At 68.0% G+C, this 56,245-nt stretch carries 52 protein-coding genes, 1 tRNA gene and 1 pseudogene (2 of these 54 running past the window's edge); 19 read left to right on the forward strand and 35 right to left on the reverse strand.

The window, feature by feature from the left end:
- The 9 genes from H1Q64_RS15440 to H1Q64_RS15480 all read right to left on the reverse strand — a co-directional run.
- Window positions 1–335: the 5' portion of a WD40/YVTN/BNR-like repeat-containing protein gene (locus tag H1Q64_RS15440; protein WP_237906053.1), read on the reverse strand. 532 nt of this gene lie to the left of the window's left edge; only the first 335 of its 867 coding nucleotides appear in the window; the start codon lies at window positions 333–335; its stop codon lies beyond the left edge, outside the window.
- 178 nt (window positions 336–513) lie between these two features.
- Window positions 514–906: a hypothetical protein gene (locus H1Q64_RS15445; RefSeq protein ID WP_237906054.1), complete on the reverse strand. Its 393-nt coding sequence runs from the start codon at window positions 904–906 to the stop codon at window positions 514–516.
- A 36-nt stretch (window positions 907–942) separates the two neighbouring features.
- Entirely contained in the window at window positions 943–4,059 is a 3,117-nt protein-coding gene (locus H1Q64_RS15450; protein ID WP_237906055.1) for an efflux RND transporter permease subunit, read from the reverse strand.
- A 13-nt stretch (window positions 4,060–4,072) separates the two neighbouring features.
- Window positions 4,073–5,797 (reverse strand): efflux RND transporter periplasmic adaptor subunit, encoded by a 1,725-nt coding sequence (locus tag H1Q64_RS15455; RefSeq protein ID WP_237906056.1) that lies wholly within the window; start codon window positions 5,795–5,797, stop codon window positions 4,073–4,075.
- Window positions 5,794–6,984 carry a TolC family protein gene (locus tag H1Q64_RS15460; RefSeq protein ID WP_237906057.1) on the reverse strand — a complete coding sequence of 397 codons (1,191 nt, stop codon included), beginning with the start codon at window positions 6,982–6,984 and terminating at the stop codon, window positions 5,794–5,796. The genes H1Q64_RS15455 and H1Q64_RS15460 overlap by 4 nt, the downstream gene beginning before the upstream one ends.
- Before the next feature lie 16 nt (window positions 6,985–7,000).
- Entirely contained in the window at window positions 7,001–7,678 is a 678-nt protein-coding gene (locus tag H1Q64_RS15465) for a methyltransferase family protein (RefSeq protein WP_237906058.1), read from the reverse strand.
- Window positions 7,675–7,947, reverse strand: a complete 273-nt coding sequence (locus tag H1Q64_RS15470; protein WP_237906059.1) for a DUF2933 domain-containing protein — start codon at window positions 7,945–7,947, stop codon at window positions 7,675–7,677. The genes H1Q64_RS15465 and H1Q64_RS15470 overlap by 4 nt, the downstream gene beginning before the upstream one ends.
- Before the next feature lie 10 nt (window positions 7,948–7,957).
- On the reverse strand, window positions 7,958–8,716 hold the full coding sequence (locus H1Q64_RS15475) for a Spy/CpxP family protein refolding chaperone (RefSeq protein WP_237906060.1): 759 nt from the start codon (window positions 8,714–8,716) through the stop codon (window positions 7,958–7,960).
- A 157-nt stretch (window positions 8,717–8,873) separates the two neighbouring features.
- A complete protein-coding gene (locus H1Q64_RS15480) occupies window positions 8,874–9,224 on the reverse strand; it encodes a hypothetical protein (RefSeq protein WP_237906061.1) in 351 nt (116 codons plus the stop codon).
- A 472-nt stretch (window positions 9,225–9,696) separates the two neighbouring features.
- Here H1Q64_RS15480 and H1Q64_RS15485 point away from each other — a divergent pair, with 472 nt between their 5' ends.
- The 4 genes from H1Q64_RS15485 (at window position 9,697) to H1Q64_RS15500 (ending at window position 12,711) form a co-directional block, all read left to right on the forward strand.
- Window positions 9,697–10,035 (forward strand): hypothetical protein, encoded by a 339-nt coding sequence (locus H1Q64_RS15485; RefSeq protein WP_237906062.1) that lies wholly within the window; start codon window positions 9,697–9,699, stop codon window positions 10,033–10,035.
- Window positions 10,036–10,140: 105 nt separating this feature from the next.
- On the forward strand, window positions 10,141–10,797 hold the full coding sequence (locus tag H1Q64_RS15490) for a hypothetical protein (protein ID WP_237906063.1): 657 nt from the start codon (window positions 10,141–10,143) through the stop codon (window positions 10,795–10,797).
- A 17-nt stretch (window positions 10,798–10,814) separates the two neighbouring features.
- Window positions 10,815–12,506: a cbb3-type cytochrome c oxidase subunit I gene (locus tag H1Q64_RS15495; protein ID WP_237906064.1), complete on the forward strand. Its 1,692-nt coding sequence runs from the start codon at window positions 10,815–10,817 to the stop codon at window positions 12,504–12,506.
- 16 nt (window positions 12,507–12,522) lie between these two features.
- Complete coding sequence (locus H1Q64_RS15500; protein WP_237906065.1) at window positions 12,523–12,711, forward strand: hypothetical protein; 189 nt, start codon at window positions 12,523–12,525, stop codon at window positions 12,709–12,711.
- Between the two features lie 59 nt (window positions 12,712–12,770).
- Here the strand turns inward: H1Q64_RS15500 and H1Q64_RS15505 are convergent, their stop codons facing one another.
- Window positions 12,771–13,004: a hypothetical protein gene (locus H1Q64_RS15505; RefSeq protein ID WP_211100372.1), complete on the reverse strand. Its 234-nt coding sequence runs from the start codon at window positions 13,002–13,004 to the stop codon at window positions 12,771–12,773.
- Window positions 13,005–13,183: 179 nt separating this feature from the next.
- Between H1Q64_RS15505 and H1Q64_RS15510 the strand changes: the two genes are divergently transcribed.
- Window positions 13,184–14,266, forward strand: a complete 1,083-nt coding sequence (locus tag H1Q64_RS15510; protein ID WP_237906066.1) for a hypothetical protein — start codon at window positions 13,184–13,186, stop codon at window positions 14,264–14,266.
- A gap of 52 nt (window positions 14,267–14,318) precedes the next feature.
- On the opposite strand, the gene H1Q64_RS15515 is transcribed toward H1Q64_RS15510, so the two are convergent.
- Both H1Q64_RS15515 and H1Q64_RS15520 read right to left on the reverse strand, forming a co-directional pair.
- Window positions 14,319–14,825, reverse strand: a complete 507-nt coding sequence (locus tag H1Q64_RS15515; protein ID WP_237906067.1) for an SRPBCC family protein — start codon at window positions 14,823–14,825, stop codon at window positions 14,319–14,321.
- A 114-nt stretch (window positions 14,826–14,939) separates the two neighbouring features.
- A pseudogene (locus tag H1Q64_RS15520) lies at window positions 14,940–15,471 on the reverse strand (type II restriction endonuclease); the annotation flags it as partial.
- 546 nt (window positions 15,472–16,017) lie between these two features.
- On the opposite strand from H1Q64_RS15520, the gene H1Q64_RS15525 reads away from it, so the two are divergent.
- A complete protein-coding gene (locus H1Q64_RS15525; protein WP_237906068.1) occupies window positions 16,018–16,323 on the forward strand; it encodes a hypothetical protein in 306 nt (101 codons plus the stop codon).
- Here the strand turns inward: H1Q64_RS15525 and H1Q64_RS15530 are convergent.
- The 6 genes from H1Q64_RS15530 to H1Q64_RS15555 all read right to left on the reverse strand — a co-directional run bounded on the left by H1Q64_RS15530 (window position 16,283) and on the right by H1Q64_RS15555 (window position 18,894).
- On the reverse strand, window positions 16,283–16,630 hold the full coding sequence (locus tag H1Q64_RS15530; RefSeq protein ID WP_237906069.1) for a hypothetical protein: 348 nt from the start codon (window positions 16,628–16,630) through the stop codon (window positions 16,283–16,285). The genes H1Q64_RS15525 and H1Q64_RS15530 overlap by 41 nt on opposite strands.
- Window positions 16,627–16,881, reverse strand: a complete 255-nt coding sequence (locus H1Q64_RS15535) for a hypothetical protein (RefSeq protein ID WP_237906070.1) — start codon at window positions 16,879–16,881, stop codon at window positions 16,627–16,629. The genes H1Q64_RS15530 and H1Q64_RS15535 overlap by 4 nt, the downstream gene beginning before the upstream one ends.
- A 141-nt stretch (window positions 16,882–17,022) precedes the next feature.
- Window positions 17,023–17,475 carry a hypothetical protein gene (locus H1Q64_RS15540; RefSeq protein WP_237906071.1) on the reverse strand — a complete coding sequence of 151 codons (453 nt, stop codon included), beginning with the start codon at window positions 17,473–17,475 and terminating at the stop codon, window positions 17,023–17,025.
- Between the two features lie 154 nt (window positions 17,476–17,629).
- On the reverse strand, window positions 17,630–18,256 hold the full coding sequence (locus H1Q64_RS15545; protein ID WP_237906072.1) for a calcium-binding protein: 627 nt from the start codon (window positions 18,254–18,256) through the stop codon (window positions 17,630–17,632).
- Between the two features lie 255 nt (window positions 18,257–18,511).
- On the reverse strand, window positions 18,512–18,700 hold the full coding sequence (locus H1Q64_RS15550) for a hypothetical protein (RefSeq protein ID WP_137141073.1): 189 nt from the start codon (window positions 18,698–18,700) through the stop codon (window positions 18,512–18,514).
- Window positions 18,701–18,741: 41 nt separating this feature from the next.
- Complete coding sequence (locus H1Q64_RS15555; protein WP_014197259.1) at window positions 18,742–18,894, reverse strand: entericidin A/B family lipoprotein; 153 nt, start codon at window positions 18,892–18,894, stop codon at window positions 18,742–18,744.
- Between the two features lie 194 nt (window positions 18,895–19,088).
- Here H1Q64_RS15555 and H1Q64_RS15560 point away from each other — a divergent pair, with 194 nt between their 5' ends.
- From H1Q64_RS15560 to H1Q64_RS15585, 6 genes are all read left to right on the forward strand, one after another.
- Window positions 19,089–20,468 carry an MATE family efflux transporter gene (locus tag H1Q64_RS15560; protein WP_237906073.1) on the forward strand — a complete coding sequence of 460 codons (1,380 nt, stop codon included), beginning with the start codon at window positions 19,089–19,091 and terminating at the stop codon, window positions 20,466–20,468.
- 199 nt (window positions 20,469–20,667) lie between these two features.
- Window positions 20,668–23,475 carry a DNA gyrase subunit A gene (gene gyrA, locus H1Q64_RS15565; RefSeq protein WP_237906074.1) on the forward strand — a complete coding sequence of 936 codons (2,808 nt, stop codon included), beginning with the start codon at window positions 20,668–20,670 and terminating at the stop codon, window positions 23,473–23,475.
- 21 nt (window positions 23,476–23,496) lie between these two features.
- Complete coding sequence (gene coaD, locus H1Q64_RS15570) at window positions 23,497–24,045, forward strand: pantetheine-phosphate adenylyltransferase (protein WP_014197255.1); 549 nt, start codon at window positions 23,497–23,499, stop codon at window positions 24,043–24,045.
- 136 nt (window positions 24,046–24,181) lie between these two features.
- Window positions 24,182–24,257, forward strand: a tRNA-Lys gene (locus tag H1Q64_RS15575).
- 218 nt (window positions 24,258–24,475) lie between these two features.
- On the forward strand, window positions 24,476–25,300 hold the full coding sequence (locus tag H1Q64_RS15580; RefSeq protein WP_237906075.1) for a hypothetical protein: 825 nt from the start codon (window positions 24,476–24,478) through the stop codon (window positions 25,298–25,300).
- A 10-nt stretch (window positions 25,301–25,310) separates the two neighbouring features.
- Window positions 25,311–26,318 (forward strand): YihY/virulence factor BrkB family protein, encoded by a 1,008-nt coding sequence (locus H1Q64_RS15585; RefSeq protein ID WP_237906076.1) that lies wholly within the window; start codon window positions 25,311–25,313, stop codon window positions 26,316–26,318.
- A gap of 28 nt (window positions 26,319–26,346) precedes the next feature.
- Here the strand turns inward: H1Q64_RS15585 and H1Q64_RS15590 are convergent, their stop codons facing one another.
- The 6 genes from H1Q64_RS15590 to hflX all read right to left on the reverse strand — a co-directional run bounded on the left by H1Q64_RS15590 (window position 26,347) and on the right by hflX (window position 34,800).
- Window positions 26,347–27,300: a DUF1624 domain-containing protein gene (locus H1Q64_RS15590; RefSeq protein ID WP_237906077.1), complete on the reverse strand. Its 954-nt coding sequence runs from the start codon at window positions 27,298–27,300 to the stop codon at window positions 26,347–26,349.
- Between the two features lie 47 nt (window positions 27,301–27,347).
- On the reverse strand, window positions 27,348–28,298 hold the full coding sequence (locus H1Q64_RS15595) for a sensor histidine kinase (protein ID WP_237906078.1): 951 nt from the start codon (window positions 28,296–28,298) through the stop codon (window positions 27,348–27,350).
- A gap of 216 nt (window positions 28,299–28,514) precedes the next feature.
- Entirely contained in the window at window positions 28,515–30,422 is a 1,908-nt protein-coding gene (locus tag H1Q64_RS15600; RefSeq protein WP_237906079.1) for a hypothetical protein, read from the reverse strand.
- 367 nt (window positions 30,423–30,789) lie between these two features.
- Window positions 30,790–32,655, reverse strand: a complete 1,866-nt coding sequence (gene ilvD / locus H1Q64_RS15605) for a dihydroxy-acid dehydratase (protein ID WP_237906080.1) — start codon at window positions 32,653–32,655, stop codon at window positions 30,790–30,792.
- Window positions 32,656–32,821: 166 nt separating this feature from the next.
- A complete protein-coding gene (locus H1Q64_RS15610; RefSeq protein ID WP_237906081.1) occupies window positions 32,822–33,259 on the reverse strand; it encodes a DUF2934 domain-containing protein in 438 nt (145 codons plus the stop codon).
- 134 nt (window positions 33,260–33,393) lie between these two features.
- The gene (hflX, locus tag H1Q64_RS15615) at window positions 33,394–34,800 is read right to left on the reverse strand and encodes a GTPase HflX (protein ID WP_237906082.1); all 1,407 of its coding nucleotides are present in this window, start codon (window positions 34,798–34,800) and stop codon (window positions 33,394–33,396) included.
- 146 nt (window positions 34,801–34,946) lie between these two features.
- Between hflX and H1Q64_RS15620 the strand changes: the two genes are divergently transcribed.
- The 4 genes from H1Q64_RS15620 to H1Q64_RS15635 all read left to right on the forward strand — a co-directional run bounded on the left by H1Q64_RS15620 (window position 34,947) and on the right by H1Q64_RS15635 (window position 38,426).
- Entirely contained in the window at window positions 34,947–36,593 is a 1,647-nt protein-coding gene (locus tag H1Q64_RS15620; protein WP_237906083.1) for a phospholipid carrier-dependent glycosyltransferase, read from the forward strand.
- A gap of 56 nt (window positions 36,594–36,649) precedes the next feature.
- On the forward strand, window positions 36,650–37,384 hold the full coding sequence (locus tag H1Q64_RS15625) for a TetR/AcrR family transcriptional regulator (RefSeq protein ID WP_237906084.1): 735 nt from the start codon (window positions 36,650–36,652) through the stop codon (window positions 37,382–37,384).
- A 137-nt stretch (window positions 37,385–37,521) separates the two neighbouring features.
- On the forward strand, window positions 37,522–37,950 hold the full coding sequence (locus H1Q64_RS15630; protein ID WP_145671869.1) for a phasin family protein: 429 nt from the start codon (window positions 37,522–37,524) through the stop codon (window positions 37,948–37,950).
- A 140-nt stretch (window positions 37,951–38,090) separates the two neighbouring features.
- Window positions 38,091–38,426, forward strand: coding sequence for a tRNA-binding protein (locus tag H1Q64_RS15635; RefSeq protein WP_237906085.1), 336 nt, complete (start codon window positions 38,091–38,093; stop codon window positions 38,424–38,426).
- Between the two features lie 67 nt (window positions 38,427–38,493).
- Here the strand turns inward: H1Q64_RS15635 and rimO are convergent, their stop codons facing one another.
- Window positions 38,494–39,858: a 30S ribosomal protein S12 methylthiotransferase RimO gene (gene rimO / locus H1Q64_RS15640; protein WP_237906086.1), complete on the reverse strand. Its 1,365-nt coding sequence runs from the start codon at window positions 39,856–39,858 to the stop codon at window positions 38,494–38,496.
- Window positions 39,859–40,204: 346 nt separating this feature from the next.
- Here rimO and H1Q64_RS15645 point away from each other — a divergent pair, with 346 nt between their 5' ends.
- Window positions 40,205–40,642: a MarR family winged helix-turn-helix transcriptional regulator gene (locus H1Q64_RS15645; protein WP_149165089.1), complete on the forward strand. Its 438-nt coding sequence runs from the start codon at window positions 40,205–40,207 to the stop codon at window positions 40,640–40,642.
- A 111-nt stretch (window positions 40,643–40,753) separates the two neighbouring features.
- Here H1Q64_RS15645 and H1Q64_RS15650 read toward each other — a convergent pair whose 3' ends face one another.
- From H1Q64_RS15650 to H1Q64_RS15680, 7 genes are all read right to left on the reverse strand, one after another.
- Window positions 40,754–40,984: a formate dehydrogenase subunit delta gene (locus tag H1Q64_RS15650; RefSeq protein WP_237906087.1), complete on the reverse strand. Its 231-nt coding sequence runs from the start codon at window positions 40,982–40,984 to the stop codon at window positions 40,754–40,756.
- 31 nt (window positions 40,985–41,015) lie between these two features.
- Window positions 41,016–41,813: a formate dehydrogenase accessory sulfurtransferase FdhD gene (gene fdhD / locus H1Q64_RS15655; RefSeq protein WP_237906088.1), complete on the reverse strand. Its 798-nt coding sequence runs from the start codon at window positions 41,811–41,813 to the stop codon at window positions 41,016–41,018.
- A gap of 28 nt (window positions 41,814–41,841) precedes the next feature.
- Complete coding sequence (fdhF, locus tag H1Q64_RS15660) at window positions 41,842–44,670, reverse strand: formate dehydrogenase subunit alpha (RefSeq protein ID WP_237906089.1); 2,829 nt, start codon at window positions 44,668–44,670, stop codon at window positions 41,842–41,844.
- Between the two features lie 19 nt (window positions 44,671–44,689).
- Window positions 44,690–46,255 (reverse strand): formate dehydrogenase beta subunit, encoded by a 1,566-nt coding sequence (locus H1Q64_RS15665; RefSeq protein ID WP_237906090.1) that lies wholly within the window; start codon window positions 46,253–46,255, stop codon window positions 44,690–44,692.
- Entirely contained in the window at window positions 46,252–46,740 is a 489-nt protein-coding gene (locus tag H1Q64_RS15670) for a formate dehydrogenase subunit gamma (protein ID WP_237906091.1), read from the reverse strand. The genes H1Q64_RS15665 and H1Q64_RS15670 overlap by 4 nt, the downstream gene beginning before the upstream one ends.
- 156 nt (window positions 46,741–46,896) lie before the next feature.
- Window positions 46,897–47,841, reverse strand: a complete 945-nt coding sequence (locus H1Q64_RS15675) for a LysR family transcriptional regulator (RefSeq protein WP_237906092.1) — start codon at window positions 47,839–47,841, stop codon at window positions 46,897–46,899.
- Window positions 47,842–47,971: 130 nt separating this feature from the next.
- On the reverse strand, window positions 47,972–49,036 hold the full coding sequence (locus H1Q64_RS15680) for a multidrug effflux MFS transporter (protein ID WP_237906093.1): 1,065 nt from the start codon (window positions 49,034–49,036) through the stop codon (window positions 47,972–47,974).
- 470 nt (window positions 49,037–49,506) lie between these two features.
- Here H1Q64_RS15680 and H1Q64_RS15685 point away from each other — a divergent pair, with 470 nt between their 5' ends.
- Window positions 49,507–53,076, forward strand: a complete 3,570-nt coding sequence (locus tag H1Q64_RS15685) for a PAS domain-containing protein (protein WP_237906094.1) — start codon at window positions 49,507–49,509, stop codon at window positions 53,074–53,076.
- A 46-nt stretch (window positions 53,077–53,122) separates the two neighbouring features.
- On the opposite strand, the gene H1Q64_RS15690 is transcribed toward H1Q64_RS15685, so the two are convergent.
- The 3 genes from H1Q64_RS15690 to H1Q64_RS15700 form a co-directional block, all read right to left on the reverse strand.
- Window positions 53,123–54,085: a DMT family transporter gene (locus tag H1Q64_RS15690; protein WP_237906095.1), complete on the reverse strand. Its 963-nt coding sequence runs from the start codon at window positions 54,083–54,085 to the stop codon at window positions 53,123–53,125.
- 115 nt (window positions 54,086–54,200) lie between these two features.
- Window positions 54,201–54,743 carry a DUF2934 domain-containing protein gene (locus tag H1Q64_RS15695; protein ID WP_237906096.1) on the reverse strand — a complete coding sequence of 181 codons (543 nt, stop codon included), beginning with the start codon at window positions 54,741–54,743 and terminating at the stop codon, window positions 54,201–54,203.
- Window positions 54,744–54,905: 162 nt separating this feature from the next.
- Window positions 54,906–55,394 carry an acyloxyacyl hydrolase gene (locus H1Q64_RS15700; RefSeq protein WP_237906097.1) on the reverse strand — a complete coding sequence of 163 codons (489 nt, stop codon included), beginning with the start codon at window positions 55,392–55,394 and terminating at the stop codon, window positions 54,906–54,908.
- Window positions 55,395–55,727: 333 nt separating this feature from the next.
- Here H1Q64_RS15700 and H1Q64_RS15705 point away from each other — a divergent pair, with 333 nt between their 5' ends.
- A protein-coding gene (locus H1Q64_RS15705) for an AAA family ATPase (RefSeq protein ID WP_237906098.1) crosses the window boundary here: on the forward strand, window positions 55,728–56,245 show its 5' portion. 1,042 nt of this gene lie beyond the right edge of the window; the window shows 518 of its 1,560 coding nt (coding positions 1–518); the start codon lies at window positions 55,728–55,730; the stop codon falls past the right edge of the window.

The raw sequence follows: 56,245 nt of genomic DNA on the forward strand, positions 1-56,245 counted from the left end.
GCTCCATCGGTCGAGGCGAGGACGCCGAGGTTCCCGCCCTTCTCCGGATGGCCGCTGGCGAAGAAGGCGTCGGGCTGCGCCGGATTTGGTGTGAACCCCATGTAGTCCCAACGGTTGTCGGATACCCGTGTGGCCGTGCCGTCGGGGTTGGTCAGCCACACACCGTGATGCGAGGCGAGATACAGGCGCGACGGGTCTGTGGGGTCCACGGCAATCCCGTGGAGGTGTGAGACCTCATTCAGCTTGAGGGTCTCGGCCGCTTGGACCGGCCCGGCGACCACGATACCGACCAGCAGGACGGCAGCCATCGTGGCGAGTTTCTTCTTGGCGCTCATCGCGCATCTCCTTGCTTGCGGGGCGGCATGGGGCGGGGAGCCTCATGCCGCCCATGCCGATCTCATGCCGACGGCACCTGAAGGCGCCGTCGGCATGACCCTCTCGATCAATGCTAAAGCATTGATCTGCCGGGTTTCACGGTTGGAGAATGATGAAAGCGATCATTTTCCAACCGTATCAGTGACCCGCGTGGCCCATTTCGAAGCGGGCCTGCACCGGCTTCTGGCCGGGCATGGTCAGCGCGGTGACCACCTTGACGCTGTCGTGCGCGCCGCCGAGGTTCGCCTGCCCCTTGAGGGCGTTGGCGCCCGCGGGTTCGAGCGCGACCTTCTGGGTCTGCTTGTTCGCCAGGACGGTCGCCTCGGCCTTGGCGCCGGTCACATCGACCGGCTTGTCGGCGCCATCGGTCACGTACAGGACGACGTCGTTGCCCTTGAGCACGACTTCGACATGGTAGGGGCCCGCGTCGGCGCGCTGGCCGCCGTTCGGGCCAATCTTCGGGCCGTCGGCGAAGGCCGTGCCCGGGGCGGTGAAGAGGGCGGCGGCGAGGAGGAGGGTCGAGAACTTCACGGTGTGGTTTCCTTCTGGATGGACTGGGTGAGGGGATCAATAGGCCTCGGCCGGACGCAGCGAACCGGCCTGGGCGGTGACCAGACGATTCAGCGGCTTCTCGCCGAGCTTGAGGAAGAGGACCGGGGTCAGGAAGGTGTCGAGCATGGTCGCGCTGACCAGCCCGCCGAAGATGGTGACGGCAACCGGGTGCAGGATCTCCTTGCCCGGCGCGTCGGCGCCGATCATCAGCGGCACCAGCGCCACCCCCGCCGAAAGCGCGGTCATCAGCACGGGTGTCAGGCGCTCCTGGCTGCCCCGGATCACCATGGCCTTGCCGAAGGTCTCGCCCTCGTGCAGGACCAGGTTGATGTAGTGGCTGATCTTCAGGATGCCGTTGCGCGTGCTGATGCCGGTCAACGTGATGAAACCGATCATCGAGGCGACCGACAGCGGCTGCCCGGCGATCCACAGCGCCGCGACGCTGCCGATGAGGGCCAGCGGCACGTTGCCCATGATGATCAGGGCGAGCACGGCCGACCGGTAGCGGCTGTAGAGCACCAGGAAGATCATCGCCAGCGACACCATCGACAGCGCGGCGATGGTCTTCGACGCCTCCTCCTGCGCCTGGAAGGTGCCCTCCAGGCTGGTGAAGTAGCCGGACGGCAACTGCGACGTGGAGACGACATTGCGGATGCCTGCGACGATCTGCGCCATGTCCGTCTGGCCGTCGGAGTTGCCGAGGATGACGATGCGGCGCTTGCCGTTCTCCCTCAGGATCTGGTTGGGGCCGTCCGTCTCCTCGACCGAGGCGAACAGGCTGAGCGGCACCCGGCCCGCCGGGGTCTCGACCAGCAGGTTCGCCAGGCCGCTGGTGGTGCGGTCCTCGTCCGACAGGCGCAGCACGACGTCGAAACGCCGGGTGCCGTCGACGATCTCCGACACCACGCGGCCGTTGGACAGGCTCTCCAGCGCCTCCGTCGCCATGGACGGGGTGACGCCGTAGAGCGCCGCCCGCTCGTAGTCCACGACCACCTGGACCTGCGGGATGCGGACCTGCTTCTCGATCTGAAGGTCGACCAGCCCGGGTACGCCCGCGAGCTTCTGCTGCAGCTGTCCGGCGAGGCTGCGCAAGGTGTCCAGATCCTCCCCGAAGACCTTCAACGCGATCTGGGCGCGGACCCCGGAGAGCATGTGGTCGAGCCGGTGTGAGATCGGCTGGCCGATGTTCACCTGCACCGGCAGGGCGGCCAGCCGGGTGCGGACATCGGCCAGCACCTCGGCCCGGCTGCGTTCGGACGGCTTCAGGTCCACGTCGATCTCGCTGGAGTGGACGCCCTCGGCGTGCTCGTCGAGTTCGGCGCGGCCGGTGCGGCGCCCGACGGAGGCCACCTCGGGCACCTGCATGATCAGCCTCTCCGCCGCCAGCCCGACCCGGTTGGACTCGGCCAGCGAGATGCCGGGGTTCAGCACCATGGAGATGGTCAGCGTGCCCTCGTTGAACGGCGGCAGGAAGGCGCGTGGCAGGCTCGGCACCGTCGCCGCGGCGATCAGGACGGCGGCCGCCACGGTGGCGAACAGCGTCCCCGGGTTGGCGAAGGCCCAGCCCAGAAGCCGGGCGTTCCCGGCCTTCAGCTTGCGGACCAGCCAGCTGTCGTGCTCCTCCAGCCGCTTCAGGCGCGGCAGCAGGTAGTAGGACAGCACCGGCGTGACGGTGATCGCGGTGACGAGGCTGGCCAGGATGGAGACGATGTAGGCCACGCCCAGCGGCGCGAACAGCCGCCCCTCGATGCCCGACAGGGCGAACAGCGGCACGAAGACCAGGATGATGATGATCGTGGCGTAGACGATGCCCGAGCGCACCTCCTGCGAGGCCGAGGCGACCACCTCCAGGATGCCCCGCGGGTTGCCCGCCCGCCGGTTCTCGCCGAGGCGCCGGTAGATGTTCTCAACGTCCACCACGGCGTCGTCGACGAGTTCGCCGATGGCGATGGCGAGGCCGCCCAGCGTCATGGTGTTGATCGACATGCCGAACGCCTTGAACACCAGCACGGTAATCAGGATCGAGATCGGGATGGCGGTCAGCGAGATGAAGGTGGTCCGCACGTTCAGCAGGAACAGGAAGAGAATGATGGCCACCACCGCCACCGCCTCCAGCAGCACCTTCTCCACGTTGCCGATGGAGGTCTGGATGAAGTTGGCCTGCTTGAACAGGATCTCGTCGGCGTGGACGCCCTTCGGCAGGAACTGCGCCAAGTCGCTCAACGCCTGCTCGACCTCGGCGGTGAGTTCGGTGGTGTCGGCGCCGGGCTGCTTCTGCACCGACAGGATCACGGCAGGCTTGCCGTTGACGCCCGCGTCGCCGCGCTTCACGCGGGCGGCGAAATCCACGGCGGCGATCTGGTGGAGCAGGATGGGCTGCCCCGTCTTGTAGGCGACGACGAGGTTGCGGAGGTCCTCCAGCCGGGTCGTCCGGCCGATGTTGCGGATCAGGTACTCCTGGGAATGCTGGTCGATGAAGCCGCCACCGGTGTTCGCCGAGAATTGCTGGAGCGCCTTCACGAGCTCGTCCGTGGTGATCTCCAGGTCGTGCAGGCGCGCCGGGTCGGGGGCGACGCGGTACTGCCGGATCTCCCCGCCGATCGGGATGACTTGGCTGACGCCGGGAATGGCGAGCAGCCGCGGCCGCACCACCCAGTCGGCGAGTTCACGGACCTCCATCGGGCTGACGCCGTCGCCGGACATGGCGATCAGCATGATTTCGCCCATGATGGAAGAGATCGGCCCCATCTGCGGCCGGACGTTGGGCGGAAGCTGCCCCTGGACGATGGCCAGACGCTCAGCGACCTGCTGGCGGTTGCGGTAGATGTCGGTGCCCCAGTCGAACTCGACGAAGACGATGCTGAGCCCGACGCCGGACACCGAGCGCACGCGGGTGATGCCCGGCATGCCGTTCATCGACGTTTCCAGCGGGAAGGAAACCAGCTGCTCGACCTCCTCCGGCGCCAGCCCCTCGGCCTCCGTCATCAGCGTGACCGTGGGCTTGTTCAGGTCGGGGAAGACGTCAATCGGCAGGTCTTTGAGGACGAACGAGCCGTAGACGACAAGGATCGCCGCGGCGGCCAGGACGAAGAGCCGGTTGCGCAGGCTGGTGTTGACGAGGAAGTTGAACATGGCGGGGCGCTCCTCACCGGATCTGGTTGAGGAGACCGGCGCCGTCGGTGACGATGCGCGCCTCCGGCTCGACGCCCGCCAGGATCAGCACCGTGTTCCCGTCCACCGGCTGCGTGCGCACCGGGCGGGCGACGAAGCGTTGCGGGGTGTCGTGCTGCCAGACGATGGGCTGGCCGCTGGCGTTGCGCACCACGCTCTGCCGGGGCAGGACGATGCCGGACGCCTTCCCCTGGATCTGGGCGACGAGCCGGACCGGCTGGCCGACGCCGAGCCCCGACGGCGGATTGCCGATCCGGAAGAGCAGCGGGATCGCCTGTTGGCGCAGCGCGAGACTGGAGCCGAGGAGTTCCAGGGACAGGCTGGTGCCGTCGGCCGTCATCGCCGTGGCCGCCTTGATGGCGTTCGCCACCCGGGGATCGAAGGCGACCGCCTCGACCATCAGCCGCGACGGGTCGACGATCTCGAACAGCACCTGGTCGCGCCCCTCGACCACCTGTCCGGCCTTGATGTTGTTGGCCGTGACCACGCCGGAGATGGGCGCCCGCAGGGCTTCCTTGGTCGTCAGTGCGGGGGACAGAGCGGCCCGGCGTTTGCGCAGACCGTTGAGGTTGGCCTCCGCCTCTTCGATGTCGCGCTGTGGCACGCTGCCTTCCAGCTTCCGGAGCCGCTGGAGGCGGGAGTCGGCGATGACGAGTTCCTGCTCGACCGTCGCGATCTGCTGCTGGATCCCGCTGCGGTCCACAAAGGTCACGGCGGGGGCGATGTAGGCGAGGATTTGCCCGGCCTCGACCCGCTGGCCGACGTAGGGCAGCCCCTTGTCCCCCGGCTCGATGCGACCGCTCTGCGTGGCCTGGACGTGACCGCCGCCGTTGGGGTCGGCGATGACCTGACCGATCAACTGCACCGTCTGCGCCGCCTCCTGCGGCTTGGCTACGACGGTGCGGACCGACAGCAGACGCTGCGACGGCTTGGGCACGTACAGGCTGCCGTCCGGCAGGCGTCGCGGGCTCTCCGAAGCGCCGGTAGCCCCCATCGGGACGGCCGCCGTCGGTGCCTTGCCCTTGTCCTCGTCGCCGTGGCTGTGGTCCTCGCCGCCGTGGGCAAAGGCGGCGCCGCTCGCCAACAGCAGGCCGATGCCGACCAGAGCGGCGCCTGCGACCGTCCGCGTGCGTCCACGCTGGGTCAGGGCGACGGTGGTCAGGACCCCGAGCAGGAAGACCATGACCGCCCCCAGCATCAGGCCGGAATCGTTCCGGACCTGCCCGAGGACGGCGGAAACACCCTGCGCACCGCCGGTCTGTGCTTCGGCCGCGGACGCCGGAACCTCCAGTGTGCCGATCAGCAGGTCGGCCGCGTCGGCCGCGGTGACGGAGACGGTCACTTCATGTGATCCCGGCTTGGAGAGCCAGGACGGGTCGAGGCGGTAGACGCCTTCCTCCCCGGAGACGGGCGAGGCCGTCGTGGCCTCGCCATCGGCGCTCACCTCGACGGTGGCGCCGTTCACGGGCTCGTTGGTGGCGAAGCGGTCCAGATGGACGAGCAGGGTCTTTCCCTGGGCGACCGCCACGAGTTCGAAGTCGGATGAGGACGCTTCCAGGGTGGGGGCGGCCGTTGTGACGACTGGCTTCGGCTCCTCGCCGCCATGGGCGTGGCCCTCGTGGGCGAGAGCGGGAGCGGCGACCGGCGCGGCAAGGCTCGCGGCGACGACGGTCGCGGCAAGAAGGCGTCGGGTGGTCATGGAAGAACTCCGAGGGACTGGTTCATACGGGCGCGGGCGGCGCCGAGCTGGACTTCGGCGGTGGCGCGGGCGAGTTCGGCCTCGAAGGCCGCCTCCTGGGCGCGCACGTACTCGACGAGGCTGATCTCGCCCGCCCTCCGGGCGCGCTCGATGTTCGACAGGCGTGCCCTGAGGGCCGCAGCCCGGTCGCGCGCGATCAACAGGCGCTCGCTCGCCGCTTGGTGGGCGAGGCGGGCTTGCCGGATGTCGGACTCGACCGTGCGGGCGGCGTTGACCTGCTCGGCCTCGGAGCGGACGACCTCGCTCAGCGCCTCGGCCCGCTTGGGCGCGTTCACGGCCTCGACCGCGAACGGGATGCGGACGGAGACGCCGAACACGGTGTCGTAGCGTTCCTCGCGGCTGTCGCGCTCGCGGCGAGCCATCAGCCCGACCTCCGGACTGTCGCGCGTCGTCAGGTCCACCAGTTGGCGCTGGGCTTGAGCCGAGCGGACGCCCAGCCGAGCCGCCAGCAGGGAGGGGTGCCGCTCAAGCGGCGGCTCGCCGATCTCCGGCTCCGGTGCCGCCTTCGGCGGCGCCATGCCGGTGAGCGTCCGGAACGCTTGGCGGGCCTCCTCCAGGGCGAGTTCCTCGTCGCGGAGATCCGCCGCGACGGAGAGAGCCTCGGCGCGGGCCAGTTGATGGTCGGCCTCCGAAATCTCCCCGGCCCGGGCGGTCCGTCGGGTGTCGGCCTCGAGCTGGCGGGCGACCGTCAGGCGCTGGCGGGCGAGTTCGGCGCGCCGCTCGGCCAACGCGACCTGCCACTGGGCCGTCCGGACCTCCCCGGCGACCGCCAGCTGGCGCGCGGCGATCTCGGCGTCGGTGCGCGCCAGAAGCGCGTCGCCCGCCCGGACGGTCGCCGTTCCCTGGCCGGGCAGCCAGAGCGGGACGCCGAGTTCGGCCTCGTACTCGCGCCGTCCGATGTTCCGGTTCAAGTAGTCGCTCGTGTGCCGCAGCGTGACCGCCGGGGCGGCCGGGACCAGCGCCTCCCCGGCACCGCGCCGGGCGGTGGCCACGGCCCTCTGGGCCTCCAGGCTCCTGACCTCGGGATTGAGCTTCCAGGCGCCCTCGACCGCGTCCCGAAGCGTCTGCGCTCCGGCCGGGAGCGCCAGCAGGCACACGGCGACGGTCGTTGCCGCCGCTTGCTTCATGGGCTTCCAACCAGAATCACGCACCGAACGACCCTCCCACTCTGGGGTGATTCGGCCCATGGGAGGAGAGACGCGGAAGCCAACCCGGCGTGACCGCGGCGTAACGCTCGTACTCGGCTCCGAACACCCGGAGGGCTTCCCGCTCCTCGGACCGGGCCAGACGGACGTACATCAGGACCAGCAGCGGGAACATCGCCAGCGTCAGGATGGTCGGCCACTGGAGCAGAAAGCCGAACAGGATGCCGATGAAAGCGATGTACTGCGGGTGCCGGACATGGGCGTACACGCCCGTCGTGGCGAGCCGGTCTTGCTTCTGCGCCGCGTGAAGCACTTTCCAGGCCGCCGAGAGCAGGACGAAGCCCGCCAGGATCAGGACGTTGCTGAGGATGTGCAGCACGTTGAAGTGCGGGTTGCCCTCCAGGCCGAGGACGGTCGACCAGAGGTGCCCGGCGTCGTGGGACAGGATGTCGAGGCCCGGGTAGCGGGTCTGGAGCCAACCCGAGAGCAGGTAGATGGTCAGCGGAAAGCCGTACATCTCGGTGAACAGAGCCACGATGAAGGCGCTGAACGCCCCGAAGGACCGCCAGTCCCGGGGTGACTGCGGCTTGCCGAAGCTGAAGGCGAAGATGATGAAGATGGCGGAGTTGAGGGCGACCAGCACCCACAGGCCATAGGCCGAGGCTTCGTGCGTCATGGCAAGCCTCCCTTGGTCGGCCGATCGGCGTCACCATTCCCGCCGTGGCCGCCATGCCCGTGGCCACCATGCATGAACAGGTGCATCAGCGGGCACAGCAGCAGGACGAGAAGCGGAAGCGCGTCGAGCACATGGTCGACGTGGAAGAGCGACAGGTACACGGCCGCCAGGGCGGCCCCGCCGAGTCCGGCCAAGCCGGTCCAGGTCCGGTACCAGGGCGTGCGCGCCTGCGGCTCGGGAGTGTGATGGGGGTGTTCGTGGTGCGTCATGACCGCCTCCTCACATCATGCCCATGGGGCCGGGGAGCAGCCGGTCTGCGAGCGTCTTCTGCTCGTCGGTCAGCACGGCGTAGAGCGGCTTGGCGGCGGACTCCAGTGCCTTCAGGGCGTCGAGCCGGGTGGACAGCGCCTTCTGCTGGAAAGCGAGCCGGTCGGGCCAGGAGGAGGGCATGCCGCCTTTGGTCATCTGCTCGTGCATGGCCTGATGGGCCTTGGCGTTCGCCCGCAGGCTGTCGGCGAAGGCGTTCCACTGCGGTGCTTGGGCGTCGGTGATCTTGAGTTCGGCCTTCAGGAACGCGATGCGGCCCTCGACGTGCTCGAAGGGCAAGCCCATTCCGCCCTGCTGGCCCATCATCATCTGTCGCATCATGGACATCATGCCGGGCCCCATCATCCCGGGCCCCATCATCCCGGCTTGGCCGTCCTGCTGGTCGGACATGACGCCCATCATCGAGCGCATCTGGTCCATGTTCATCATCATGCCGGGCTGGCCACCCTGCGCCTGGGCGCCGGGCTGGACGATGATGCCGCTGCCCATGCCCTGACCCATCATCGGCGCGTTGCCGGGCGCGCCGGGCTTCGCGCCCGGGGTCGGCTGCGTGGGAGCCGGGACCGGAGCGGGCTGGGCCTGCGTCGTGGCCGCGGCTCCGTCCGGATGATGGGCGTTGTGGTCCTGGTCTGTGGTGGTCTGGGCCTGGGCTACCGACATCATGGCGGTCAGCGCGAGTGCCGGGAGCATCTTGCGGGTGAGAGACGACATGGCGTCCTCCATCTGAACATCTGGTTCGAGCCATCCCGGACGGATTCCACACGGGAGCGCCGGGGACGCAAAAGCCACGCGCACGAGGGCCGGGACCGGCGTCCTTCGCCGAGCCGAGGCTCAGGTCGGGCGCGGGCGGACTCGTGGCGTCAGATGGTCAGAGCGGGGGGCGGATAGCCGGGTCGATGCCGATGCCGTCCGGCGTGGCCAGGGCAGGCAGATGCTGGGACGTGATCAGGCGCGGGGTGAACGCCTCGACCATCGCAGCGGGGAGGCCGCCGTGCATGGTGACGCACTGCGCGACGCTGCAGCAGGTCCCTTCGTCGAGCAGGCCAAGGTCCCCACACGGAGCTTCCTCGTGCTCGTGGTCCGGGACGGTCGCGATGGCGTCGCCATGGTCGCCGACCGGAACGTGCTCGTGAGGAGTCTGGGACGCATGGTGAGGCCCCAGGTTGGCGTGGCTCGGCGCGGCATAGACGAGCAGCGTGGCCAGCATCAGCAGGCTCACCACCACCCTCCTCACCGACGACCGCGTCACACGCCACATGGCGTTTGCCTCATCTTGTGGGAACTGTGCGGCACCCCAGTGCCCGCCGCACCCTTATGGAAACCTACGACCGTTCCCTGGCCCCTGCAACAACAGATGGCTTCGGCAACGATCCCCTCCAAGCGTCGGAGAAGGAGTGCGTCGGAATGTCACCCGCACCTTCGACCGGGCCGGAGATGCCACAGGAAGAACCCTGCGCCTTCCAGCCGCTGGAAGGTCAAGGACAAAGTCGAACACGTCTCCTGTCCGGTCACCGTCGCCGCCCTGCCGCAGGCGCAAGGCGCCACCGCCCGGTGAGGTTTCGCCCACGCTTTTTCCACAACAGGACCATGACGCGGGCACAGGGTTGATGCCGATCAATTCCCGGACCTACGATACGGGATACGCTTGGCATGGCCTGGGAGGTCCCAGGTCGTTGGTGACGATGGCAGACATGACGCGGTTGGGCCACATCTTCGCCGTTCTGGCGTTCGCCTTCGCGCTCCTGGTGGGCGCGGCGGGCGGAGCCATGGCGCATGTGGAGGCCCATGGTGGGCCGATCGATCACCGTTCCCACCACACGCCATCCCCTTCGGCCCCGTCGCACGGCGACTCCCACAAGGCCGCCCTCGTGGTCGTGGCTCCGTGTTGCCCGGCGGCCGAAGCCCCGGCGGACCATGTCGCCGCCGTCGCGGTGACGACGGTGGAGATGTCCTGGCACCCGCGGCCCGACTACGCCCCCAATGCCCGGGACATCGCGCCGGACACGCCCCCTCCGAAGACCGTCCTCTGACCGGCCGAGCGCCCTGACGCCGTCTGCGTCGGACGCCCGGCCACGCGCCGCCCGACCGGTGGCGTTCGCGAGCGATTCCGACCACGCGATCAGAGGACTCTCACGATGTCTGAGAGGCATTTCACGACCCGTCGCGGCTTCATCGCCGGACTGGGCTTCGGCGCCGTCTCCCTGTACGGCGCCTGGGCGGCATACGGGGCCGCACCGCTCCCCTTCGGCGGCAAGACGGCCGCTGCCCCCGAACCCGACGCTCACGGCGGTGGTCATGGCGGCCATGGCGCCGCCGAAGCACCCGCCGAGGCTGGTGGCCACGGTGGTCACGGGGCTTCGGCGGGCATGGCGCCCGAGGAGTTCCGTTTCGAACACGACTACTTCATCCAGCGGTACACGCAGAAGGACGGCAGCGTGAGCCCGCACGTCAGCGAGGACACGCACAGCCACGCCGTCGAGGGACATGACCACGGCCATAACGCCGGGGGCGAGCCGGTGGACGTCTACCTGATGGCCCAGAAGTTCTCCTACAGCCCGGACATGTTGCGGCTGAAGGCCGGGCAGGGGTACCGGTTCCGCATGATGGCGGACGACATCACCCACGGCGCGTCGATCCAGCTGGGAGCCGCCAGCCGGATCATCCGTCTCCGCCCGAACACGGTCACCGAGCAGGTCATCACCTTCACCAGGCCGGGCGAGTACCTCGTGTACTGCACCGTCTACTGCGGCCAGGCGCACGACGCCATGCAGGGCCGCATCGTCGTCGCGTGACCCGGGGAGGACCCACCATGGATACCATCTCAACGAACGTCGCCCCGGTCGGCTCCAAGCCCACCCTGGCGGCGCGCATCAAAGCCCTGCCGACGCCCGACAAGGCGCTCCTCAAACTGCTGTTCGGTGCCGCCCTGCTGGCGCTGGTGCTGGGCTTGATCGGAGGCTTTGTGACCGCACTGGCCCGTGCCGGTGCGCTGACCTTCTTCCCGGACGACGCCTACCGCCTGCTCACCCTGCACGGCGTGTCGGTGTTCTTCTACTGGCTGTACCTGATCCAAGCGGCCCTCCTGCTCGTGCTCGCCGCTGCCGAGAACGGACGCGGGCTGGCGTTGCGCCCGTTCGCCTGGTTGGGTGCTGCGCTGATGCTGGCGGGCTTCGGTGTCAGCGAATGGATCTCCTACACCGGCACGCCGCTGCTGTATGACGGCAACCCCGAGCTCGCCGCGGACGATCCGCGCTCGGTCGGGTTTTTCGCGCTGGGCTACCTGCTGCTCTCCGGCGGCCTGGTCGCCTCGGCGGTCAGCGGCATCGCGACGGTGCTCCAGCCCCGGCTGCGTGGCGAGGCGGATGCATTCACCTCCATTGGCTTCGCGCTGTTCGCCTGGGCGGGGTTCCTGGTGGTCAGCGCCATCGCGGCGACGAACGCCTTCCTGCCGGGCGTGCTGTGGGCGCTCGGCGCCGGGCCGTTCCCGGCGGATCACGGGACGGAGTGGCACATCCTGTTCCACAACCTGCACTACCTGCCGCTGATGGCGACGGTGCTGGTGTGGTACGTGCTGACCGAGCACCTGACGGGGGTGAAGTCCATCCACGGCGCGCGCATGTCGAAGATCGTCTTCGCCGCCTATCTGGTCTTCGTGCCGCCGACCAGCCTCTACCACATGTTCCTGGAACCGAACCTGTCCGAAGGCGTGCGGGTCGTCGGCTCGCTGCTGTCGCTGTTCGTCTCGGTCCCGACGCTGGCAGCCTTCGCCATCATCGTCTCCTCGCTGGAGGCCAGCGCCCGGGCGCGCGGCGCCACGGGCTTCTTCGGCTGGATGCGCGGGCTGCCGTGGGACAACCCGGCCATGACGAACATGGGCTGGGCGGTGGTGAACATGATGGTCGGCATCACCTTCGCCTTCGTCCTGATCCAGGGCGAACTGGCGCCGATGCTGTCGGACACCTTCTTCGTGCCCGGCTACTTCCACTTCTTCGCGGTCGGCGTGCTGACCCAGACCTTCCTGGCCGCCATGATGGTGATGCTCCCGGCGTTGAGCGGCGGCGGCCTGTGGCGCCCGGCGGTGCTGAGGCGCATGCCTCTGCTGGTGACGATCGGTCTGGTCATCTTCGGCGCCGCGGGCATCACGGCCGGGTTCATGGGCGTGCCGCGCCGGGTGTTCGACGTGAGCTACGGCGGCATGGCCCCCGCGGCGTGGCCGGTGCTGATGGCCCTGGTCGGCGTCGGCGCCACGGTCTTCGCCGTGGCCATCTCGGTCACCGTCTACGGCGTCGTGCGCACGCTGCTGTCGCGGCGCGCGACGGCTGAACAGGTTCGCGTGGTCGATTGGCAGGCCGGGGCGCGCGGCGTCGGCGCTGCGCCCGCGTGGACCGGGCTGGTGTCGGTCGCCGCGCTGGTCGCCGCCATGTATTTCTTCACCATCGTCGCGTTCCAGCTAATCCAATCCCTGCCGATCATCGCCATCGGCGGCGGGCATGGGCACTGAGCGCGGGAGAAAAGCCATGAAGAACGCCGAACTCTGGCTGACCCTGGCCATCGTCACGGTGTGGGCGGGGTTGGCCGCCGTCTACGCCTTCGTCCCCAGCCTCGGGATGCCCGGCTACGTCCGGGTCTGGGGCGGCGGCGCCATCGTGTTTCTGGTGCTCGCCGGGATGCTGTTCGCTGTCGGCCGTAAGGCGCGTAGGGGCTGAGCCGCTGCGCACGACGCCGCGGGGGTGAGGGCATTGCTCAGCCCCCGTGGCGCCCGATGTCACTTCTTGATGCCGAGGAGGTTCTCGGCCTGGGCGAGCGTTGCCTCCGACTCGGCATGCTTCCCCTGCTTGTGGAGCGCCTCGCCGTCGGCGCGGAGCTTTTTGACCTCGGCCAACTTCGCGGCGTCCAGCTTCGGATTGGCCGCGAGCGCCTGGTCGATGGCGGCCATGTGCCTGGGGCAACTGTTGGCGAGCGCCGGGCCGGTGAGGGCGACGGCGAAGATGGTGGCCAAGGCGATGTTCCTCAACATGCTTCTCCTCCCGTTTTGCGGCACGCGAGAGCGCGGGCCGTTTGATGGACGTCGGAACAGTGCCGGGTATTACAGCACCCGCGACCGCGGTTAACGACTGGGCAACAGTATAAAGGCATCCAGGATGGCATTCCGCCGTTGTCCACTCCCAGGAGGGTGCCTTGAAGCTGGTTCGCGACGCGAGGACATTGAAGCTGAAGGCAATCGCCTCGCTTCGAACTGCCATGACGGGATTCAACTCCTTCGGTGAGGATGGCCGCGTCACCACGGTCCTCCTCCACCTTCAGCATGCGTCCGAGATGCTTTTGAAGGCGACCCTCGTGCAGAAAAGGGTGCAGGTCTTCGACCGGGAGAAACAGTTCTCCTTGGGCTTCGAAAAGTGTGTCAACTTGGCGAAGATGCACTGCGGAGTCACCGAGGACGAGGCGGGCATCTTCAAGGCGGTGGACGCCATGCGGGACGCGGCCCAGCACTGGTTCGTCTACGTCTCGGAGGACATCCTTTACCTGCATACCCGCGCACTGGTGACCGCCTTCGACTCAGTCCTCAAGCGGTCGCTCGACGACGACCTGTCGTCGCACCTGCCGACCCGTGTCCTGCCAGTCTCCACGATGCCTGCGGGGGACTTCGACTTCCTGATCGACCGCGAGTACAAGCTGGTCGCGGAACTCCTGGCCCCCGGGCGCCGCGCCCAGGATGAAGCGCGGGGGCGCGTCAGGGCCATGCTTGCGATGGAGTCCCATGTCGCTGACGACGTCGAGATCTCCGAACGGGACATCGAGCGTGTGGTGAAGGCGATCAAGGGCGGAAAGTCCGTTGCCGACGTCTTCCCCCGCCTCATGGCCCTGAGGGCAACCGCGACCGGCGCCGGGCCGACCGTCAAGATCAAAATCGAGAAGAAGGTCGGAGCGCCGGTGAGGCTGATCGCGAGCGACGATCCGGCAGAGGCCGGGGCCGTCCGCGAGGTCGACCTTCGCAAGCGATTCCACATGAGCGCCACGGACTTGGCGGCGAAGAGCGGGCTGACGCCGCCGAAGGCCAACGCGGTCCGGCAAGGGTGCGGGATCGACGGCGATGCTCAGTGCTGCCGCGTTTTCCAGCACGGCAGCATGAAGTTCCCGTCCTACTCGGACCACGCCCTGACAAAGATGAAGAAAGCGGTCGACGACCACGGGATCGACGCGATTTGGGCCGCGCACAAGGGGAAAGCCGCCAAACCGGTGCCCGAAGTGCGCGCGGCGTAGGGTCGGGTCCGGACCAATCGCGTCGATCGTCCAACCGCTGTTCCTCGACCTCTCACAGATTGGTTGGCCGGTTGATCCGACCGAGGTCCGCCGCATCGGCCGCCATGCGCCTCACGCACCAGCGGGCGTAGATCCTGGCGAACAGGACGCCAAGGATGCCCCCGTCCGGCGATGCGGGGCGAGAGAAGTCGATGAACACGCGCAGCGCCGAACCGTCCCCCTTGGGTTCAATCTCGAAGCCCATGCGGTACGGACCGATGACCAGAAGCCGGGGGCGCCCCATGGTCTCCCACACCTTGCGCCGCGGCGGATCGCGTTCGGTGACGACCTCGTCGACGCCCAGGGAGATGTCGAGGAAACGGCCGCTCATGCGGATGACCGATCCGACAGCACGCCCCTTGTCCTCGTCGAAGGCGTAGGTCATGCGCCCGCCCAGCGTCATCATGGAAGGCTTCTCCATGTGTGCGGCAAGCCGTGTGTGGTCGTCCAGGCGTTCGAAAAGCTGCTCTGGCGCCATGGCCACCTCGACGGTCGCGGATTCGTGGAACGGGTAAGCCATATCCGCCTGCTGCGGAAGCCATCGTTCTCGGGGACGAAACGGTCCGGCAAGGGCACCCTCGGGGCCCCTGCCTCTTCAACAAGCCGCCGTGGCGCGTGTCCCGCCCAGCGCCGCTCAGACGGGCGTCCGCGAGATGGCATGGATGGCTTTCATGCCGCTTCCGAACCGGGCGATGGACTCCCTGTGCGACTCCAGTTCCCCGTACGGCAGGTAGCGGACCTTGAGATCGGCAACGCGCGAGAAAGCCGGTCGGGCCAGCTGCGTGCGGACCTCCTCCTCGCGGCCGTTCGGCGCCACCATGAACAGGCCCTCCAGTGCGTGCGCGTCGCCGCCGAGCGCGAGGTCGAGCATGCGGACGATGCCCGAGTAGATCGAGGTGGAGTGCTCGACTTCGAAGGCGGCGGCGACGTGCGCCTTGCCGCGGTCGAGCCACAGCACGTCGATCAATCGGACGGCGTCGGCGCCCGGCGCCTTCTCGATCGCTTCCGGCAGGCGCTTCAAGGCAGCCCTCGCCGAGCTTACCGCCGTCGTAAGGACGCCCACGGTCGTTCGACGTGATCCAGACGTCGTAGTCCAATGCCCTGCCGAGGTCGCGAAGCCAGCCCTGGATCTCGGTGTGCGTGCGGTCGCCCTCGCGCTCGGCGGCGGATATTCTTGACGCGGTGGTTGCAAACAGGATGCGCATGTCAGGACAAAAAAGAGCGACCTGGCGGGCCCCCGATTACCTTCGAAAAAATGAGGGGGTTGCGCCTAGTCCCGGATGAACCTGAGGAAGGCAGGAGTCTATCCCTCCTGACGGCTCTAGGGTTTGCTTTGTTTGCAGAAAAACGAGGGTGTCCCCTCGTGCTCCCCTTACGCTCGCGGCGAGTCGGATCAAAGATCCGACTCGCCGCGAGCGTCTAATGTAAACATTTTCATGCCGGACCGGCATTAAACTTTACGAATACGATCACGCTGTGGGTGGGAGCGCCAAGACATCATTGAAATTCAAATTCTTATAAAAAGTTCACAATCTTTGGGTATGCATAACCATTCTGAGCACCCGAATGATCGTGAGGGAGGGGGCTTTACCCCTTCCGTCCGTTACCGGCCGCTGGCTTGTCTTCGTGTAACCTGCGCAGGCCGGGCTTGACGGAGGATGCCCGCCAACCGAGATTCCACGGCGAGCGTCCGTCGTGATCCAGGAGCAGCCATGGCCTCCCAGCGCCGTCATTTCCTGCGTGCCCTTGCCGCCGTCGCGATCGGTGGTGGCGCCACGACCCTGTCCGGTCCCGCCGCGGCGTTCCGCGTGATTCCGAACGACGATCTGAAGGGCGTGATGGACGAGGGCTGCGGCGCCACCGCCTATCATCGCCGGATGATCGACGAGGCGGTTCAGGCGGCCGGCGTCTCGCTGACGGAGGAGCAGCGCAACACGCTCCTTTCCCAGATGTCCTGTCCGACCTGCCGTTGCCCGCTCAACCAGATCGACAATCCCGCGGCCGGCCTGCGCTTCTGAGGGGCCTTCGGAGCTCTTCACGACGCCGGGCGCGCCCGGCAACCAAGTCCTTCAGCCCGCGCGGGATGCGCGTGCGGTCGCCCCAGCGCACGACGATCCCGGCGGCGCGGCATTCCGCCGCCAACTCCCGGCCATTCTCGTAGCGGTGCTGGTCAAGCAGCGGCCAGCCGTCCAATCCGCGGTAATCGAATGGGCGCCCGTCGAGGAAGTCCCGGAACCCGTCGAAGAATCGTGGATGCAGGACTACCGGCTTCGCCTCCCGCCAGGAGCGCGCCCCGTAGAAGCGGTTGTTGGTCACCCCGCTCATTGAAGCGATCCCGGACTGGCGCCCGGAGGGGTGTCCAGAACGGCCCGGCCCAACCGGTCGAGCAGAGCCGCCGTCGCGCTTGGGCCATGCAGGGCGGCGAGCCGGTCCACCGATTCGACCATCATCGCCCAGGCGACCAACCGGTCGGGCACGCCCTCGGGCCGTCTTTCGGCCCACAACGAGCGCACCAAGTCCAGCGCCGCTTCGAAGCCCGCCGGAACGCCCGGCGCATCCACATCCTCGATCATCATCCCCCCATTGCCGCATGTTGCCAAACAGCTCCGGGTGTATGTAACGTTATATCATAACATTTAAAAGACCAAAGGATGCCCTTCGGCCAGACCCTGCGGCCCCATCATGGGGCTCTTCGCATGGTCTGGCCGAAGGAGGGATCAGCGCGGGGCTGTGGCGCGGTTCCAGTTGGTGGCGTCCGCCGGATTGCCGGGCATTGGGGCAAGGGCCGGGGCCATCGCGGCGGGCGTGGCGAACAGGGCGTCGAACTGGTCCGCGCTCATACCGGTCAGGACGAGCGCCTGCCGCTCCTCCGAATAGCGCAGTTGCCCGGTGTCCAGCGTCGCGTGGCGTTTCACCGGATGGACCGGCGCGCCGCTCGCCACCACGAGCTGTACCGGCTCGCGCGCCGGGGTGAGGACGACATCCTCCACAGCACCCAGGATGCGGTTCTCAGGAATGGACTGCACCGTCAGCCCGACCAGTTCCAGGGGCGACATCTGCGCCATGGGCCGTTGCGTGGCGCCGGTCTCCGCGCAGGCGCCGAGCGCCGCCAGGGCGCAGACGGCGAGCAGCCGGGTGGCGGGGCGGGGGGTGAGGCGTCGATGGTTCATGCGGGGCTCCTCCGTCGCGTGGGCAAGGCTATAACGCGGCAGCGGAGCGGAGGGGCCGCGGGCCGGAGCGGAAAAGGGCGCGGCCAGCCGCGGCCACGCCCCTTGCGCCATCAGGCCCCCATACCCGCGGTACTTCCTTTAGATGAGGGAGCAGTCAGGTGAAGGCATAGTCGCGACCGGACACCAGCCCGACGGTATCCACGGTCAGCGAAGAGCCGTCCCGGAACCCGAAGGCTGTGCTGGTGGCGGTGGTGGAGACGGTCAGGTCGGCGGCGGAGAAGCCGCGGAACTCGATGCGGTCGATCCCCGCTTCGAAATAGCTGATGTCGTCGGTGCCGAAGCCTCCCGGCGCCACGTCGAAGCGGAAGATGTCCGTCGCGCCATCGCGGTAGCTCACCATATGGTCGTTGCCGGCACCGGGCAGGAAGACGTCGGACCCGTCGTCGCGCAGCGTGTCGATCAGCCAATCGTCGCCGGTTCCGCCGACCAGCGTGTCGTCGCCGCGCCCGCCCTTCACCGTGTCGTTGCCCGAACCGCCGTCCAGCCAGTCGTTGCCGGCCCCGCCGAACAGCTGGTCGCCGCCCTGGCGCCCATACATGTGGTCGTTACCCGGATCGCCGGCGTAGGGATCGCCCAGCCAGTCATTCCCAGCTCCACCATCAAGCGTGTCGTTGCCGAGACCTCCGGAGAGCGAATCATTTCCTCCATTGCCATAGACCGTGTCAGCGGAATCGGTGCCGAGGTAGCGTTCGGCGGCGTTGGTGCCCGAAAACCTAGCCATGGTTGGCCCTCCTCAATGATTAACAAATGGTTAACATTAAGATGAGGTGAGAGAAAGGTAAAAAAACACTTAACGCTTTGGTGCCAATTTTTGCCACGGCCTCTTCAGCGTTGTTGCTCATCTGTTTCGGTGTTGTTTTCAGATTCGAATCTTCGACTTCGGGCAACCAGAACCCGGACAAGGAAAAGGCCGACGCCCTGCGGCATCGGCCTTTCTTGAAACGCCTCTCACGCGGATTGCGTCGTGTCCGGCGCCTTACGCCTGGGTCGGCGACGGCATGCCGGGAACCGGCTGATCCGCCGGGGGCGGCATCTCCGGAGGGGTGTCGGGATTCTCAGGCACCGGGTAGGGGTCCGGCGTGGTCGGACGGTCCGGCTGCGGGGTGTTCGGGTTGCTCGGCGGCGGCACCTCGGTGGGCCGTTCCGGCGTCATGGGATCGCTCATGCGGATGGCTCTTTGTGGTTGATAAGGTATGGGCGGGCGCGTCACTCGGCGGCCCGTTCGACGGCCCGACCGCCGGCCTGGACGTCCTGCCCGGCCCCTTCGATCGTGTTGCAGCCGACGAGCAGCGCGGCGAAGGTCAGGACGAAGCTGGCGAGGGCGATCTGGCGGACGGGGAACGGCATGGAGCGGCTCATGATCCCGAACTCCTCAGTGGATGCTGTTGCTTCGTCAACGCGCCGCTGCGGGCGTTGGTTCCGGCCCATTCGGCGGATTTGCAACAGGGCGGAAGGACAATAAGCCGCCACTTGACGTGGTACGCCGCAAGGTCAAGATGGCCGGTTCCGCCACCGGCGGTGACAACCGTACACAAGCGACCGACACCCTGATCATGCCTGACCACGCGATTCCCGCCCCTCTCCTGGCCGACCGTCTGCGCATCCATGCCGGCGAATTGCTGCGGCTGGCTGCCCCGGTCATCGTCTCGCGCGCCGGGCTGGTCGTCATGATGGCGGTGGACACGGCCATCGTCGGCCGCTACAGCGCGCAGGAGCTGGCCTATTACGGGCTGGCCCACCTGCCGGCCAACCTGCTGGTCACCACCGGCGTGGGGCTGATGATGGGCGTGGTGGCGGTGACCGCCCATGCCCTTGGCGCCGGCCAGGACGCCGAGTGCGGGCGCATCTGGCGCCGGGCGATTCCCTACGCGCTGCTGCTCGGCATTCTCTTCGCCCTGGCCTCGCTGGCCGGAGAGCCCTTCTTCCGCCTGACCGGCCAGTCCACGGATCTGGCGGCGGGCGGCGGGCAGGTGATGGCGGTGCTCGGCTACGGCATGCCGGGCATGATGCTGTACGTCGCGACCGGCTTCTTCCTGGAGGGGCTGAAGAGGCCCATACCGGGCATGGTGGCGATGATCCTCGGCAATCTCCTGAACGCGCTGCTCGCCTGGATGCTGGTCTGGGGGCATGGCGGATTCCCGGCGCTGGGGGCGGTCGGCTCGGCCTGGGCGACCACGGCGGTGCGCTGGGGGATGGGACTCGGCCTCGTCTTCTACGCCTGGCACATGACCGACCACGCCCGCTGGGCGGTGCGCGACCCGGTCCGCGACTGGTGGAGCGGCAGCCGCAAGCAGCGCCATCTCGGTTACGCCGCCGGGGTCAGCCTGGGCGTGGAAAGCGGCGCCTTCGCCACGCTGGGCCTGTTCGCCGGGATGATCTCACCGCTGGCTCTCGGCGCCTACACGGTCGGTCTGAACCTGACGGCGCTTCCCTTCATGGCGGCGGTCGGGCTGGCCTCGGCCACGGCGGTGCGGGTGGGGGTGGCCTATGGCCGGCGCGACCCGCTGGAGATGGCGCTGGCCGGCTGGACGGGGCTGGCGGTGACTAGCCTGATCCTGGCCGGAGTCGGGGTGCTCTACCGCTGGATGCCGGAGCCGCTGGCGGCGATCTACAGCGCCGACCCCCAGCTGATCGCCACGGTGGCGCCGCTGATCGCCTTCACCGCCTGGGTTCTGGTGGCGGACGGCGGGCAGGTGGTCATGGCGAACGCGCTGCGCGGGCGCGGCGACGCCTGGGTTCCCACCGCGCTGCACTTCATCTCCTACGCGGTGGTGATGATTCCGGTGTCGGCCTTGCTCGCCTTCGGGTTGGACCGCGGCGCGCGTGGTCTTTTTGAGGGAATTTTGATCGCCAGTGTGGTATCCGTGACCATCCTTTCGCTGCGCTTCGCGCTGTTGAGCCGCCCTCGTCCTGCAAAGGCCGGAGGTCATTGACTTGCAAAGGCCAGGAATCGTGGGGCTGCCGGAGCGTTGTGTGCACATGCGAAAGCTGATAGGAATTCTTATATTACATGCAGCGGCCCGAAGGGCCGTGCGGACGTGCCCCGTTGAACCTTAAGTGTTGACCTTGAGCGTTGAACAGCAAGCGTTGAACACCGAGCATCGCCGCAGCCCGTAGAATGAGTTTGTCTCCTTGAGCACGACGCCCCTTCCTCCCGCTTCCGACATCGCGCCGGTCACCATCGAAGACGAGATGCGCCGGTCCTATCTCGATTACGCGATGAGCGTGATCGTGAGCCGCGCTCTGCCCGACGTCCGCGACGGGCTGAAGCCGGTGCACCGCCGCATCCTCTACGCGATGAAGGAGGGCGGGTACGATTCGACCAAGCCCTACAAGAAGTCGGCGCGCATCGTCGGCGACGTGATGGGTAAATACCACCCGCACGGCGACAGCGCGATCTACGACGCCATGGTACGCATGGCGCAGGGCTTCTCCATGCGCCTGCCGCTGATCGACGGGCAGGGCAACTTCGGTTCGATGGACGGCGACCCGGCGGCTGCCATGCGCTACACCGAGGCGCGGCTGGCCAAGGCGGCGGAGGCGCTGCTCGACGACATCGACAAGGACACCGTCGATTTCCAGGCCAATTACGACGATTCGGGCAAGGAGCCCTCGGTAGTCCCGGCGCGTTTCCCGAACCTGCTGGTCAACGGCGCTGGCGGCATCGCCGTCGGCATGGCGACCAACATCCCCACCCACAATCTGAGTGAGGTGGTGGACGCCTGCTGCGCCTACATCGACAACAACGACGTCACCGACGAAGAGCTGATGGAGTTCGTGCCGGGCCCGGACTTCCCGACGGGCGGCATGATCCTCGGCCGGTCGGGCGTCCGCTCGGCCCTGATGACCGGGCGCGGCTCCGTCATCATCCGCGCCAAGACCGAGATCGAGGAGATCCGCAAGGACCGCTTCGCCATCGTGGCGACGGAGATCCCGTACCAGGTCAACAAGTCCAAGCTGATGGAGCGCATCGGCGAGGTCGTCAACGACAAGACGATCGAGGGCATCTCTGACCTGCGCGACGAATCGGACCGCGACGGCGTGCGCGTGGTGATCGAGCTGAAGCGCGACGCCATGGCCGACGTGGTGCTGGCCCAGCTGTTCCGCCACACCCAGCTGCAGACGTCCTTCGGCGTCAACATGCTGGCGCTGAACGGCGGCCGGCCGGAGCTGATGAACCTGCGGCAGATCATCGTCGCCTTCGTCCGCTTCCGCGAGCAGGTCATCACCCGGCGCACCGAGTTCCTGCTGGGCAAGGCGCGTGAACGCGCCCACACCTTGGTCGGTCTGGCCGTCGCCGTCGCCAATCTGGACGCCATGATCGCGCTGATCCGCAGCGCCCCGGACCCCGTCTGGGCGCGCGAGCAGATGATGGAGCGCGAGTGGCCGGCCATGGACGTCGCCCCGCTGATCGCGCTGATCGACGAGCCGGGGCGCGGCGTGTCGGAGAACGGCACCTACCGGCTGTCGGAGGAGCAGGCCCGCGCCATCCTCGACCTGCGCCTGCACCGCCTGACCGGGCTGGAGCGCGACCGGATCGGCGCCGAGCTGACGGACGTGACCGACCAGATCGCCGACTATCTGGAGACTCTGGCCAACCGCGCGAAGCTGCTGGGCATCCTCCGCGACGAGCTGGTGGAGATGAAGGAGCGGTTCGGCACCCCGCGCCGCACCGAGATCCAGGAGCTGGAGTTCGAGGCCGACATCGAGGACCTGATCCAACGCGAGGACATGGTCGTCACGGTCAGCCAGTCCGGCTACGTAAAGCGCGTGCCGCTGTCCACCTACCGCGCGCAGAAGCGCGGCGGCAAGGGGCGGTCGGGCATGTCGATGAAGGCGGAGGACGCGGTCAGCGACCTGTTCGTCGCCAACACCCACACGCCGCTGCTGCTCTTCTCGTCGCGCGGCATGGTCTACAAGCTGAAGGTCTACCGCCTGCCGCTGGGCAACCCGCAGGCGCGCGGCAAGGCCTTCGTGAACCTGCTGCCGCTGATCGACGGCGAGACGATCACCACCGTCCTGCCGCTGCCCGAGGACGAGGCCGTGTGGGCGGACCTGCACGTCGTCTTCGCCACGTCGAAGGGCAACGTGCGGCGCAACCGCCTGTCGGACTTCGCCAACATCCGCTCCAACGGCCTGATCGCCATGAAGCTGGAGGAGGAGGGCGAGCGTCTGATCGCCGTTCGCACCTGCTCCGAGGCGGACGACGTGCTGCTGGCGACCGGCGGCGGCAAGTGCATCCGCTTCGAGGTCGCCGACGTGCGTGTCTTCGCCGGCCGCACCTCGACCGGTGTGCGCGGCATCCGTCTGGCCGATGGCGATGAGGTCATCTCGATGACCACGCTTCACCACGTCGAATCCTCGCCCGAGGAGCGCGCCGCCTTCCTGAAGCGCAAGCGCGAGGAAGGCCTCGACATGGAGGGCGAGGCGGCTCCGGAGGCCGACGAGGTGCCGACCGAAGCCGTGACGCTCAGCCCGGAACGCTATGAGGAGCTGAAGGGCCTGGAGCAGTATGTACTGACCGTGACCGAGCGCGGCTACGGCAAGCGGACCTCCTCCTACGAGTACCGGGTGACCGGCCGCGGCGGCCAGGGCATCTGGAACATGGAGATGGGCGAGCGCAATGGCTCCATCGTCGCTGCCTTCCCGGTGGAGGACTCGCATCAGGTGATGATGGTCACCAACGGCGGTCAGGTCATCCGCATGCCGATCCACGACGTGCGAATCGCGGGGCGCAAGACGCTGGGCGTTACGCTGTTCCGCGTCGGTGCGGACGAGCGCGTGGTGTCCGTCGCGTCCATTGCGGAGGACGAGGACAGCAACGGGAACGGGACCAATGGCAACGGCGGCGATCCAAACGGCGGCGGGACGGCCTCCGTGGACGATGCGGCTGGGAACGAGGCCGCTCCCGGCGATACGCCCGGTGATACGATCGAATAAAAAGAGGCGGAAGGTACTCCCATGGCCAAGCGCCGCATCGGTGTCTATCCCGGCACCTTCGACCCGATCACCAACGGTCATATGGACATCATCCAGCGGGCGTCACGGCTCGTCGATCATCTGATCGTCGGCGTCGCCCGCAACGCCGGCAAAGGCCCGCTCTTCTCGACGGACGAGCGGGTGGCGATGGTGCGGGAGGACGTGACCGCCCTGAACAACGCCGGGGCCAGCATCGAGGTGCGGGCTTTCGACACGTTGCTGATGCATTTCGCGGTGGAGGTGAACGCCACCGTGATCATCCGCGGCCTGCGGGCGGTTTCGGATTTCGAGTACGAGTTCCAGATGGCGGGCATGAACGCCCGCCTGAACCCGAAGATCGAGACCATGTTCCTGATGGCCTCGGAAAAGAGTCAGTTTATTTCCTCCCGCTTCGTCAAGGAGATCGGGCGCCTGGGCGGCGACATCCGCGGCTTCGTCAGCGGCCGTGTGGCCGACCATCTGGCCGAACGTTTCGCCCTGGAGGCCGGTAACGGCGATGCCAGCAAGCAGATCCAGACTCTCAAACAGTGACGGCCAAACAGTGACGGCGCCGGGGGCTGCGGCGGAGAGCGAAATTTTTGTGCGCTCCGTCAAACCCCGCTGTTGACCGGGGCGTCACCGCCCCCTATGTTGCGCCCCGCATCGGCAACAGGCCGCATGCTTCTGTGATCCGGTAGCTCAGTCGGTAGAGCACGTGACTTTTAATCATGTGGCCGTGGGTTCGAATCCCACCCGGATCACCATTCCCCTCAGTGGTTTAACCATCTGACCGGCCATCCGTTCAGACCCCTTCCGCAAACTGATTCGTGGCGGTTTGCTGAGGATGGGGTACTGCTCCCGGTCGCGGCCTGTTTAAAAAGATCGAATAGCCGATCCCTCGTGTCACCCCGGCCGCAAGCCGGAACCTTCGGCCAATTTCCGGTGTTGCTTGGCGGCAGCGTCAAGAGGGGGAGTCGCCGGCATGAACCGAGCCACCGATCCGTATGCCGACACCATGGGCGGCGTCGCGGCGGGCAACACAGCAAACACAACACCCACATCCGATGCCCCGGCAGCGCCGCAGGGCCGGCGTGGGACGGATGAGATCGAGCAGGACATCCACGCCATCCGTGGACGTATGGACGCGGTTCTCGACGAGATCGAGTTCCGCCTGTCGCCCGGCCAGATGTCGGGGGGTGTCATCGAGGTGGTGCGGGACGTGGTGGAGGGCAACCCGTCGCGCATGGCGCGCGCCATCCGCTCCAACCCCTGGCCGCTGGCCGTGATGGCGGCGGGCGCCCTGTGGTTCGCCTGGACCGTATCGCGCACGCCGGAGGTCGAACCGACCGTTTCAGGGCACGCTTCGGGACGGGGCGCCGATGGGACGATCCAGGATGTGCTGAGCGTTCTGGTCGCCGCGTGCCGCCAGGGGGCCACCGGGTTCCGCCAAGCCGACATGGTGCTGGACGATCCTGCCTTGAGGGCGCGGCTGACCCAGGTCGCCAGCCAGTTCGATCGCAGCGCCGCCGCCCTGGAAGCGGAACTGGTGCGTCGCGGCGGTGGACGGGATCTGCGGATTCCCGTTCACGCGGTCTGGCGTGACCTGGACACGGAACTGGGTGGCGCACGGACGCGCGGCGGGCTGCTCCGTGGGTTGGAAAGCGGTGTGGAGGGAACGCTGGGGCTGTTCCGCAACAGCCTGCACGATGACCTTCCCGAGGAGCTGACGGTGATCGTCGGCGCCCATTTCCATGAAATCGAGACGGTGCGTCACCGTGTCGGCGCTCTGCGCGAAGCGGTCGCGTGAGGGAGGGGGCATGCTAGGGCTGAGCCGTCGCCACCGCAACCAGTATCCGCGCGTCGAGATGGGAGGGCGGGGGCGGTCGGCGGTCCGGCCCTCCGACATTCCCAAGGCGGGCTGGAAGGACATTCTCTGGCGCACCTGGGAGGAGCAGGGAAAGGACAACATCTCCATCGTGGCGGCAGGGGTGGCCTACTACGCCCTTTTCGCCATCTTCCCGGCCATCGCCGCGCTGGTCTCGCTGTACGGCCTCGTCTTCGACCCGGCGGGGGTGGAACAGCAGGTCAATCAACTTGCCGGTCTGCTGCCGCCGGAGGCGCTGGACGTGCTGCGCGATCAGGCGCGCAACGTGGCGTCGGCACCGCGGGAAGGTCTGGGCTTCGGCGTTCTGTTCGGCCTCGCCCTGACACTGTGGAGTGCGTCGCGAGGCACCAATTCGCTGATCACCGCGCTGAACATCGCCTACGGGGAAGAGGAGCGGCGCAGCTTCCTCCGGCTCGCCTTCCTATCGCTGGTGCTGACGCTGGCTGGGCTGGTCTTTGTGATCATGACCCTGGCGCTGATCGTGGCGGTTCCAGCGGCCATCAACTTCCTCGGCCTGCGGGACACTCCCATCGGCTGGGCCGCCAGCCTCGCGCGCTGGCCCATCTTGGCGGTGGCGATCGTCCTGGCGCTCGCCGTGCTCTACCGCTACGGCCCGGACCGGCGGCAGCCGAAATGGCGCTGGGTCACCTGGGGATCGTCCATCGCCACGGCGCTGTGGATCATCGCCTCGGTGGGCTTTTCCGTCTACGTCTCGAACTTCGGCAGCTACAACCAGACCTACGGATCGGTCGGGGCGGGCGTGGTGCTTCTGCTGTGGTTCAACCTGACATCCTACGTGATCCTCATGGGGGCGGAGCTGAACGCGGAGATCGAGCATCAGACCGCCCGCGACACCACGGAAGAGGATGGGCGCGGCCCGAAGCCGATGGGGCATCGGGACGCTTATGTCGCCGACACGGTGGGGAAGCGTCGGGCATAGCGCTTTTTCCCGTGCGGCGCTTTCCGGGTCAGCGGCTGCCGCAGCTCTGAATGACTCCGTCGACCTTGCGGGCGCCGTCCGCGCTCAGCCGGTCATGGACGAAGTCGGACCATAGGCCGTCCCGGTTCAGATCGTCGGCCACGCAGCGGCAGGTGGCGGTGCAGTGCGCCGCCTCCCCGCCGCTGCTGGTGCAGGTCGCCACGCAGGAGGTCTGGAAGCTGCGAACGTCCGCCGGGTCGGCGCCAATCCCCATCGCCAGCAAGGACAACAGGCCGAACAACACGGGCTGGTGAAGCAGATAGACCGCCAAGCTGTGTCGACCGGCCCAGGCGAACCCGCGCCAGACCGCTCCACCTGGGGTTTTCGCCGGGGCCGGACGCCACAGCCGCCCCAGCGCCATCCCGAACAGAAAGCCGCCGAACCAGGGGAACAACGGCACATAGTCGTTTGATTGCGGCTCGAAGGTCATCAGCCCGATCCAGCGCAGCCAGGGCTCGTCGAACAGCGGCAGGGCGACCGTCTCGCCCAACGCGATCACCGCCACGCCGAGCAGCAGAAGCACCAGCCAGGGAAGGCGCAGCAGCGCGAGGCCGATCAGGCTTGCCACCGCCATATGGTGCAGCACGCCAAAAACGATCGGGCTGTCCGGAAACATGACCATCGACACAGCCGACACGCCGCCCGCGGCCAGCACCAGCAGGGCGAAGCGCCGCAGGAAGCGGCGCCAGTCGATGCCGCCCTCCGCCGCCAGGACGAGGCTGAGACCCGACAGGATCAGGAAGCTGCCGAGGATGCCGGTGCGCGCGGCCAGCCACAGTGGATCGCCGAACAGGTCGAAATCAGCCAGCCCGAGATAGGTCAGGTCCCAGGAGCCGTGATAGAGCGCCATGGCGAGCAGGGCCATACCGCGCGCCGTGTCGATGACGCCAACGCGCCGCGCCGCAGTGGTCGCCGATGCGGATGAAGTGGGGAGGATGGGCATGGGCGCGACTTTTGCCGGAATGGCACGTTCCTGTCCACCGCCGCCCGTCAGGAGGATAGGGTCTGGGAAAGAACCAGCCGGGCGGTGGTGCCCTGTCCGCGCGATCCGGTCATGCTGAAGCTTCCGCCGATCTGAGCGGCCAGCGAGCTGACGATCTTCAGGCCGAGACTGGAGGGGCGCGCCAGGGTGAAACCATCGGGAAGTCCCGCACCGTCGTCGCGCACCGTCAGCACCAGCTCTCCGTCATCGGCGCACAGATCGACGGCGATCCGCCCGGCCTCGCCATCGGGGAAACCGTGCTCCAGGGCGTTGCTGACCAGTTCGGCGAGGATCAGGGCCAGCGGAATCAGGGTGTCCGGCGGCAGGTCGGACTTGGCGGCGCTGACCGTGCAGTCGATCTGTTCCGCCCCGGAGGTCTTCAGGATGTCCTGACACAGTTCGCGCAGGAACGGCTCCATATCCATCGGGCCGTCATGGGGCGCGTGGAGCCGGCGGTGCAGACGGCCCAATGTGGACAGCCGCCCGGCGGCCTCCTCCAGCGCACGGCGGGCTTCCGGGTCCCTGACCTTGGACTTCTGGATGGCGATCAGCGAGGAGGCGAGCTGAAGGTTGTTGGACACGCGGTGCTGAAGCTCGCTGAACATCACCTGAGTCTGCTGCGTCAGGCGGGCGCTGCGGTTGCGCTCCTCTGCCAGCCGCTCCAGCGCCACGTTCATGATGTGGATCACGGCGATGTCCACCGCCACGACCAACCCGAAGAAGCCAAGCGCCAGTGCGCTGCCGGGCGCGAGATCGAGCGATTGGCTGGTGCCGAGGAAGAAATACCAGGAGGCCAGTCCGCTCAGCAGCGCGGTCACGATGCCCGGCCACAGCCCGGCCAGGAAGGTGGTGACGATGACCGCCGGGAAGAAGGTCAGGAAGGGGAACCCCGCCGGCAACCGGTCGTCGAGGGCAAGACGCGCCGCCATGGCGACGGCGAAGGTCGCCAGCGCGAACATAAACCCCAAACCCTTGTGCCCGCGCAAGCGGGTGAGCTGGGCAAGAGTCATATGCGGCGGTCGTCCGTTTCGAAAGCAAGGGAACGGACGATGCCGTCCGCAGGGAAGAGCGTCTACGATATGGAGATTTGTATGCGAACGCACCGCCTTTTATACGGGTGCCTGGCAAATTAAGTTCAATCTTCGAGAAGTTTGTCCGGCTTTGGCCCAGGGTCTTCACGCTGAAGTCACGGTTCCGCGAAAATCAGTGCATTGGGTCAGCAACGGTGCCATCGAGCGTTGTGCGGCGATGCGGGCAGCGGCGTCGATGGACTGCAGGGCCGCAGCGATATCCCCTTGCGCGGCCAACCCACGGGCCAGAGCGAGTCGCGCCCAGGCCTCGTCGCCCGATTGTCTCGAGGCAGCGGCTTTCCCGGCGGCGTCACGGGCATTGCGGACGGCGTCTTCCGGCTGGCCGGAGAGCAGCGCGGCCTCGGCGATCCAGATCAGGATTTGCGGCTCGTGGCGCCGGATGCCGAGCATCCGCGCGTGCTCCCGGCTGCCCAGCAGGAGGGACGCTCCATCGTTGAGCGCTCCGGTGCGGACCAGGGCGTAGCCCAACGCACCGAGGACCAGCGGCTGGTAGGCGTGCAGCCGGATCGTTTCGGTGACGGCAACGGCGCTTTTCAAAGGCTCCACAGCGACGGCGTAGCGCTGCGCGGTCAACGCTGCCCAGCCGAGATGCAGACAGGCCAGCGCGCGGGACGCTGCGTGGCCGCTGCTTTCCGCCTGGGTGAGAGCCGCACGGGCCAGCCGCAGCGCCTCTTCCGGCTCGCCCAGTTCCGCCCGGCAGCGCGCTTGGTGCGCGGCGATGCACACCGGCGCCAAGGCGGTCGGACCGTGAAGGCGGCACGTTTCCTCACGCGCTGCCAACGCGGCGGCGGCACGCAGGACGGTGTCGGCGTGGCGGAAGCGGCCCTCTTCGGTCAAGCCGCGGCCCAGCTTGATGAGCGTTTGCACCTGCTGCCCAGCGCTTTCAGCGCGCCGCCAAATCCGTAAGGCCTGCATGCCGGTCCGCCGGGCCCCCGGCAGATCACCACCGGCCCAGCGCAGCGTGGCCAGAAGCGACAGGGCGCGCGCAACGCGCAAACGGTCGCCGAGGTCTTCGGCGAGCATGCGGGCCTTCTCCGCCGCCTTGATCGCGTCGCCGTCCGACGGCGGATGGGTGCGGGCCAGAGAGGTCCACAGATCGATTCGGCGTTGCGCGTGCCGTTGGGTTTCGGGCAACCGGTCCAGCGCGGCAAGCGCATTCCGATAATGACGGGCGGCGTCGGCGGGGCGGCAGTCCGCCTCAGCCCGTCGTCCGGCGTGCCGTGCGCAGGCGCAGGCCAGCGCCCAATTGCCGGCCAACGGGGCGTGGTGGGCCATCCACTCGATCCGTTCCGGCCGCCGGTCGCGGCGCAGCGCGTCCAACAGGACGGCGTGCGGCGTCGGATCATCCCGACCGACGCCATCGGCCTCGGCCGGCCCGCCGTCCGGTTCCGGCAGGACGATGCGTCGTGCGGTGCCGGGCGGCATCCAACCACCGGGCCGCTCGCACGCTGCGGGAGAGCGGATGACCAGCAGGCACAGCCGTGCGTCCTCGACGGTGTTGCCGAGCGCATCGAGCAGCGCCCCGGTCAGGCTACGCGTCCATTGGGCGTTTTCCACGACGATCAGCACGGGGCGTTCGTAGCACAGGTCCAGAAGGGCGGCGGCCAGCGCCTCCACGTGGAATTCAGCCTTCTGTACGCCGTCCAGCCCCATCCAGAGCGGTTGAAGCGACGGAAGGCCCAACAGGCCACGCATCGCCTCTCCGGCCAACTCGCCGCCGCCGCGTTCGGCGGCCAGGGCGATGTCCTGACGGGCCTTGTCCGGAAGACCATCGGCCAACGGCAAAAGGCTGACGGCCACCGCTTCGAGATCGTCCGGTCCCCCCAGCGGCGGCAACAGGGATTGCGGCCAGCGCAGAATGCTGAAACCGGCTGAAACGGGGCTGTGGACAAGCGCGGCGATCAGGCGGCTGGCGTCCTCGTTCGCCGCGGTCAGGGAAAGGATGGAGCCGATGCCTTCCTCGGCACAGTGCAACGCATCCGCGATGTCCATCAGTGCGCGCTGGAACGCGGCACCATCGGGTGGCGCCCCGGCTTCATCCCGAGCGACTGACCGCGGCTGCGCCATCGGTTTCCCTGTGGTGTTGGTTTCAGGGAGCACAGATCCCGTTTCGGCATGCCGGGGCATGCGGAAAGACAATGGCAGATTTCGAAGTGGAGGGCCTGCACTTCTTTTGGTGATAGGGCGGCATGTTCGGAGACATACTGCCGCATGGCCCTCTGCGATCCATTGCGTCCGGAAAGCGAAACGGCGCCGCGGATTGCCGGGCGCCGTTCGTTATTGCCTTGTGCATTCACAACCTTGCCGAAAGTCTTAACCGGAAGGATCTGGTTCCTTCGGTTGCGCTCTCGGTGCCGCGTCAGCGCTTCACGGCGATGCCTTCGACCTGCGACACGTCGCGGACCGCGCCGCGGTCGGCGCTGGTGGTCAAAGCAGCGTAGGCGCGCAGCGCCGGCGAGACGACGCGGTTGCGGTTGGCCGGCTTCCAGGCGTCGGCGCCCTTGGCGTTCTCGGCGTCGCGGCGGCTCCGCAGCTCCTCCTCGGACACAGCGAGGTTGATCTTGCGGTTGGGAATGTCGATCTCGATCCGGTCGCCGTCCCGGACGAGGCCGATGGCGCCGCCCTGCGCCGCCTCCGGCGAGGCGTGGCCGATCGACAGGCCCGACGTGCCGCCCGAGAAGCGGCCGTCGGTGACCAGGGCGCAGGCCTTGCCCAGGCCCTTCGACTTCAGGTAGCTGGTCGGGTAGAGCATCTCCTGCATGCCGGGGCCGCCGCGCGGGCCTTCGTAGCGGATGACCACCACCTCGCCGGCCTTGACCGTGTCGCCCAGAATGGCCTCGACCGCCGCGTCCTGGCTTTCGAAGACGCGGGCTGGGCCGGCGAAGACGAGGTTGGAGGCGTCGACGCCCGCCGTCTTCACGATGCAGCCCTTCTCGGCGATGTTGCCGAACAGCACGGCGAGACCGCCATCCTTGCTGAAGGCGCTGTCGACGGAGCGGATCACGCCCTTGTCGCGGTCCAGGTCCAACTCCGGCCAGCGCTTCTCCTGGCTGAAGGCGATGGTCGTCGGGATGCCGCCGGGGGCGGCCTTGAACATGGTGTGGACGCCCTCGTCCTGGGTGCGCTTGACGTCCCAGCGGTCGAGCGCATTGCCCAGCGTCTTGGCGTGGACGGTCGCGACGTCGCGGTTGAGCAGCCCGCCGCGGTCGAGCTCGCCCAGGATGCCGAAGATGCCGCCGGCCTTGTGCACGTCCTCGATGTGGACGTCGGACACCGCCGGGGCGACCTTGCAGACGTTGGGCACGCGGCGCGACAGCCGGTCGATGTCGGCCATGGTGAAGGGCACCTGACCCTCCTGCGCGGCGGCCAGCAGATGCAGCACCGTGTTGGTGGAGCCACCCATGGCGATGTCGAGCGTCATGGCGTTCTCGAACGCCTCGAAGGTGGCGATGCCGCGGGGCAGGGCGGTGGCGTCCTCCTCCTGGTACCAGCGGCGGCACAGCTCCACCGCCATGCGGCCGGCGGCGAGGAACAGCTCCTTGCGGTCGGCGTGGGTCGCCAGGATCGTGCCGTTGCCGGGCAGGGAGAGGCCCAGCGCCTCGGTCAGGCAGTTCATCGAGTTGGCGGTGAACATGCCGGAGCAGGAGCCGCAGGTCGGGCAGGACCCGCGCTCCATCACCGCCGCCTCCTCGTCGGTCACCGTCGGGTCGGCGGCGGCGACCATGGCGTCGATCAGGTCGACGGCCTTGGTCTTGCCGCGCCAGTTGACCTTGCCGGCCTCCATCGGGCCGCCCGACACGAAGACCGCCGGAATGTTCAGCCGCATGGCGGCCATCAGCATGCCCGGGGTGATCTTGTCGCAGTTGGAGATGCAGACCAGCGCGTCGGCGCAGTGGGCGTTCACCATATACTCGACGGCGTCGGCGATCAGCTCGCGCGAGGGCAGGCTGTAGAGCATGCCGTCGTGGCCCATGGCGATGCCATCGTCCACCGCGATGGTGTTGAACTCCTTGGCGACGCCGCCGGCCTTCTCGATCTCGCGGGCGACGAGCTGGCCTAGATCCTTCAGGTGGACGTGCCCCGGCACGAACTGGGTGAAGGAGTTGGCGATCGCGATGATCGGCTTGCCGAAATCGCCGTCCTTCATGCCCGTCGCGCGCCACAGGCCGCGGGCGCCCGCCATGTTGCGGCCGTGCGTGGAAGTGCGGGAGCGATAATGCGGCATGTCTCTACCTCAGGGATCGAACATTGCGTGCGGATGCGCAGGGGCAGCAACACTAGCAATCCCGAAGGCCGGAAACCAGACCTCTCGTTCCCTTTTGGGCCCCATTTTCCGGCAGGCGGGGCATAGGAGCTTTGCGGAGAACGGGGAGGAGGAGCGCCCCGCCCCGTCAGCCGCGCGACGCGTCCCGGCGCGCCGCCTTGCCCGGCTTTCCGCTGGCCGCCCCGCCTCGGGAGATCTGGCCGCCGGTCTTTGTGGTGCCGGTCTGCTCCGTCCGTCCGGCGGCCACCGCCGACAGATTCTCCGCCGCCGCCCGCGTGCCGCTCCCCCGGGCGGCTTTGGGAGCAGCCTTGGGTTTTGCGGTGGCCGGCTTCGCGCCGGTCGCCTTGGAACGCCGTTTCGGCGAGCTATCCGGGGCGCTGCTTTCCGTTTCCTCGCTTTGCCGCTCGGCGCGGATCTCGTCATCGACCTCGGCTTCGGCCTGCGCCCAGTGCTCGTCGTGCCGGCCTTCCGGGCGGCCGTCCCGTTCCCAGATGTCGTGGGCGCGGCGACGCACGCGTTCGGCCCGATCCTGTTCCAGCTTTTCGGCTTCCGGCTTTTCGGTCATGGGGCTGCCTCCTCCTGCTCATGGGGGATCACGGACCGGGCGGGTCAAGGGCCGGTCTGTCCGTCACAACGCAAGAGGGCGGCAGTGGTTGCAAACCATCCGAAACGGCGGAACAAAAGGCGGAAAATGCTTTCTCAGCGACTTTCCTGCCCGACGAACCGGCTGTCGAAACGGGCGGCGTCGGCGGGGGCCAAGGCCACATGCACATGCGCCTGACCGTCCTCATCCCGGCGATCCAGCACCTGCCCATGCTCGTACAGCCACGCCAGGGCACGTCCGTCCGACAGGTTGACGCTCAGCTCCACCACCTGCCGCCCGGCCGATACGCGCCGGTCCAGAAGATCCAGCAGGTCGTCCAGCCCCTCCCCGGTCAGGGCGGACACGGCGACGGCGCGTTCCTCTCCTTCCATCATCCGCTGGTTGGCGAGGCGCATGTGGAGCGCGCCGCGGGCGGTCGCGGGCATCTGGTCGGTCTTGTTCAGCACCTCCACCACCCGCGGGTCGTTGGCGGCGTCGATCCCGAGGTCGGCCAGCACCGAATCCACATCCGCCTTCTGCGCCGCCGTGTCGGGGTGCGAGACGTCGCGGACATGCAGGATCAGGTCGGCGGCCTGCACCTCCTCCAGCGTGGCACGGAAGGCGGCGACGAGCTGGGTCGGCAATTCCGACACGAAGCCCACCGTGTCCGACAGGGCCATGGTCTTGCCGGAGGAGAGCGCGATCCGGCGCACCGTGGGGTCGAGTGTGGCGAACAGCATGTCCTCGGCGGTGACGCCGGCGCCGGACAGCCGGTTGAACAGCGTCGATTTGCCGGCGTTGGTGTAGCCGACCAGCGCCACCAGCGGCGTACCGCCGCGCTGCCGGGCGGAGCGGTGCAGCTTGCGCGTCCGCCGCACCTCCTCCAGGTCCGATTTCAGGCGGCTGATGCGCTCCGCGATCAGGCGGCGGTCGAGTTCGAGCTGGCTTTCGCCGGGGCCGCCCAGGAAGCCGAAGCCGCCGCGCTGCCGCTCCAGGTGGGTCCAGGACCGCACCAGCCGTGAGCGCTGGTAGGTCAGGGCCGCCAGCTCGACCTGCAACTGTCCCTCGCGCGTCTGGGCGCGTTCTCCGAAAATCTCCAGGATGAGCCCGGTGCGGTCGATCACCTTGGCCATGCAGCGGCGCTCCAGATTGCGCTGCTGCACCGGGCTGAGCGGATGGTCGATCACCACGAGATCGGCGTGGAAGGCCTCCACCATGCCACCGATCCGATCGGCGGTACCGCGCCCGAACAGGGTGGCGGGGTCGGGGCGGGCGACGCGGATCACCTCGGCGTGCGGCACCTCCAGGCGGATGGCCTGGGCAAGCGCGATCGCTTCGGAGAGCCGCGCGTCGGGCTGGCGCGCCGCGGCGTTTCCATCGTCGGGGTGCGTGGGCAGGACCGGCAGGATGACCAGGGCGCGGCCGGCGGAGGGCGGTCCCGCCCCGTCAGGATCGTTGCCCTGGACGCTGCGGGAAACGGAGGCGGCGGAACGGGGTGACGGGCGGTCGTCGGAATCAGGCATCGGGCTGGCACCGTTCCTTCTGGCGATGGGGTTGAGCGATCAAGAGTTGCAGGTCCGCAAAAAACAGCGCGCCGCTGCCGCGGTTCCAAAACCGTCCGGAATCGTGCACAAACCGGTGGCGTGTAACCTCTGGACATACTCCCATCATGTCATCCTTGGACCGCGGCGCCGCCTCACCCCATACGGTCATGCCCAACCGGTCCGCCGGCGTGCCCGGCACCGGCGTGCTGGACCGCTGGCCCTGGTGGGGGCTGTGCGTGGCGCTGGCGGCGGTGATGGTGGTGTCGGCCCTGGCGATCGGCTTCCGCACCCCCTACTGGTCGCACGCCGACCAGGATCTGGTGCTGGCCTATCACGGGCTGCTGTTCAGCGAGGGGCTGCCCCAGGAGTATTTCGACCACCCCGGCTACACCTATTTCCTGGTGATCGAGGTCTGGTACCGACTGCTGCACGCGCTTGGCCTGATGCCGGTCATCACCCTCTCCGGCCTGCCGCCCGCCGCCGACACCGCAGCCTACAACGCGGCTTGGCAAAATCTGGTGGAGGCCGGGCGGGCGCTGTCCATCCTCGTCACCACCGGCTTCGCGCTGATCTACGCCAACCTCGTCCGTGCGCTGGTCGGCGACCGGCGGGTGGCCTTCCTAGCCGCCGTGGTGATGGCCTTCGGCATCGGCCTGTCCACCCAGGCGCGGCAGATGCGCACCGATCTGCTGTCGGCCTCCTTCGTGGTGACGGCGCTTCTCCTGGTGCTGGTCGCCGTCCGCACCGCTCCGGGCTGGCGGCCCCTGCTGCTTCTCGGGCTGGCCGGGCTGCTGGCCGGGCTGGCGGTGGTGACGAAGATCCAGGCGATCTTCCTGGCGCTGGGCATCCCGGTGATCGCGCTGGCCTTCGGGCGCCGCTTCGCCGGGGACGGCGGGCGCCATTGGATCGCCGCGGGCATTCTGGCGTTGGCCGCGGGTGGGGCGGCGTTGCCTGCGGTGGCCCTGATCCAGCATGGCATCGCCAGCGCCGGCCAGTCGCTCTACCCCTACCGGCCGGTCGGCGGTGGGCTGTCGGGGGTCTATCAGGGGATCATCGTCGGCTGGGTGTTTCTCGGCATGGCCGTCTACGCGGCGGTGTGGCGGGTGCGCCTGTCCTACGAGGTGGCGGCCATGGCGGCGGTCGCGCTCGGGCTGGCGCTCGGCGTGCTCGCCCTGACGATCCGCCCGCATGAGCAGAACGTCATCGCCGTCGCCAACCTGATCGAGCACATGTTCGTCTTCACCACCTGGAAGCATCAGGCGGCGCTCCAGGGGCAGGAGCAGGTGCTCTCCGATGGGCTGGTGACGCTGCTGGCGAAGGGGCTGTGGCGCACGCTGGCGATCCGCACCATCGTCTTACACCCCGACAACATTCCGCAGACCGTCGTGGTGGAGTGGTTCATCATCGGGGGCTGCATCGTCCTGTGGCGCCGAGGGGAGCGGGTGGCCGCGGCGCAGGCGGCGCTTCTGCTGCTGGTCGCCTGGGGTTTGGAGACGCTGTTCTCCCTGCGCGGCTTCCAGCGGGCCTACGCCGCCTACACCGACCCGCTGATGGGACTTGCCGCGGCCTGGGTTCTGCTGCGCCTGCCCGGTCTTCTGGAGCGCACCCGGACGCGCCGCTGGATGTTCGGCATGGTGGCGCTGGTGGTGGTGGTCGCCCAGGTCTGGCCCGCCATCGAGGCCATCCGCCTGCCCAACCCCGCCGGCCAATGCGGCTGGATACCCACCTATATGAAGCGGGTCGAGCCCTTCCCCTTCTGCCGCCCCGGTTGAGGCGCGGCGCGGGCGTCCCACATCATGGGGATAGGCTGACCACGAGGCTCGACCCCATGGACGACACCGCCGACACCCCCTGGAAGACCGATCCGGACGCCCCCGACGCCGCGGGGAATGCTGCGGGAGGAGGAGGCGCCGACGAACTGGACCAGCGGGTGGCCGCCGCGGCGATGCGGCTCGCCGCCGGGCAGGGCTGGCGCAACACCGGCCTGCTGGCGATCGCACGGGCGGCGGGGGTGGCGCCCGACGTCTTCTACCGCCGCTTTCCCGATCGCTCCGATGTGCTGGCCGCCGTGTCTCGGGTCGCCGACACCTCGGTTCTCGCCGACTACGCCCCGGTCGGTCCGGACGAGAGCGCCCGCGACCGGCTGTTCGACGTGATGATGCGCCGTTACGACGCTTTGCTGCCCTACCGGGACGGGTTGCGCTCGGTCGTCCGCGACCTGCGGCGGGAACCGCTGACCGCGCTGGCCTTCTCCCGTCATTTCGGGCGGTCGATGGCCTGGATGCTGCGTGCCGCCGGGGTGGGGGCCGACCGGACCGGCGGCGCCCTGCTCGTGGCCGGGCTGGGCGCGGTGCAGGCGCGGGTCATGCGTGTCTTCCTGGAGGACGACAGCGCCGACCTGTCGCGGACCATGGCGGCGCTCGATTCCGAACTGCGGCGGGCGGAACGCTGGGCTGGGGCATTACGCCGCAGATCCGGACGTGCCTCCGCAACCGAATCGTCTGCAGCCCCGCAGGGCGCCGGAGAACCGACCAGGGAACCAGGGAGCGCGTCCGCCGGTTGAGGTTCCGTAGGGCGCAGTGTAGCCCCTGGTGCGACGCACAAGGGCGTTGACTATCTTTTTGGCAATCTGCATAGTCGCGCCACAGGTTTGCTGCGCCGCAGCACGCCGAATGAATCCTTTCGTCGGGGGTGAGAACCATGGCCAAGCAGACCGGTAACCCGTTCCTCGAATTCGATCTGTCCAAGATGCTGGGCGAATATAAGGTGCCGGGCCTGGACATCGAGTCCATCCTGGCGAGCCAGCGCAAGAACATCGAGGCGGTGACCGCCGCCAACCAGCTCGCGATCGAGGGTCTGCAGGCCGTGCTGCGCCGCCAGGCCGAGATCGTCCGCTCCTCCGTCGAGGAGGCCGGCAGCTACGTGAATCAGGTCGCCGCCGCCGGAACGCCGGAAGAGAAGGCCGCCAAGCAGGCCGAACTGGTGAAGACCGCCTTCGAGAAGGCCCTGTCGAACATCAAGGAACTGGCCGAGCTGGTCGCCAAGTCCAACACCGAGGCCGCCGACGTGCTGTCGAAGCGCGTGTCGGAGAGCCTGGACGAGGTCAAGGCCGCCATCGCCAAGAAGTAAGCTCCTCTCCCATCGGAGAGTGCCGCAAAGGGCCGCCCACCGGGGCGGCCCTTTCGCGTTTCAGCGTCGCCGCCATCGGTGCTAGCCTTGCCCACGACGATTGAAACCGTGACAACCGCAACAGGGCAGGGACGAGACCCGTGACCATCAGTTACGACGATTTCCTGAAGGTGGACATCCGCGTCGGCACCATCACCGCGGCGGAGCCTTTTCCGGAGGCGCGCAAGCCCGCTTACAAGCTGGCCATCGACTTCGGGCCGGAAATCGGGACCCGGCGCAGCTCCGCCCAGATCACGCGCCACTATACGCTCGATGAGCTGGTGGGGCGGCAGGTGCTGGGCGTGGTGAACTTCCCGCCCAAGCGCATCGGCCCCTTCACCAGCGAGGTTTTGTGTCTGGGCCTGCCCGACGCGGATGGCGAGGTGGTGCTGGTCGGACCCGGGCAGGGCGTGCCGAACGGCGGGCGGCTGTACTGAGGTCAGGGAAAAGCAAAAGGGCCGGGAGGCGTTGCCGTCCCGGCCCTTTTGCTTTGGGCGAAGTCCCTTACTCGGCGCGCTCGATGGAGCCCCAGAGGTCGTATTCGTCGGCGTGCTCGATGGTCACGTCCACGATGTCGCCCGGCTTCACGTTCGTCTCGCCGTTCAGGAAGACGTTGCCGTCGATCTCCGGGGCGTCGGCGTAGGAACGGCCGATGGCGCCCTCCTCGTCGACCTCGTCGATGAGGACGCCGAGCGTGAAGCCGACCTTCTGCTGGAGCCGCTCGGCGCTGATCGCCTTTTGCGTTTCCATGAAGCGCTCCCAGCGCTCCTGCTTGACCTCTTCCGGAACGGCGCCGGGCAGGTCGTTGGCGGTGGCGCCCTCGACCGGCTCGTACTTGAAGCAGCCGACGCGGTCGAGCTGCGCTTCCTTCAACCAGTCCAGCATGAACTGGAAGTCCTCCTCGGTCTCGCCGGGGAAGCCGGTGATGAAGGTGGAGCGCAGCACCAGATGCGGGCATTCCTGCCGCCACTTCCGGATGCGGTCGAGCTGCTTCTCCTGGGCCGCCGGACGGCGCATCGCCTTCAGCACGGTGGGGGAGGCGTGCTGGAACGGGATGTCCAGATAGGGGAGGATGCGGCCCTCCGCCATCAGCGGGATCACCTCGTCCACATGCGGGTAGGGGTAGACGTAGTGCAGGCGCACCCAGACGTCGAAGTTCGCCAGCTCGCGGCAGAGGTCGATGAAGCGCGCCTTCACCTTGCGCCCGTACCAGTCCTCTTCCGCGTACTTGCGGTCGACGCCGTAGGCGCTGGTGTCCTGGGAGATGACCAGCAGTTCCTTGACGCCGGCGGTCGCCAGTTTTTCCGCCTCGCGCAGGACCGAAGCGACCGGACGGCTGACCAGATCGCCGCGCAGGGACGGGATGATGCAGAAGCTGCAGCGGTTGTTGCAGCCTTCCGAAATCTTCAGATAGGCGTAGTGGCGCGGGGTCAGCCGCAGCCCTTCCGGCGGCACCAGATCGGTGAAGGGGTCGTGGACCGGCGGCACGGCGTCGTGCACGGCGTTGACCACCTGCTCGTACTGGTGGGGGCCGGTGACGGCCAGCACGTCCGGATGGACCTGCCGGATCATGTCCGATTCCACGCCCATGCAGCCGGTCACGATGACCCGGCCGTTTTCCTTGATCGCCTCGCCGATGGCCTCCAGCGATTCCTTCTTGGCGGAATCGAGGAAGCCGCAGGTGTTGACCAGCACGACGTCCGCGCCGTCGTAGGACGGCGAGATCTCGTAGCCTTCGGCGCGCAGGCGCGTGAGGATGCGCTCGGAGTCGACGAGCGCTTTGGGACAGCCCAGGCTGACGATCCCCACCTTGGGGGAGGAAGCCGGGTTGGTCTTGAAACCGGGAATGGACGGGGGCGTGCTGGTCATGGCGCGCATATATAGGCGAGTCGCGGCGCAACGCCAGACAAAACGCGCGGCGCAGCCCCGACACGAGGTGGTAGGTGCCCTGCGTTGTCTCCGCACCGGTCCGGTAATCCGCACGGCGCCACAGGGGGGTGCGACACCTTGTGCTGAATGGGATTTAAGGTCAATGTTTCGTTTACTGTCGCGATGCCGTAGTGTGCGCCCCGTCGTCGGGGGTGGGGAGTCATGGACTTGCCTACTGCAGTATGTTAGTTTGGTGACCATATAGTCTCTATAACGTACAGACGCGTTGCCGGCTTTTCGCTCTGCGGCGCCGTCTTTCTCCGGCAACTGTCGAGACTCCGCTGGCATGTCGAAAAGCCCACCGTCCCTGGCATCGGCGCAGGCGATCGCCGAGGTCATGATGCACATCGGTCACATTGCCGACAGCATGGGCTATACGCAGGGTCTGAAGCCGTCGCAATGGACGGCGCTGCGATATTTCGCACGCGCAAACGACAGCCAACGGACCGTTTCCGCCTTTGCGGACTTCCACGCGACGACCCGCGGCGCGGCGTCCCAGATGGTCGAGGTTCTGGTGACGAAGGAACTGCTGACGCGGGTCCCGGTGCCGGAAGACCGCCGAGTCGTTCAGCTTCACCCCACGGAGAAGGCGTTGGCGCTTCTCGAATACGATCCGCTGAAGGACTTCGCTGCGGTCATCGCGGCCCTGCCGGGGCCGGACCAGTTCCAACTCGCGGATCTGCTGTCGCGCGTGCTGAAGGGGTTGTTGAGCCAGCGGGCGTAGGGAGCAAAGGCACTTGCCCCCTCCCTAATCCTCCCCCGCTTTGCAGGGGAGGGGACAATTTCTCCCTCCCCTTCGAAGTGGGGGGAGGGCCGGGGTGGGGGAAATGAGCCGCTACGCGCTCCCCACGGTCGGCCCCTTCAACCGCTCGACCGCCTGGGTGACAATCTCGTGCAGGCCTTCGCCCCCGGCGCTGCTGTGATCCAGCAGACGTTGGCGCATGCGGGGTTCCCAGAAGGCGCGGATGTGGCCGGCGGTCTCGGTCACCGCCTCCTCCTGCGGGTAGGACTGGAAATAGCTGGCGATCTGATTGGCCATGCGGACGAGTTCGCGTGTGGTGTCCATGGGTCGGCTCCCGGAAATTTGGTTTTCTTCGTCAACGGAACAGCATGACGCCGTTGCCGCGCGCGCGGGCGGCCAGCGTCATGCCGGCGGCGCGGGCGAGCTTCAGCGCCAGCGCCGTGGGGGCGGAAATGGTGGCGAGCATGGGGATGCCGATGGTCGCGGCCTTCTGGACCAACTCGAAGCTGCAACGGCTGCTCATCACCGCGAAGCCGCCGGACGGGTCGATGCCCGCGCGGGCCAGCGCGCCGGCCAGCTTGTCGAGCGCGTTGTGCCGCCCGACGTCTTCCCGCGCCATCACGATGCGCCCGTCCGGCCCGGCCCAGGCCGCGGCGTGCAGGGACTTGTTGGCGCGGTTCATCGGCTGGTGGTCGGGCAGGGCGGTAAAGGCGGCCGCCGCCGCCTCCACCGATGGGGTGAAGCCCGCCGTCACCCGCGGCGGCTCGCGCACCGCGTTGGCGAGGCTGTCGATCCCGCACAGGCCGCAGCCGCTCCGCCCTTCCATGGAACGGCGGCGGAGCGAACCGCGCAGAAGACGCAACGGGTCGGCCTCGATGGACAGGACGATGCCGTCCTCCACCGGGCGGACGTCGATGCGGTCGATGTCGAAGGCGCTGCCGACGATTTCCTCGCACAGGCTGAAGCCCAGCGCAAAGTCCTCGAGATCGGCGGGCGTCGCCATCATCACGGCGTGGGAGCGTCCGTTGTATTCGAACGCCACCGGAGTCTCCTCGGCGACCAGCCACGTCACGTTTGCCTGATTCGCCGCCTGATCGGCGGTTTCCGGAAAGCCGGTGCCGCTGGCCGGCAGGGAATGGGCGTGGGTGAGCATGGCTGGTCCTCCACTGCGCGTTGCCGCTTTACTCCGCCGCCACTTCCACCAGATCGCCGCGGCGGATCTGCCAGTCGGACGGGTGGTTGCTCAGCGTCACCTGCACCGCGGTCACCTTGTATTCGGGGCAGTTGGTGGCCCAATCCGAATTCTCGGTCGTGACCACGTTGGCGCCCGTCACCGGGTGGTGGAAAGTGGTGTAGACCACCCCCTGCGGCATCCGGTCGGAGATGCGCGCCCGCAGCGTGGTGGCGCCGACGCGGCTGGCGATGGAGACCAGATCGCCGTCGCGGATGCCCCGTTCCTCGGCGTCGTGGGCGTGGACCTCCAGGATGTCTTCCGGGTGCCACGCCACGTTGGCGGTGCGGCGGGTCTGGGCGCCGACGTTATAGTGGCTGAGGATGCGGCCCGTCGTCAGGATCAGCGGGTAGAAGCGGGAGGCCCGTTCTTCCGTCGGCACATACTCGGTGATCATGAAGCGGCCCTGGGACGCTTTGCCTTCGCGCACGAAGCCGTGGGCGTGCATGATCGGCGTGCCGACCGAGTCCTCGTCGGTGCAGGGCCATTGCACGCTGCCCACCCGGTCGAGCTTCGCGAAGCTGACGCCGGAGAAGCTCGGGGTCAGGCGGGCGATCTCGTCCATGATCTGCGCGCTGGTCCGGTAGAACATGGGATAGCCCATGGCGGTGGCCAGATCGCAGACGACCTCCCATTCCTGTTTGCCGGTCTTGGACGGCATCACCGGGCGGACGCGGTTGATGCGGCGCTCGGCGTTGGTGAAGGTGCCGTCCTTCTCCAGGAAGGAGGTGCCGGGCAGGAAGACATGGGCGAAGGCCGCGGTCTCGTTCAGGAACAGGTCCTGCACCACGACGATCTCCATGGCCCGCAGGGCGGCGAACACATGCTGGGTGTTCGGGTCGGACTGGGCGATGTCCTCGCCCTGGACGAACAGGCCCATGAAGGTGCCGTCCACCGCGGAGTCGAACATGTTGGGGATGCGCAGGCCCGGCTCTGGGTCGAGCGCGGCGTTCCACACCTCCTCGAACTGCTGGCGGACCACGTCGTCGGAGACGTGGCGGTAGCCGGTCAGTTCGTGCGGGAAGGAGCCCATGTCGCAGGAGCCCTGGACGTTGTTCTGGCCGCGCAGCGGGTTCACGCCGACGCCGTCACGCCCGATGTTGCCGGTCGCCATGGCGAGGTTCGCCATGCCCATCACCGCGGTCGAGCCCTGGCTGTGCTCGGTCACGCCCAGGCCGTAATAGATCGCCGCGTTGCCGCCAGTGGCGTAGAGCCGGGCCGCCGCGCGCATCTCCGCCGCCGGGATGCCGGTGTACTGCTCGGTGTTCTCCGGGGAATGGCGCGGGTCGCGGACGAAGGCTTCCCAACGGGCGAACTCCATCGGGTCGCACCGGTCGGCCACGAAATCGCGGTCGACCAGTTCCTCGGTCACGATCACATGGGCCAGCGCGTTCATCGCGGCGACGTTGGTGCCGGGACGGAGCTGGAGGTGGTGCGTGGCCGAAACGTGCGGGCTGCGCACGAGGTCGATGCGGCGCGGGTCGATAACGATCAGCCTGGCGCCCTGGCGCAGCCGCTTCTTCATGCGGGAGCCGAAGACCGGGTGGCCGTCGGTCGGGTTGGCGCCGATGACCAGGATCACGTCGGACTTGTCGACGCTCTTGAAGTCCTGCGTGCCGGCGGAGGTGCCGAAGGTCTGTTTCAGGCCGTAGCCGGTGGGTGAATGGCAGACGCGGGCGCAGGTGTCGACGTTGTTGTTGCCGAAGGCGGCGCGGATCATCTTCTGGACGACATACACCTCCTCGTTCGTGCAACGGGACGAGGTGATGCCGCCGATGGAGCCGCGGCCGTATTTCTGCTGGACCGCGCGCAGGCGGGTTGCGGCGTAGGTGATCGCCTCCTCCCAGGACACGACGCGCCACGGATCGTCGATGCTCTCGCGAATCATCGGCTGCGTCTGGCGGTCGGCGTGGGTGGCGTAGCCCCAGGCAAAGCGGCCCTTGACGCAGGAGTGGCCCTCGTTGGCGCCGCCGTCCTTGTGGGGGACCATGCGGACCACGGTGGTGCCCTTCATTTCCGCCTTGAAGGAGCACCCCACCCCGCAATAGGCGCAGGTGGTGATGACGCTGTGCTCCGGCTGACCCAGCTCGATCAGCGACTTCTCGGTCAGGGTGGCGGTCGGGCAGGCCTGGACGCAGGCGCCGCAGGACACGCACTCGCTCTCCATGAACTGTTCGAGCGCGCCCGGCGACACCTTGCTGTCGAAGCCGCGCCCGTCGATGGTCAGGGCGAAGGTGCCCTGGACCTCGCCGCAGGCCCGCACGCAGCGCGAGCAGACGATGCACTTGGACGGGTCGAAGGTGAAGTAGGGGTTGCTCTCGTCCTTCACGGCGGCGCGGTGGTTCTCACCCTCATAGCCGTAGCGGACGTTGCGCAGGCCGACCGCGCCGGCCATGTCCTGAAGCTCGCAATTGCCGTTGGTCGGGCAGGTCAGGCAGTCCAGCGGGTGGTCGGAGATGTACAGTTCCATCACGCCGCGGCGCAGCCGGCCCAGACGCTCGTTCTGGGTGTGCACCTTCATGCCCGGGGCGACCGGCGTGGTGCAGGAGGCCGGCGTGCCGCGCCGCCCCTCGATCTCCACCATGCACAGGCGGCAGGAGCCATAGGCGTCCAGCATGTCGGTGGCGCACAGCTTGGGCACGGTGATGCCGGCTTCCATCGCCGCGCGCATCACCGAGGTGCCTTCCGGCACGGTCACCGTGCGGCCGTCGATGTCCAGCGTCACCATGGTGGCGGACTCGCGGGCCGGGGTGCCGTAATCGATGTCTTGGATGGACATGGGGTCTGGTCCTTTCCGCTCACTCGGCCGCGACAGCCGCGGGGCTGCGGGTGAAATCCTCGGGGAAGTGTTTCAGGGCGCTGCGCACCGGAATCGGCGTCATGCCGCCCATGGCGCAGAGCGAGCCGTCGGTCATGACCTCGCACAGGTCGTTGAGCAGCGTGATGTTCGCCGCCACCTTGTCGCCGGCGATGATGCGGTCCATCACCTCGACGCCGCGCACCGCGCCGATGCGGCAGGGCGTACACTTGCCGCAGGATTCGGCGGCGCAGAACTCCATGGCGAAGCGGGCCTGCCTGGCCATGTCCACGCTGTCGTCGAAGACGACGATGCCGCCGTGGCCGACCATCGCCTCTACCGCCGCGAAGGCCTCGTAATCCTTCGGCAGTTCGAACAGCGAGGGCGGCAGATAGGCGCCGAGCGGGCCGCCGGCCTGCACCGCGCGGATCGGGCGCCCGGTGATGGTGCCGCCGCCGAACTCGTAGAGCAGCTCGTGCAGGGTGACGCCGAAGGCCTTCTCGACGATGCCGCCGTGCTTGATGTTACCGGCGAGCTGGAAGGCCAGCGTGCCGCGCGACCGGCCGACGCCGAAGTCGCGGTAGTGGTTGGCGCCCTTGTCCAGGATGATCGGGACCGAGGTCAGCGACAGCACGTTGTTGACGATCGTCGGCTTGCCGAACAGGCCTTCCAGCGCCGGCAGCGGCGGCTTGGCCCGGACGGTGCCGCGCTTGCCCTCCAGGCTTTCCAGCATGGAGGTCTCTTCGCCGCAGATGTAGGCGCCGGCGCCGACGCGGACGTCGAGGTGGAAGCGGTGGCCGGTGCCGTGGATCTCGTCGCCCAGCCACTTCTCGTCATAGGCCAGCCGGATCGCCTCGCGCATCGTCGCGACGGCGTGCGGGTATTCGGAGCGGATGTAGATGTAGCCCTCGGTGGCGCCCACCGCTATGGCGGCGATGGTCATGCCCTCGATCAGGCAGAAGGGGTCGCCTTCCATGATCATGCGGTCGGCGAAGGTGCCGCTGTCGCCCTCGTCGGCGTTGCAGCAGATGTACTTCTGGTCCGCCTTGGCGTTCAGCACCGTGTTCCACTTGATGCCGGTCGGGAAGCCGGCTCCGCCGCGGCCGCGCAGGCCGGACTCGGTGACCTCGGTGACGATCTCCGCCGGAGTCATGGCGAGCGCCCGCTCCAGCCCGCGGAAACCGCCGTGCAGCCGGTAATCCTCGACCGACAGCGGGTCGATGATGCCGCAGCGGGCGAAGGTCAGCCGCTCCTGCTTGGCGAAGTAGGGGATCTTCTCGGTCAGGCCGTGGGTCAGCGCGTGGTCGGCGCCCTCCAGGAAGCCGGCGTCGAACAGGCCGGCCACATCCTCGGCCATCACCGGGCCGTAGGCGACGCGGCCCTCGGGCGTCTCCACCTCGACCAGCGTCTCCAGCCACAGCATGCCGCGGGAGCCGTTGCGGACGATGCGGAGCGGGATGCCGCGCCGGGTGGCCTCGGCGCGGATGGCGGCGGCGGTCTCGTCGGCGCCCACCGACAGGGCGGCGGCGTCGCGCGGCACGTAGACCGTGTGCAGGGGCTCGCTCATCGCGCGGCCTCCGTGGCCAGGGTGGAGGCGGCGATGGCGTCGAAGCGGGCCGGGCTGACCCGGCCGTGCAGCGTCTCGTCCACCATCACGGCGGGGGCCAGGGCGCAGTTGCCCAGGCAGAAGACCGGCTCCAGCGAGAAGGCGTCGTCGGCGGTGGTCTCGTGGAAGTCCACCTTCAGGCGGCGGCGGATGTGGTCGATCAGCCCGTCGGCATTCATCGACTGGCAGGCCTCGGCCCGGCAGACCTTGATCGTGTGGCGGCCCGGACGGCTGCGGCGGAATTCGTGGTAGAAGGACACCACTCCGTGCACGTCGGCGCGCGACAGGTTCAGCTCACGCGCCAGCAGCGGGATGGCCTCCTCGTCGATGCAGCCGAATTCTTCCTGCAGAGCGTGCAGCATCGGCAGCAGGGCCCCGCGCAGGTGACGGTTGGCGGCGATCACCGCCGTGGCGCGGTCCTCGCTCCATGGAGATCGGGCGTTCATGGTCTCCTCCCCCGCGCCGGCCTGGATCGGCGGCGCTTCGTTGGTGTCTCGTCCGTCAGCGTTACGGACATTGGGGGAGGCGGGCAAATTTGATTTTCTGATGCGGTGATAGGGTTTCGCTATCACCACACGGATCGCGCGGTTATGTCCTTGAGATCATAGCCCTTTTGAAAGGCTCCAGGGGGCCAGGGCCTCGTCGGTCAGGGCGCGCACGCGCTCGGCGAGGCCCGGTTCCGCGGCGACGGCGGCCAGCGCCTTGGCGAGCGGGGCCGGTGGTTCACGGTCGGCGTAGACGAGTCCGACGGCGTAGGTGAGGTCCGGCTCGGTCAGCGGCAGGGCCACCAGATCGGGGTGGAGCGCGACCAGGGTGAGGAGCTGGCTCGGCACCACGCTGGCCGCCAGACCGCTGCGCACGATGGTGTAGATCGTGACGATGGAGTTCGTCTCCATCAGCGGAACCACCGTCCGGTCGGCCATGCGGAAGGCGGTGTCGGCGATGCGCCGGTTCTGCATGTCGGGGGTGAGCAGGCACAGCGGCAGCTCCGCCGCGTCGGTCCAGCGGATGCTGGTGGCGCCCTCCCGGACCTGACGGCGCTGGGCCAGCAGGAAGTAGCGCTCCGAAAACAGCGGAACGGTGCGGACGTTGCTCAGCGGCTCGTTGTCGAGGTAGGTGACGGCGGCGTCCAGCTCGAACCCGTCGAGGTCGCGCTGGATGTCCCGCGAACTGAGCGAGCGCACGCTGGAGCGGATCTGCGGGTAGCGCTCGGCGAAGCGGGCCAGCACATGGGGGACGGCGGGCAGGGCGGTCGGAATGGCGCCGATCCGCAGATGGCCGGACAGGCCCTGGCCCAGCGCGGTCAGCTCCTGATAGAGCCCGTCCCGCTCCGCGACGATGCGGCGGGCGTATTCCAGAACCTTCAACCCCTCCGGCGTGAAACCGGAGAACTTCTGCCCGCGCTCGACGATGGGCACGCGCAGCTCGTCCTCAAGCTGGCGGATGGCGTTGGACAGCGTCGGCTGGGAGACGTGGCAGGCCTCCGCCGCCCGGCCGAAATGCTGCTCGCGCGCCAGGGCCAGCAGATAGACGAATTTGCGGAACACAGTCCCCTCCCGCGCGTGATGGGCCGGTGCCCGCTCGGCGCCCGCTTCCAGGCGTCGCGCACGTTATGCCGAATCGGGCACACCGCCGGCAAGAGCGGAGACGCTTCCCCTCCTATGCCCTTCTGCGCTTTCAGTCCCCCGGTTGCGGCGCGGCGGCGTGGGTGGAGCGCATCAGCGTTCCACGCTCGGTCAGCAAAACCGTCAGCAACGCCAGCACGCCCAGCACGGTGAAGCCGATGGTCAGCGGGCGCACGGTGCCGTCGAAGGACTGGCCGACGATCCAGCCGACCACCGCCGCCATGCCGGTGCTGAAGAAGCCGACGAAGGACGACCCCATGCCTGCCACATGGCCCAGCGGCTCCATCGCCATCGCGTTGAAGTTCGGGGCGATCAGGCCGAAGCAGAAGAAGATTGCCGCCATGAACAGGCCGAGGCCGAGCAGCGGCGGATGCTCGGGAAAGCCGAGCAGCGCCATGGCGACGCCGGTCAGCGTGTAGCCGATCAGGGCAACGTGCGACACCCGGTGCATGCCGACCCGCCCGACCAGCCGCGCGTTGACCAACGAGGCCAGGGCCATCACGCCGGCGATGGCGCCGAAGGCCACCGGGAACATCGCCCCCAGCCCATAGACATCCACGAAAATCTGCTGGGCGCTGCCGACGTAGCTCAGCAGTCCGCCGAACAGCAGGCCCATCGCCGCGGTGTAGCCGACCGTCGCGCGCGTCGTCATCACCTTGTGGAAGGCGTGGCCGAGCGCCGCGGGGGACAGCGGCATCCGGTCCTCCGCCGCGCGGGTTTCCGCCAGCCGCAGCATCGACCAGGCGAAAGCGGCGACGGCCGCCAGGAACAGCGCGCCGAACACCCACGGCCAGGTGCCGAGATGCAGGATTCCCTCGCCCAGGGCCGGGGCGATGATCGGCACGATGATGAAGATCATCATGACAAAGGACATCACCCGCGCCATGTCGCGCCCGACGAAGCGGTCGCGCACGATGGCGATGGCGACGACGCGTGGGGCGGCTGCGCCGAAGCCCTGCAACGCGCGGGCGGCCAGCAGCGCCGTGAAGCTGGGCGCGAAGACCGCGCCCAGCGAGCCGATGGCGAAGATCACCAGACCGGCTGCCAGCACCGGCTTGCGCCCGAACCGGTCGGACAGCGGCCCATGGAAGGGTTGCCCGACCGCGAAGCCCAGCATGTAGGCGGTGATGACGAACTGCCGGTCGTTCTCGCACCACCCCGAAGGAGCTGGCGATGTCCGGCAAGGCGACCAGCATGATGTCGATGGACAGCGCCGTCAGCGCCATCAAAAGGGCCATGAGCGCGACGAATTCACCGAAGCGAATGTCGCCGCTCCGGCCGGCGGAAGCGGAATGGGGCATGGATTCAGGCATTGCGCCACTGTGCCGCGCGCCTGTCTGCGCGGCAAATCGAATTCCCGCAGGCCGGCCATCGATATTTGGTCATCGACAATTCAAGGCTGTGCCAGCTTGCCGTCCTGTGCGCTGCACATTACCACCTTTTGTGTAGTGTACCCAAACTTCATTTGATGATTTCAAGAATTTCAAGCGGATCATGCTGAAAATAGTGATAGACGGGCGGATTCTGTGGGAGTCGCCTGAGTGTCTGTCTATAGTGGGCGCCCTCAACAGTTTGTGAAAACCGGGTATGCGCCTTCGTCTCCCTTTTGTGGCGCTGCTGGCGCTTCTTCCGCTCGTCGCCTTTGCGGTGGCCGCGATCATGCTGGTCGACCGCCAGCAGGAGCGGTCGGTCGAGGAACTGATCCGCCATGCCACCGACGCGGCGGTGCGGACGGTGGACGGGCGCGTCCTCATGACGCGCAGCGCACTCGAAATCATGTCCTCGGCCCGTTCGCTGGACATCGGAGACCGCGCCGTTTGGAGAGAGCGGTCGGAACGTGCGTTGCGCCAGCGTCCGGATTGGGTCGCCCTGGAGGTGCGCGACCGCCAGGGTGAGGTCAACCTGCTCCACCGGCCACAGGAGCCGGAAGCCGACGCCATCGATCATGCGGCCCGATCGGCCCAGACGGACCGTGTGTTCCGGTCGGGAGAGGTCTGGATCAGCGGCATCATAACCGACCCCGCCGGCAAGGTGGAGCCGGTCTTCGCGGTCAGTGTGCCGGTTTGGGGCGTGGGCGAGGTGCGGCTGGTCCTGACCGCCTATGTGCGGGCGTGGTCCCTGCGTCAGGTCCTGGTCGATCAGGTGGCGACGCCGGATTGGATCGTCGCGCTTCTCGACCGCGATGGGCGCTTCATCGCCCGGACGAGGTCCGAAACGGCCTTCGACCCGGCGGTCGGAAAGCCGGCGCACGAGTCTCTTGCCCAGGCGCTGAAGACCGGCGACGAGTTTTTCCTGTCCCGTACCCAGCAGGGGCAGGAGGTCCTGTCGGCGAAGGCCGGCTCCGTGGCGGCGCCCGGCTGGCTCCTGGCCCTCGGCACGCCGGCCGAGCCGATCCAGGCGGCGGCGCGGCGCACGGTCTACGCGGTCGCCGGCGGCGGACTGGGCGCGCTGGCGGTGGCGGCGCTGGTCGCCTGGGCCCTTGCCCGCTCCCATGACCGGCAGGAGGAGGCGGAGCGGCGCGCGCGGGTGGCGGAAGCCGCGGCGGAAGCCGACCGGCGATCCCGCGCCATTTTGGAAAGCACGACGGACGGCGTCTACGAGGTCGACCGGTCCTGGCGCATCGTCTACATGAACGGGCGCGCGCGCGGCCTGATGGGCGGCAGCAGCGACCTGACCGGACAGCGGCTGTGGGAGGCCTTTCCCGACGCCATGGGGACGGTGCTGTGGGACCGCCTGCACGTCGCCATGAGGGATCGCCATCCCGACGAGTTCGAGGCTTACTTCGCGCCGCTCGGCGTCTGGCTCTTCCTGCGGGTTTTCCCATCGTCCGCCGGGTTGGCCATCTATTTTCAAGACATCAGCAAGCGCCTTCTCGCCGAGCGGGCGCTGGAACGCGCGGTGGAGCAGGCGAACCAGATCCTGGAGAGCATCGGCGACGCCTTCTACGCCATCGACCGCGACTGGCGGATCACCTATGTGAACAAGCGCGCCCAGGAAATGTTCGAGCGTCCGCGCGACGACCTTGTCGGCCGCTGCCTGTTGGACCTGTTTCCCGAAGTCGCGGGCAACACCATCATCCGCAGTTTCGAGGCCGCCATGGCCGACCAGCAGCCGCGCGAGTTCGAGGCGCTGTCCGGCATCTTCCAGCGCTGGACCATGTTCAACGTCTATCCGCAGGCGGGCGGCGGCCTGTCCATCTACTTCCGCGACGTGTCCGCACACCGCGCGGCGGAGGCCGCCCTGCGGGCCAGCGAGCACCGCTACCGCACGCTTCTGGAAGCGCTGCCGCAGATGGTCTGGACCTGCCGGGCGGACGGCAGTTGCGATTTTCTGAGCCGGCAATGGCTGGCCTACACCGGCCAAACGGAGACGTCGGCCCAGGGCTTCGGTTGGGCCAGTTCCATTCATCCCGACGATCGAGAGCGCCTTCTCGCGATCTGGATTCAGTCGGTCGAAGCGCGGACGATCTTCGACACCGAGGCGCGTATCCGCAGCGCCGCCGGCAGCTACCGCTGGTTCAAGCAGCGCGCCCTGCCGATCACCGACCCGGAAAACGGGGAAGAGCGTTGGTTCGGCACCTCCACCGACATCACCGACATCTTCGAGGCGCGCGATGCCATGCAGGCGGCGAAGGAGGAGGCGGAGCAAGTAGGGTTGCGCTTCCGCACGCTGGCGGACTCCATCCCACAACTCGCCTGGATGGCCCGTCCGGACGGGCGGATCTTTTGGTACAATCAAAGATGGTATGACTATACGGGCGTCGTCGGGGGCGGGGATGCCGCTTCCGATCCGCTGTGGGACGGCATCCTTCCCGCCGACCACGCCGAGCGCGTCACCGCAAGCCTCCAGCGGTCCTTCCAGACCGGAGAACCGTGGGAGGACACCTTCCCCATGGCGGGGCGGGACGGTGCCTTCCGCTGGTTCCTGTCGCGGGCGCTGCCCGTCCGCGATTCCGACGGCGGCGTCGTTCTGTGGTTCGGCACGAACACCGACGTGACCGACCGGCTGGAGGCCGAGGACGCCCTGCGCCGCGCCAAGGAGGAGGCGGAGCGGGCCGCCCTATCGAAGTCCAAGTTCCTCGCCTCGGCCAGCCACGATCTCCGACAGCCGATGCAGTCGCTGTTCCTGTTCTCCGGCGCGCTGCACGGCCATGTCCAGGGTGAGAAGGGGATGAAGGCGCTGCGCCTTCTGGAAAGCGGTCTGGACGCGCTGAAGGGGCTGCTGGACAGCCTGCTCGACGTGTCGCGCCTGGACGCCGGGGTGGTCAAGCCGACGCTGGAGGATTTTCCGGTGGCGCTCCTGCTCGACCACATCGCGGCGGGCTACGCCCCGGTGGCACGCGGCAAGGGGCTCGACTGGACGATGGAGGGATGTCCGCTCAACATCCGCTCCGACCGTGTGCTGTTGGGCCGGATGATCCGCAACCTCGTGGAAAACGCCATCCGTTACACGGAGCAGGGCAGCATCGCCATCACCTGCACGGTCGCCGGAGGACGGATGCGTATAATGGTTGCCGACACCGGCATCGGCATTTCCGAAGAGCATTTGCCGCGAATCTTCGAGGAGTTCCATCAGGTCGGCAACCCGGAGCGCGACCGCAGCCAGGGCCTTGGGCTGGGCCTCGCCATCGTTCAGCGCATCGGGCAGCTTCTGGACCATCCGGTGACCGTCCGCTCCACGCCCGGCGCGGGGTCGGTCTTCACCATCGAGGTGCCGCTGGGCGAGACCTTGAAGCCCGTGGAGCCGATGGGGGTCGCGCTTGCCGCGTCGGCGAGCGGTGATGAGCGGCTGGCCATGGTCGTCGATGACGATGCCATCGTGCTGCTGGGCCTTCAGGCCATCCTGCGCGAATGGGGGTACGAGGTGCTGATCGCCGGGTCGGGGGAGCAGGCGGTGGACAAGCTGCGCTCGGTCAGCCGCAAGCCCGACATCATCATCGCCGACTACCGTCTGCGCGAAGGCAAGGTCGGCACCGACGCCATCCTCGACATCCGCCGGCTGTTCGACGCCGAGATCCCGGCGATCATCGTGACCGGGGAAACCGGTCCGGAGTGCCAGCGCGACGCCGTGCGCCACGGCTTCGGCCTGATGCACAAGCCGGTGACCCCGCGCCAGCTCGCCGGGGCCATGGAGCGTTCCCTGCAACCGGCGGAGTGAGGCCGGCGGAAGAGGTCGGCGGAGTGAGCTGAATAGGCTGCGGCGGTCAGTCGCCGCCGCCGCCCATCGCGGGCGGGCTTGGGGGAAGGCGGCGTCGGGTTTCGCGGTGCAGGATGTAGAGTCCGCTGACCGCCACCACGGCGGCCCCCGACACCATGTGCAGGGTCGGCATCTCGTTCCACAGCAGCCAGCCGAACAGTACGGCCCACAGCAGCGCGGCGTAGTTGAAGGGCGCCACCACGGCCGCCGGGGCCAGCGAATAGGCCCGCGTCAGGAAAAGCTGGGCGCCGCCGCCCAGGACGCCGGTGGCCGACAGCAGGGCGAAATCGGTCAGGCTGCGCGGGGTGACCCACACGAAGGGCATGACCAGCGCCAGGATCAGTGTGGTGATCGCCGTGAAGTAGAAGACGATGGTGTTGGCGCGCTCGGTCTTGCTGAGCTGGCGAATCGCCACCATCGCGAAGGACTGGCAGAAGGCGGCGCCAAGGGCGACCAGCGCGCCCAGGTGCGTCAGCATCTCGCCCGACGGCTGGACCATGATGAGAACACCGACGAAGCCGACCAGCACCGCGCTCCACCGGTGGATGCCGACCTTTTCGCCGAGCAGCGGCACCGACAGGGCGGTGAGGAACAGCGGGGCCGAGAAGTTCAGAGCCACCGCGTCGCCCAGCGGCAACAGATTGAAGGACCAGAAGGTCAGCGACATCGCCGTCAGTCCGACGACCGAGCGCCAGACATGACCCATCGGCCGTTCGGTGCGCAGATTGCTGATCCACCCGCCCTGCAACGAGATGACCACCGCAACCGGGATCAACGCCATGGCGTTGCGGAAGAAGGTCACCTCGATGACGGGATACGTCTCCGAGAGCAGCTTTACCAGCACATTCATCACGGAGAACAGGAGCACCGACCCGAGCATCATGACGATGCCGAGCGGGATGTTCTCCACGCGGATGTGGCGGGGCGTCGCGGGACGGGCGGGGGCGGGGGAGAGGGGGGGCGCGGTCACGCCCGGATGCTATCAACTGCAACCACCCGCGTCACGTTGCCGCGACGCGGGTGGTCATGTCCTGACGGAATGGCCGGATTGCGGTGCGACGCCGGTCCGATCGATGCGCGTGCCGTCAGCGGTTGCTCAGCAACTCGGCGATTTCGCCCTCGGCCCGCAGCCAATGGTCCATCTCGCGCCCGTCCGGGCGGCCTTCGCGCTCCCAGATCTCATAGGCACGCTCCTGCACCATGCGGCTCTTCTGGCCGTGCAGCAGCCCCTCGGCGATGTGCATGTTGATCCGCGACAGCGACACCAGCTTGCGCGCCTCGATGGAGCCCTGTGTGGCTTCCATGGTGGTGACGGTGACGTACTGCGCGAGGTTGCGCAGGTTCGCCTTGACCTCGGAATCCAGGGTGTTCTCTTCGTTCTGGAGCACCGTCTTGATGGCGACCCAGAGGCGGAGATTGTGGTCGAGAGCGTGATTCGCCTTTTCCGGCGTGTCGGCTTCGACGAGAAGGCTGGCGGCGTGCAACAGCGCGACCGCGTCCTGCTCGATGGCCGCGAAATTGGTTTTCAGGACGATTTCCGCCCCGGTGTCGGTGGCGAGCGCTTCGGCAGCTTCGAGCGACGGAGCGGCGTCGGCGGTCTTTGCGGTGGCGGTCTTGCGCTTGGCCATGATCGAATCCCCGGCGTTGGTCCCCGAGGTCAATAGAACCAGCCGTCATTAACAAGTGGTTAAGGCGAGTATTGCCAACCCCTTTGCGCAGCCTCCGCGTCAGCAGAAAATCGAAGTGATTCGCGGATGGTCATGCTGCGCCGCAAAAGAACCGGCGAATTCTCAGCGTCCGGTGAAGGCTCCGAACGGCATGCGGTAATAGAGGCCGAACACGTTGTTGGTCGGCGTGGCGGAATCCGCGGTGGGACCGCTGGTGTCGATGCGGCTGTAGCCCAGGCTGAAGCGGGCCTTGTTCTCGAACTGATAGCCGAGTTCGAGCTGGGACCGGAACTCGACCACGCTGCCCGAGGCCGCCGGATCGCGTGGCGTGACCGGCAGGGTTCCGGCGCCGACGCTGGGCGTGAAGACGAAGGAGGATCCTCCCAACGGAACGTCGATCAGGATGCCCCCCATTCCATGGAGGCTGCCGTCTGGCGTGCTGGGACCGAGCGACACCCAGGGGCGCACCTCCGCGTAACCGTCGAGCTTGGGCACGAGGGAGGAGCCGATGCGGATCTTGTTGTGCAGGTCGGACACCTTGGTGTCCGGCGTTTCACCGACGCTGTAGGCGAGGCCGCCGATCTTCCAGTTGCCGATCCGGTCGTCGGGCATGGACAGGGTCTGCGCGCCTGCGGGAGTGGAGAGCGCAAGGCCCGCCACGGCAACCAACAGACAGAGGCACGAGGTCCCATGACGCACGGCGGCCTGCTCCCGATCGATCGTTGACCGTCCTACTCCGGCTGCTCCAGCCTACCGCGTCCGATCCCGGCGCGGTTGTGGCATTACGCGTTGCACCGCACCCCCGCGCAAGCGCGTAACGGTGCTACTCCTAGATGTCGTGCGCGCCGCCCCCCGCGTCAATGGTGGGAGGGCTGCCCTGTTTGTGAGGGCCTAGGCGGTTGGCGGGGCTCATCGGCTGGCGCGGGAGCGTGCTAGACTGCCGTCATGCAGCATGCCGCTTCCGACTTGGCACGGGACCCGACGCCGTCTGCGGCCGCCTTCCTCGCCGATCCGGCGAGTCATGGCGGGGCGGCGGTGGAGCGCGTCGAAACCCACGCCGCCATCGTCTTCCTGGCCGGGGACCGGGCCTACAAGCTCAAGCGTGCGGTCCGCTACCCCTATCTCGACTATTCAACGGCCGAACGCCGCCGCGCGGCTTGCCTGGAGGAGTTGCGGCTGAACCGGCGAACCGCGCCATCCCTTTACCTTGGCCTGGAGTCGGTGGTGCGACGGACGGACGGCACGCTCGCCTTCGGCGGCGAGGACGCGGCGGGGGGGACGGCGCTGGACTGGTTGGTCGCGATGCGCCGCTTTCCGCAGGACGCCCTGCTGGACCGCGTGGCGGAGCGGGGCGGTCTCGACGACGGGTTGATTCGCGGGTTGGCCGACGCCGTGACCGCTTTTCACGAGGCCGCCGAACCGCGCCCGGAGGGCGGCGGCGCCGTGGCGATGCGGGAGGTGGT

Source organism: Azospirillum brasilense, from assembly GCF_022023855.1.
GTDB lineage: Bacteria > Pseudomonadota > Alphaproteobacteria > Azospirillales > Azospirillaceae > Azospirillum > Azospirillum brasilense_F.

Bases quoted from the DNA above. Each gene is read 5' to 3' on its own strand.
- H1Q64_RS15670 (WP_237906091.1), bottom strand. From the start codon at position 46,740: ATGAACGCCCGATCTCCATGGAGCGAGGACCGCGCCACGGCGGTGATC.
- H1Q64_RS15540 (WP_237906071.1), bottom strand. From the start codon at position 17,475: ATGAACCATCGACGCCTCACCCCCCGCCCCGCCACCCGGCTGCTCGCC.
- rimO (WP_237906086.1), bottom strand. From the start codon at position 39,858: ATGACCAGCACGCCCCCGTCCATTCCCGGTTTCAAGACCAACCCGGCT.
- H1Q64_RS15450 (WP_237906055.1), bottom strand. From the start codon at position 4,059: ATGTTCAACTTCCTCGTCAACACCAGCCTGCGCAACCGGCTCTTCGTC.
- H1Q64_RS15465 (WP_237906058.1), bottom strand. From the start codon at position 7,678: ATGACGCACGAAGCCTCGGCCTATGGCCTGTGGGTGCTGGTCGCCCTC.
- H1Q64_RS15630 (WP_145671869.1), top strand. From the start codon at position 37,522: ATGGCCAAGCAGACCGGTAACCCGTTCCTCGAATTCGATCTGTCCAAG.
- H1Q64_RS15525 (WP_237906068.1), top strand. From the start codon at position 16,018: ATGGCCTCCCAGCGCCGTCATTTCCTGCGTGCCCTTGCCGCCGTCGCG.
- ilvD (WP_237906080.1), bottom strand. From the start codon at position 32,655: ATGCCGCATTATCGCTCCCGCACTTCCACGCACGGCCGCAACATGGCG.
- coaD (WP_014197255.1), top strand. From the start codon at position 23,497: ATGGCCAAGCGCCGCATCGGTGTCTATCCCGGCACCTTCGACCCGATC.
- H1Q64_RS15685 (WP_237906094.1), top strand. From the start codon at position 49,507: ATGCGCCTTCGTCTCCCTTTTGTGGCGCTGCTGGCGCTTCTTCCGCTC.
- H1Q64_RS15595 (WP_237906078.1), bottom strand. From the start codon at position 28,298: ATGTTCGCGCTGGCGACCTTCGCCGTCGCCATGGCGGCGCGTCTTGCC.
- fdhD (WP_237906088.1), bottom strand. From the start codon at position 41,813: ATGCTCACCCACGCCCATTCCCTGCCGGCCAGCGGCACCGGCTTTCCG.
- H1Q64_RS15560 (WP_237906073.1), top strand. From the start codon at position 19,089: ATGCCTGACCACGCGATTCCCGCCCCTCTCCTGGCCGACCGTCTGCGC.
- H1Q64_RS15490 (WP_237906063.1), top strand. From the start codon at position 10,141: ATGTCTGAGAGGCATTTCACGACCCGTCGCGGCTTCATCGCCGGACTG.
- H1Q64_RS15665 (WP_237906090.1), bottom strand. From the start codon at position 46,255: ATGAGCGAGCCCCTGCACACGGTCTACGTGCCGCGCGACGCCGCCGCC.
- H1Q64_RS15590 (WP_237906077.1), bottom strand. From the start codon at position 27,300: ATGCCCATCCTCCCCACTTCATCCGCATCGGCGACCACTGCGGCGCGG.
- hflX (WP_237906082.1), bottom strand. From the start codon at position 34,800: ATGCCTGATTCCGACGACCGCCCGTCACCCCGTTCCGCCGCCTCCGTT.
- H1Q64_RS15500 (WP_237906065.1), top strand. From the start codon at position 12,523: ATGAAGAACGCCGAACTCTGGCTGACCCTGGCCATCGTCACGGTGTGG.
- H1Q64_RS15460 (WP_237906057.1), bottom strand. From the start codon at position 6,984: ATGAAGCAAGCGGCGGCAACGACCGTCGCCGTGTGCCTGCTGGCGCTC.
- H1Q64_RS15555 (WP_014197259.1), bottom strand. From the start codon at position 18,894: ATGAGCCGCTCCATGCCGTTCCCCGTCCGCCAGATCGCCCTCGCCAGC.
- H1Q64_RS15515 (WP_237906067.1), bottom strand. From the start codon at position 14,825: ATGGCTTACCCGTTCCACGAATCCGCGACCGTCGAGGTGGCCATGGCG.
- H1Q64_RS15455 (WP_237906056.1), bottom strand. From the start codon at position 5,797: ATGACCACCCGACGCCTTCTTGCCGCGACCGTCGTCGCCGCGAGCCTT.
- H1Q64_RS15470 (WP_237906059.1), bottom strand. From the start codon at position 7,947: ATGACGCACCACGAACACCCCCATCACACTCCCGAGCCGCAGGCGCGC.
- H1Q64_RS15530 (WP_237906069.1), bottom strand. From the start codon at position 16,630: ATGAGCGGGGTGACCAACAACCGCTTCTACGGGGCGCGCTCCTGGCGG.
- H1Q64_RS15585 (WP_237906076.1), top strand. From the start codon at position 25,311: ATGCTAGGGCTGAGCCGTCGCCACCGCAACCAGTATCCGCGCGTCGAG.
- H1Q64_RS15700 (WP_237906097.1), bottom strand. From the start codon at position 55,394: ATGCCCGACGACCGGATCGGCAACTGGAAGATCGGCGGCCTCGCCTAC.
- H1Q64_RS15550 (WP_137141073.1), bottom strand. From the start codon at position 18,700: ATGAGCGATCCCATGACGCCGGAACGGCCCACCGAGGTGCCGCCGCCG.
- H1Q64_RS15680 (WP_237906093.1), bottom strand. From the start codon at position 49,036: ATGCTGGGCTTCGCGGTCGGGCAACCCTTCCATGGGCCGCTGTCCGAC.
- H1Q64_RS15610 (WP_237906081.1), bottom strand. From the start codon at position 33,259: ATGACCGAAAAGCCGGAAGCCGAAAAGCTGGAACAGGATCGGGCCGAA.
- H1Q64_RS15645 (WP_149165089.1), top strand. From the start codon at position 40,205: ATGTCGAAAAGCCCACCGTCCCTGGCATCGGCGCAGGCGATCGCCGAG.
- H1Q64_RS15580 (WP_237906075.1), top strand. From the start codon at position 24,476: ATGAACCGAGCCACCGATCCGTATGCCGACACCATGGGCGGCGTCGCG.
- H1Q64_RS15535 (WP_237906070.1), bottom strand. From the start codon at position 16,881: ATGATGATCGAGGATGTGGATGCGCCGGGCGTTCCGGCGGGCTTCGAA.
- H1Q64_RS15545 (WP_237906072.1), bottom strand. From the start codon at position 18,256: ATGGCTAGGTTTTCGGGCACCAACGCCGCCGAACGCTACCTCGGCACC.
- H1Q64_RS15485 (WP_237906062.1), top strand. From the start codon at position 9,697: ATGACGCGGTTGGGCCACATCTTCGCCGTTCTGGCGTTCGCCTTCGCG.
- H1Q64_RS15625 (WP_237906084.1), top strand. From the start codon at position 36,650: ATGGACGACACCGCCGACACCCCCTGGAAGACCGATCCGGACGCCCCC.
- H1Q64_RS15495 (WP_237906064.1), top strand. From the start codon at position 10,815: ATGGATACCATCTCAACGAACGTCGCCCCGGTCGGCTCCAAGCCCACC.
- H1Q64_RS15600 (WP_237906079.1), bottom strand. From the start codon at position 30,422: ATGGACATCGCGGATGCGTTGCACTGTGCCGAGGAAGGCATCGGCTCC.
- H1Q64_RS15695 (WP_237906096.1), bottom strand. From the start codon at position 54,743: ATGGCCAAGCGCAAGACCGCCACCGCAAAGACCGCCGACGCCGCTCCG.
- fdhF (WP_237906089.1), bottom strand. From the start codon at position 44,670: ATGTCCATCCAAGACATCGATTACGGCACCCCGGCCCGCGAGTCCGCC.
- H1Q64_RS15620 (WP_237906083.1), top strand. From the start codon at position 34,947: ATGTCATCCTTGGACCGCGGCGCCGCCTCACCCCATACGGTCATGCCC.
- H1Q64_RS15475 (WP_237906060.1), bottom strand. From the start codon at position 8,716: ATGTCGTCTCTCACCCGCAAGATGCTCCCGGCACTCGCGCTGACCGCC.
- H1Q64_RS15650 (WP_237906087.1), bottom strand. From the start codon at position 40,984: ATGGACACCACACGCGAACTCGTCCGCATGGCCAATCAGATCGCCAGC.